The organism is Roseateles sp. GW821-FHT02E12 (assembly GCF_059421665.1).
In genome coordinates this window covers 845,021-902,244 of sequence record NZ_JBWKVK010000004.1, presented here as the reverse complement: position 1 = coordinate 902,244, position 57,224 = coordinate 845,021, and the positions used below count along the sequence as shown (strand labels likewise).

Annotated in this window: 47 protein-coding genes (1 of these 47 cut by a window edge); 18 read left to right on the top strand and 29 right to left on the bottom strand. The window is 68.2% G+C overall.

The genetic code is table 11. From position 1 onward, the window contains the following. From AC07V5_RS26910 to AC07V5_RS26870, 9 genes are all read right to left on the bottom strand, one after another. Positions 1-2,601, bottom strand: the 5' portion of a protein-coding gene (locus AC07V5_RS26910; RefSeq protein WP_495118694.1) for a DUF2339 domain-containing protein. Its footprint begins 120 nt before the window's first position; the window shows 2,601 of its 2,721 coding nt (coding positions 1-2,601); it begins with the start codon at positions 2,599-2,601; the stop codon falls past the left edge of the window. A gap of 5 nt (positions 2,602-2,606) precedes the next feature. Beyond that, on the bottom strand, positions 2,607-2,894 hold the full coding sequence (locus tag AC07V5_RS26905; RefSeq protein ID WP_495118693.1) for a DUF1330 domain-containing protein: 288 nt from the start codon (positions 2,892-2,894) through the stop codon (positions 2,607-2,609). A gap of 7 nt (positions 2,895-2,901) precedes the next feature. Further along, positions 2,902-3,759 (bottom strand): 3-deoxy-8-phosphooctulonate synthase, encoded by an 858-nt coding sequence (gene kdsA / locus AC07V5_RS26900; RefSeq protein ID WP_495118692.1) that lies wholly within the window; start codon positions 3,757-3,759, stop codon positions 2,902-2,904. 3 nt (positions 3,760-3,762) lie between these two features. Beyond that, positions 3,763-5,409 (bottom strand): CTP synthase, encoded by a 1,647-nt coding sequence (gene pyrG, locus AC07V5_RS26895; protein WP_495118691.1) that lies wholly within the window; start codon positions 5,407-5,409, stop codon positions 3,763-3,765. A 196-nt stretch (positions 5,410-5,605) separates the two neighbouring features. After that, positions 5,606-6,397, bottom strand: coding sequence for an alpha/beta fold hydrolase (locus AC07V5_RS26890; protein ID WP_495118690.1), 792 nt, complete (start codon positions 6,395-6,397; stop codon positions 5,606-5,608). 58 nt (positions 6,398-6,455) lie between these two features. Continuing rightward, the gene (locus AC07V5_RS26885) at positions 6,456-7,274 is read right to left on the bottom strand and encodes a substrate-binding periplasmic protein (RefSeq protein ID WP_495118689.1); all 819 of its coding nucleotides are present in this window, start codon (positions 7,272-7,274) and stop codon (positions 6,456-6,458) included. Between the two features lie 3 nt (positions 7,275-7,277). Then, entirely contained in the window at positions 7,278-9,848 is a 2,571-nt protein-coding gene (gene mutS, locus AC07V5_RS26880; protein ID WP_495118688.1) for a DNA mismatch repair protein MutS, read from the bottom strand. Between the two features lie 51 nt (positions 9,849-9,899). After that, entirely contained in the window at positions 9,900-10,859 is a 960-nt protein-coding gene (locus AC07V5_RS26875) for a Bug family tripartite tricarboxylate transporter substrate binding protein (protein ID WP_495118687.1), read from the bottom strand. Next, positions 10,852-11,772 (bottom strand): LysR family transcriptional regulator, encoded by a 921-nt coding sequence (locus AC07V5_RS26870; RefSeq protein ID WP_495118686.1) that lies wholly within the window; start codon positions 11,770-11,772, stop codon positions 10,852-10,854. Before AC07V5_RS26870 ends, AC07V5_RS26875 begins: the two co-directional genes overlap by 8 nt. Positions 11,773-11,925: 153 nt before the next feature. Between AC07V5_RS26870 and AC07V5_RS26865 the strand changes: the two genes are divergently transcribed. From AC07V5_RS26865 to AC07V5_RS26855, 3 genes are read left to right on the top strand one after another with little or no spacing between them, the layout of a single operon-like run. Then, entirely contained in the window at positions 11,926-12,993 is a 1,068-nt protein-coding gene (locus AC07V5_RS26865) for a porin (RefSeq protein WP_495118685.1), read from the top strand. 31 nt (positions 12,994-13,024) lie between these two features. Then, positions 13,025-14,281: a PEP-CTERM sorting domain-containing protein gene (locus tag AC07V5_RS26860; protein WP_495118684.1), complete on the top strand. Its 1,257-nt coding sequence runs from the start codon at positions 13,025-13,027 to the stop codon at positions 14,279-14,281. Further along, positions 14,278-15,642 (top strand): hypothetical protein, encoded by a 1,365-nt coding sequence (locus AC07V5_RS26855; protein ID WP_495118683.1) that lies wholly within the window; start codon positions 14,278-14,280, stop codon positions 15,640-15,642. Before AC07V5_RS26860 ends, AC07V5_RS26855 begins: the two co-directional genes overlap by 4 nt. Positions 15,643-15,782: 140 nt before the next feature. Here AC07V5_RS26855 and AC07V5_RS26850 read toward each other — a convergent pair whose 3' ends face one another. Then, positions 15,783-16,097 (bottom strand): energy transducer TonB, encoded by a 315-nt coding sequence (locus tag AC07V5_RS26850; protein ID WP_495118682.1) that lies wholly within the window; start codon positions 16,095-16,097, stop codon positions 15,783-15,785. A 226-nt stretch (positions 16,098-16,323) separates the two neighbouring features. Beyond that, positions 16,324-17,259, bottom strand: coding sequence for an inositol monophosphatase family protein (locus tag AC07V5_RS26845; RefSeq protein ID WP_495118799.1), 936 nt, complete (start codon positions 17,257-17,259; stop codon positions 16,324-16,326). Between the two features lie 111 nt (positions 17,260-17,370). Between AC07V5_RS26845 and AC07V5_RS26840 the strand changes: the two genes are divergently transcribed. The 4 genes from AC07V5_RS26840 (at position 17,371) to AC07V5_RS26825 (ending at position 24,209) form a co-directional block, all read left to right on the top strand. Continuing rightward, entirely contained in the window at positions 17,371-18,117 is a 747-nt protein-coding gene (locus tag AC07V5_RS26840) for an RNA methyltransferase (RefSeq protein ID WP_495118681.1), read from the top strand. Positions 18,118-18,147: 30 nt separating this feature from the next. Then, positions 18,148-18,924: a serine O-acetyltransferase gene (cysE, locus tag AC07V5_RS26835; RefSeq protein WP_495118680.1), complete on the top strand. Its 777-nt coding sequence runs from the start codon at positions 18,148-18,150 to the stop codon at positions 18,922-18,924. A 156-nt stretch (positions 18,925-19,080) separates the two neighbouring features. After that, complete coding sequence (locus AC07V5_RS26830) at positions 19,081-20,772, top strand: calcium-binding protein (RefSeq protein ID WP_495118679.1); 1,692 nt, start codon at positions 19,081-19,083, stop codon at positions 20,770-20,772. Between the two features lie 170 nt (positions 20,773-20,942). Then, positions 20,943-24,209, top strand: a complete 3,267-nt coding sequence (locus AC07V5_RS26825) for a two-component regulator propeller domain-containing protein (protein WP_495118678.1) — start codon at positions 20,943-20,945, stop codon at positions 24,207-24,209. Positions 24,210-24,321: 112 nt separating this feature from the next. On the opposite strand, the gene AC07V5_RS26820 is transcribed toward AC07V5_RS26825, so the two are convergent. The 3 genes from AC07V5_RS26820 to yjgA form a co-directional block, all read right to left on the bottom strand. Next, positions 24,322-26,979 (bottom strand): FG-GAP-like repeat-containing protein, encoded by a 2,658-nt coding sequence (locus tag AC07V5_RS26820; RefSeq protein WP_495118677.1) that lies wholly within the window; start codon positions 26,977-26,979, stop codon positions 24,322-24,324. A gap of 220 nt (positions 26,980-27,199) precedes the next feature. Then, positions 27,200-27,775, bottom strand: coding sequence for a molybdopterin adenylyltransferase (gene mog, locus AC07V5_RS26815; RefSeq protein ID WP_495118676.1), 576 nt, complete (start codon positions 27,773-27,775; stop codon positions 27,200-27,202). After that, the gene (gene yjgA, locus AC07V5_RS26810; protein ID WP_495118675.1) at positions 27,768-28,304 is read right to left on the bottom strand and encodes a ribosome biogenesis factor YjgA; all 537 of its coding nucleotides are present in this window, start codon (positions 28,302-28,304) and stop codon (positions 27,768-27,770) included. Before yjgA ends, mog begins: the two co-directional genes overlap by 8 nt. A 58-nt stretch (positions 28,305-28,362) precedes the next feature. On the opposite strand from yjgA, the gene pmbA reads away from it, so the two are divergent. From pmbA to AC07V5_RS26780, 6 genes are all read left to right on the top strand, one after another. Then, positions 28,363-29,730, top strand: a complete 1,368-nt coding sequence (gene pmbA / locus AC07V5_RS26805; protein WP_495118674.1) for a metalloprotease PmbA — start codon at positions 28,363-28,365, stop codon at positions 29,728-29,730. Positions 29,731-29,789: 59 nt separating this feature from the next. After that, the gene (locus AC07V5_RS26800) at positions 29,790-30,950 is read left to right on the top strand and encodes an ABC transporter substrate-binding protein (RefSeq protein ID WP_495118673.1); all 1,161 of its coding nucleotides are present in this window, start codon (positions 29,790-29,792) and stop codon (positions 30,948-30,950) included. A gap of 69 nt (positions 30,951-31,019) precedes the next feature. Continuing rightward, a complete protein-coding gene (locus tag AC07V5_RS26795) occupies positions 31,020-31,901 on the top strand; it encodes a branched-chain amino acid ABC transporter permease (RefSeq protein WP_495118672.1) in 882 nt (293 codons plus the stop codon). Positions 31,902-31,904: 3 nt separating this feature from the next. Next, positions 31,905-32,759, top strand: coding sequence for a branched-chain amino acid ABC transporter permease (locus AC07V5_RS26790; protein ID WP_495118671.1), 855 nt, complete (start codon positions 31,905-31,907; stop codon positions 32,757-32,759). Positions 32,760-32,761: 2 nt separating this feature from the next. Next, a complete protein-coding gene (locus AC07V5_RS26785) occupies positions 32,762-33,532 on the top strand; it encodes an ABC transporter ATP-binding protein (protein ID WP_495118670.1) in 771 nt (256 codons plus the stop codon). Next, positions 33,529-34,254 (top strand): ABC transporter ATP-binding protein, encoded by a 726-nt coding sequence (locus tag AC07V5_RS26780; RefSeq protein WP_495118669.1) that lies wholly within the window; start codon positions 33,529-33,531, stop codon positions 34,252-34,254. The genes AC07V5_RS26785 and AC07V5_RS26780 overlap by 4 nt, the downstream gene beginning before the upstream one ends. On the opposite strand, the gene AC07V5_RS26775 is transcribed toward AC07V5_RS26780, so the two are convergent. From AC07V5_RS26775 to AC07V5_RS26760, 4 genes are all read right to left on the bottom strand, one after another. Beyond that, on the bottom strand, positions 34,255-34,599 hold the full coding sequence (locus tag AC07V5_RS26775) for a protein tyrosine phosphatase family protein (RefSeq protein ID WP_495118668.1): 345 nt from the start codon (positions 34,597-34,599) through the stop codon (positions 34,255-34,257). 9 nt (positions 34,600-34,608) lie between these two features. Next, positions 34,609-35,055, bottom strand: coding sequence for a GatB/YqeY domain-containing protein (locus AC07V5_RS26770; protein WP_495118667.1), 447 nt, complete (start codon positions 35,053-35,055; stop codon positions 34,609-34,611). Between the two features lie 108 nt (positions 35,056-35,163). Then, positions 35,164-35,376 (bottom strand): 30S ribosomal protein S21, encoded by a 213-nt coding sequence (gene rpsU, locus AC07V5_RS26765; RefSeq protein ID WP_007833691.1) that lies wholly within the window; start codon positions 35,374-35,376, stop codon positions 35,164-35,166. Between the two features lie 187 nt (positions 35,377-35,563). After that, on the bottom strand, positions 35,564-36,784 hold the full coding sequence (locus AC07V5_RS26760; RefSeq protein ID WP_495118666.1) for a BaiN/RdsA family NAD(P)/FAD-dependent oxidoreductase: 1,221 nt from the start codon (positions 36,782-36,784) through the stop codon (positions 35,564-35,566). A 215-nt stretch (positions 36,785-36,999) separates the two neighbouring features. On the opposite strand from AC07V5_RS26760, the gene AC07V5_RS26755 reads away from it, so the two are divergent. Beyond that, positions 37,000-38,013, top strand: a complete 1,014-nt coding sequence (locus AC07V5_RS26755; RefSeq protein ID WP_495118665.1) for a GGDEF domain-containing protein — start codon at positions 37,000-37,002, stop codon at positions 38,011-38,013. 47 nt (positions 38,014-38,060) lie between these two features. On the opposite strand, the gene AC07V5_RS26750 is transcribed toward AC07V5_RS26755, so the two are convergent. Together AC07V5_RS26750 and AC07V5_RS26745 are read right to left on the bottom strand one after the other, a co-directional pair. Continuing rightward, the gene (locus AC07V5_RS26750) at positions 38,061-38,936 is read right to left on the bottom strand and encodes a hypothetical protein (RefSeq protein ID WP_495118664.1); all 876 of its coding nucleotides are present in this window, start codon (positions 38,934-38,936) and stop codon (positions 38,061-38,063) included. Next, the gene (locus AC07V5_RS26745; RefSeq protein WP_495118663.1) at positions 38,933-39,910 is read right to left on the bottom strand and encodes a glycoside hydrolase family 43 protein; all 978 of its coding nucleotides are present in this window, start codon (positions 39,908-39,910) and stop codon (positions 38,933-38,935) included. Before AC07V5_RS26745 ends, AC07V5_RS26750 begins: the two co-directional genes overlap by 4 nt. A gap of 247 nt (positions 39,911-40,157) precedes the next feature. Here AC07V5_RS26745 and dnaE point away from each other — a divergent pair, with 247 nt between their 5' ends. From dnaE to AC07V5_RS26730, 3 genes are all read left to right on the top strand, one after another. Further along, on the top strand, positions 40,158-43,706 hold the full coding sequence (dnaE, locus tag AC07V5_RS26740; protein WP_495118662.1) for a DNA polymerase III subunit alpha: 3,549 nt from the start codon (positions 40,158-40,160) through the stop codon (positions 43,704-43,706). Between the two features lie 85 nt (positions 43,707-43,791). After that, complete coding sequence (locus tag AC07V5_RS26735; RefSeq protein WP_495118661.1) at positions 43,792-46,266, top strand: O-linked N-acetylglucosamine transferase family protein; 2,475 nt, start codon at positions 43,792-43,794, stop codon at positions 46,264-46,266. A gap of 88 nt (positions 46,267-46,354) precedes the next feature. After that, a complete protein-coding gene (locus AC07V5_RS26730) occupies positions 46,355-47,644 on the top strand; it encodes a patatin-like phospholipase family protein (protein ID WP_495118660.1) in 1,290 nt (429 codons plus the stop codon). 4 nt (positions 47,645-47,648) lie between these two features. Here AC07V5_RS26730 and AC07V5_RS26725 read toward each other — a convergent pair whose 3' ends face one another. Next, positions 47,649-47,912, bottom strand: a complete 264-nt coding sequence (locus AC07V5_RS26725) for a ComEA family DNA-binding protein (RefSeq protein WP_495118659.1) — start codon at positions 47,910-47,912, stop codon at positions 47,649-47,651. A 3-nt stretch (positions 47,913-47,915) separates the two neighbouring features. Beyond that, positions 47,916-49,652, bottom strand: a complete 1,737-nt coding sequence (locus AC07V5_RS26720; protein ID WP_495118658.1) for an ABC transporter transmembrane domain-containing protein — start codon at positions 49,650-49,652, stop codon at positions 47,916-47,918. 33 nt (positions 49,653-49,685) lie between these two features. Here AC07V5_RS26720 and AC07V5_RS26715 point away from each other — a divergent pair, with 33 nt between their 5' ends. Further along, the gene (locus AC07V5_RS26715; protein WP_495118657.1) at positions 49,686-50,816 is read left to right on the top strand and encodes a glycosyltransferase; all 1,131 of its coding nucleotides are present in this window, start codon (positions 49,686-49,688) and stop codon (positions 50,814-50,816) included. Here AC07V5_RS26715 and AC07V5_RS26710 read toward each other — a convergent pair. The 7 genes from AC07V5_RS26710 to rpsA all read right to left on the bottom strand — a co-directional run bounded on the left by AC07V5_RS26710 (position 50,767) and on the right by rpsA (position 57,210). Next, the gene (locus tag AC07V5_RS26710; protein ID WP_495118656.1) at positions 50,767-51,798 is read right to left on the bottom strand and encodes a glycosyltransferase family 2 protein; all 1,032 of its coding nucleotides are present in this window, start codon (positions 51,796-51,798) and stop codon (positions 50,767-50,769) included. The genes AC07V5_RS26715 and AC07V5_RS26710 overlap by 50 nt on opposite strands. Continuing rightward, a complete protein-coding gene (locus AC07V5_RS26705) occupies positions 51,798-52,745 on the bottom strand; it encodes a glycosyltransferase family 32 protein (RefSeq protein ID WP_495118655.1) in 948 nt (315 codons plus the stop codon). The genes AC07V5_RS26710 and AC07V5_RS26705 overlap by 1 nt, the downstream gene beginning before the upstream one ends. A 73-nt stretch (positions 52,746-52,818) precedes the next feature. Next, complete coding sequence (locus AC07V5_RS26700; protein ID WP_495118654.1) at positions 52,819-53,532, bottom strand: glycosyltransferase; 714 nt, start codon at positions 53,530-53,532, stop codon at positions 52,819-52,821. Between the two features lie 97 nt (positions 53,533-53,629). Next, positions 53,630-54,772, bottom strand: coding sequence for a lipopolysaccharide assembly protein LapB (gene lapB / locus AC07V5_RS26695; RefSeq protein ID WP_495118653.1), 1,143 nt, complete (start codon positions 54,770-54,772; stop codon positions 53,630-53,632). Then, positions 54,762-55,061 (bottom strand): LapA family protein, encoded by a 300-nt coding sequence (locus AC07V5_RS26690; protein WP_495118652.1) that lies wholly within the window; start codon positions 55,059-55,061, stop codon positions 54,762-54,764. The genes lapB and AC07V5_RS26690 overlap by 11 nt, the downstream gene beginning before the upstream one ends. Positions 55,062-55,087: 26 nt before the next feature. Further along, on the bottom strand, positions 55,088-55,387 hold the full coding sequence (locus tag AC07V5_RS26685) for an integration host factor subunit beta (RefSeq protein WP_056202110.1): 300 nt from the start codon (positions 55,385-55,387) through the stop codon (positions 55,088-55,090). 110 nt (positions 55,388-55,497) lie between these two features. Then, complete coding sequence (gene rpsA, locus AC07V5_RS26680; protein ID WP_495118651.1) at positions 55,498-57,210, bottom strand: 30S ribosomal protein S1; 1,713 nt, start codon at positions 57,208-57,210, stop codon at positions 55,498-55,500. Positions 57,211-57,224: the final 14 nt, after the last annotated feature.

Here is a 57,224-nt window from a genome sequence, read left to right as displayed (position 1 = left end):
CACGGTGCCGCTGCCCTGCAGGTCGAACACCATCAGCTTCAGCACGACGGCACCCAGCAGCACGGCGCCGGCCAGCCAGGGCGCGCGCTGATGGCGGCGCGTGCCGAGCATCATCAGCACCAGGGCCAGTGCGCTCCAGAGCAGTGCCAGGCCGGTCTGCACGCCGCGCGAATCCAGCCAGCCGTCCACGTGATACGGCACGCCGCCCCAGTGGTGGAAGCAGCGGATCAGCATGCCGTTGAGCCACAGGAAGGCCAGCGCCGCGGGCGCGGCCAGCGTCTGTTGCGGCAGCTTGAGCGCAGCAGCGGCCGGGCTGCGCAGCCACGCGACGACGGCCAGCAGCGCGGCGGCGATGCCGAGGTCCAGCGGGTTCAGCACGGGGATGTAGGGCAGAGGCTTGGCGCTGCCGGGGCTGGCCCAGTTGGCGATGAGCACCCAACCCGCGAGCGCCAGGCTCAGCACGGCGCCGGCGGCCTGGGCGTAGGCGGCCGGCGCCAGGCGCAGCGGCCAGGCCTGGCGCTCGGGTGCCCGGCGTTGCTGGCGCAGCACGGCGGCCAGCAGCAGCGCCGGCACCAGCAGCCAGCCCAGCCAACCCCAGGCGCTGCCCGGGTCGCCGAGGTCGGCCGTCCAGTAGCTGCCCTGCAGCGCGCCGAGCAATGCGAAGGCCAGCAGGCTGCCGGCATGCGTGGCGTTGCGCAGCAGCGCGGGCCAGTGCGGTGCCGTGCTTTGCAGCACCCCTGCCTGGGCGACCCAGGCCAGCGGCAGCGCCCACAACCCACCGGCCGACAGCGGCGCGCCGTGCAACACCGTGCCGGCGATACCGAGCAGCCCCCAAGCCGGCAACAGCAGCGCCGTCGGCCACGCAGCCGTAGGCCAGCGCCACAGCGCCTGCAAGCCCAGCAGCAAGGCGCTTGCGGCGGCGATCAGCGCGACGCTGACGGCCCACTCGTGCGGTGCTGGCACCCATTGGTCGAGCACGATGCCTGCGGCTACCGCGAGCCACACCGTGCCCCAGCCGACCAGCGCGAACGCGACCCCCGCATGCCAAGGCTGGCTGTCGTCACGGCCCAGGAAACGCGCGGCGCCCAGCCCGGCCGCGGCGATCAAGAGGGCGTTCAACAGCTGCGACGGCGCGTGCAGGCCGCCCGCGTCACCGCGAGAAAGCGACCACACCAGCGTGAAGCCACCCAGCGCCATCAGCGCCAGGCCGCTGGCCAGCACGCGCAGGCGGTGTTGGCGCAGGCCCAGCCACACGGCGCCCGCGCCCTCCAGCGCCCAGGCGCCGGCGGTGGCTTCGGCACTGAGTGCAAAGGGAATGACCAGCGTGCCGAACACGGCGCCCAGTGCGATGAAGGCCTCGAACACGAGGGCGTGCGCCGGGCGACGCCGCGCCCAGGCGGCCAGGCCCACGTAGGCCCCGCCGATCACCAGCGCGGCGAAGGCGATGGCCATCGAATCGGGCTTGAGCAGCGCGTACTGCATCCCCGAGCCGAAGACGGGCACGCCGAACAGCAGCGTGGCCTGCAGCCAGACCTCGGGCTGAATCGGGTTTTTCGCACGGCGGCCGGGCATCAGCAGCACGGCGGTGAACAGCAGCCAGAAGGCGATCAGGAAACTTTGAGCGACGGCGTAGTCGGCGGGTGTGTAGGCCGTCAGGCCCCAGGCGCTCGCGATGAGGGCGGTGAAGCTGAAGGCGATCAGGTTCAGGCGCGGCCAGTGCTTGAACCAGGCGACCAGCGCCACGCCCAGGCCCAGCACAAAGTCGTAGCCCAGCAGCATGGCAATGGCGCCACCGCCGGTCGACAGCAGCAACGGCGTTGCATAGCCGCCCAGTGCCGCGACGACGGCCAGCGCCTGTGCGTCCTGCTTCACGGCCAGCAGCGCGGCGAGCAGTGAGACGGACAGCATCAGCGCGAATACCAGCGCCAGCGGCTGCAATCCAGCCAGCTTCACGGCAGCGAACAGCGTCAGGTAGACGACGGCCACGCCGCCGCCCTGCAACAGCAGGCCATAGCCGCGCGAGCGCAGGCGCAGCCGCCAGCCGATGGTCAGCAGCGCGACGCCGGTGGCGCCAATGCCGGCCAGGCGAACTTCGAGCGGCACCGTGACGTTTTCTGCCGCGAAGCGCGCCAGGAACACGAGGCCGAGGAAGAGCATGGCCAGCCCGACCTTGACGATGGTGTTGGCCGCCGCCAGGCGCTGGGCCCAGGCGGGCATGGGGATGGGGCGGCGTGGTGCGGGCACCGGAGCCGGCGGTGGCGTCGGCTTGGTAGGTGAGGGGGCGGCGACGGGTGTCGTGATCACCGGCGCGGCCGGCACGGCGGCGGCCGGTTCATGCCGTGGAGGCGCGGCCTCGGCGGTGGGTGAGGGCGTCAGGACGGGTTGGGCAACCGGCAGCACGGGCGCGGCTGCCGGTTCGGCCGCTGGCAGGCTCACGGGTGCGCCTGCCTTCAGTTGCTGCTCCAGGTTGGCGATGCGCCGCGCCTGTTGCTTCTGCTGCCAGCCCAGCCAGCCCACCGCGGCGCCGAGAAACGCGCCGATCAAACTCTCCGAGGCGAAGCCACCGAACAGCGCGCCCAGCAGCAGTGCGACGATGGCCACGCCGCTCAAACGCCTTCGATCAAGACCATGCGCATGACGGCGATGCCCTCGCGGGCCTCGCGCGCCGCGCCGTACTCGGGCGAGTCGTAGAAGGCCTGCGCGGCTTCAGGCGTGGGGAACTTCAACAGCACCACGCGCTCCGGCGTCCAGTCGCCCTCGAGCACCGTCGTCTTGCCACCGCGCACCAGCACCTCGGCGCCGTGTTCCTTCATGGCCAGCGTGGAGAGGCGCCGGTAGTCCTCGTATTGCGCTGGGTTGGTGACCTTGACGTTCGCGAGGATGTAGGCGGCCATGAATTTCTCAGCAGGAAAAGTCGTTTTCCAACAAAGGCTGCTGTTTGACAACACGATCCAGCGCCACCAGTTGCTGCAGCAGCGTCTTCATGTGCTTGAGCGGGACGGCGTTGGGGCCGTCGCTGAAGGCCTCGGCCGGATTCGGGTGCGTCTCCATGAAGAGACCGGCCACACCGACGCCCACGCCGGCCCGGGCCAGCACGGGCACCATCTCGCGGGCACCGCCACTCGAGCCACCCAGGCCGCCGGGCTTCTGCACCGAGTGGGTGACGTCGAAGACCACGGGCGCGCCGGTGTTGCGCATTTCAGCCAGGCTGGTCATGTCGGCGACCAGGTTGTTGTAGCCAAAACTGACGCCGCGCTCACAGGCGAGGAACAGGTCTTCGGACAGGCCCACCTCGCGCGCGGCGGCGCGGGCCTTGTCGATGACGTTCTTCATGTCCCAGGGCGCGAGGAACTGGCCCTTCTTGATGTTGACCGGCTTGCCCGATTGCGCGACCGCACGGATGAAATCCGTCTGACGGCACAGGAAGGCCGGGGTCTGCAACACGTCCACCACGCTGGCGACCTCGGCCACTTGGCCAGCATCGTGCACGTCGGTCAACACCGGCAGGCCGGTCTGGCGGCGCACCTCGTCGAGGATCTTCAGGCCGGCTTCCATGCCGACACCGCGCTTGGTGGTGCCGGACGACCGGTTCGCCTTGTCGAACGAGCCCTTGTAGATCAGCGGAATGCCGAGCGTCGAGCACGCCTCTTTCAACAGGCCGGCGACGTCGAGCGACATCTGCAGGCCTTCGATCGAGCAGGTCCCGGCGATCAGGAAGAAGGGTTTGTCGATGCCGACGTCGAATCCGCAGAGCTTCATGGATCAGACCTTTTGATGGTGTTCCAGCGCGGCCTTGATGAAGGCCGTGAACAGCGGGTGGCCGCCCCAGGGCGTGGACTTGAACTCGGGGTGGAACTGCACGCCGACGAACCAGGGGTGCACTTCGCGCGGCAGCTCGACCATCTCGGTCAGCTTCTCGCGCTGGGTGATGGCCGAGATGACGAGGCCGGCCTGCTGCAGGCGGTCGAGGTAATGCTCGTTGGCCTCGTAGCGGTGGCGGTGGCGCTCGGTGACGACCTTGCCGTAGATGTCCGCGGCCAGCGTGCCGGGCTTCACGTCGGAACTTTGCGCGCCCAGGCGCATCGTGCCGCCGAGGTCACTCTTCTCGTCGCGCTTCTGGATGCTGCCGTCGGCGTCCTGCCATTCGTCGATCAGCGCGATGACGGGGTGGGGCGTCTCGGGTTCGAACTCGGTCGAATTGGCACCTTCCAGGCCGGCCAGGTGGCGGGCCACCTCGATGGTCGCGACCTGCATGCCCAGGCAGATGCCCAGGTAGGGCAGCTTGTGTTCACGGGCGTACTGGGCGGCGAGGATCTTGCCTTCCACGCCGCGCTTGCCGAAGCCGCCTGGCACGAGGATGGCGTCGAACTTGGCGAGGTCGCCCACCGTCTCGGGCGTCAGCGTCTCGCTGTCGACGTACTCGATCTTCACGCCGGCGTGGTTGTGGATGCCGGCGTGGCGCAGTGCTTCATTGAGCGACTTGTACGAGTCCGACAGGTCGGTGTACTTGCCGCACATGGCGATGGTGACGTCGGTCTTGGGGTTCTCGACCTCGAAGACCAGCGTGTCCCAGCGCTTCAGGTCGGCGCTCTTGGTGTTGAGCTGCAGCTTGGTGCAGATGAGCTGGTCCAGCCCCTGCTCGTGCAGCAGGCGCGGCACCTTGTAGATGGTGTTCACGTCCCACATCGAGATCACGCCATATTCCGCGACGTTGGTGAACAGCGAGATCTTCTCGCGCTCGTCGTCGGGAATGCGGCGGTCCGCGCGGCACAGCAGCGCGTCGGGCTGGATGCCGATCTCGCGCAGCTTCTGCACCGTGTGCTGGGTCGGCTTGGTCTTGAGCTCGCCGGCGGCGGCGATCCAGGGCACGTAGGTCAGGTGGACGAAGGCGGTGTTGGTCGGGCCGGCCTTCAGGCTCATCTGGCGAACGGCCTCCAGGAAGGGCAGGGACTCGATGTCGCCCACCGTGCCGCCGATCTCGACGATGGCCACGTCCACTGCGTCGGGCGTGCCGATGCCGGCACCGCGCTTGATGAATTCCTGGATCTCGTTGGTGATGTGCGGAATCACCTGCACCGTCTTGCCGAGGTAGTCACCCCGGCGTTCCTTCTCGAGCACGGTCTTGTAGATCTGGCCGGTCGTGAAGTTGTTGGTGCGCTTCATCCGGGTGGTGATGAAGCGTTCGTAGTGGCCCAGATCGAGGTCGGTCTCGGCGCCGTCGTCTGTGACGAAGACTTCACCGTGCTGGAAGGGCGACATCGTGCCGGGGTCGACGTTGATGTACGGGTCCAGCTTGATCAGGGTGACTTTGAGGCCGCGCGATTCGAGGATGGCAGCCAGGGAGGCCGACGCGATGCCCTTGCCCAAGGAGGACACCACACCGCCGGTGACGAAGACGAATTTGGTCATGTCTTGCAGCACGCAGAACAGCATGCTGAGGTGGGAAATTACGATTGTAAATGGGTTGGCCCCTCGTCCAGTCTCGCCGCGCTGAACGCGGGCGCGCCTAGCCGGTCCCTCGGGGGGACGGCGATGCTTTTGGCATTGAGCCAAAAGCACATCGCCCGCGGGCCGGCTAGGGAGCGGCCCGGCGCTTGGCCTGCGGCTAAGTCAAGAGATTCAGCACGAGGTCCGCCGTCTCGTCCGGCTTCTCGAAGGGAAACAGATGGCTGCCCTCCATCCAGCGCCAGTTCTCCCCGGCCAGCTTCTTGGACGCCGCCGCCCCCGCCTGGCGCAGTTCGGCCGAGCGCGTGCCGCCGACGAAGGCGACCGGGCATTGCGGCGGGCGCAAGCGCAGCAGCAGGGGCAGGTGGTGGGGCAGGGTGCGGTAGACATGGGCCTCGACCTCGCGCCGGAACCGCAGCTGAACCTGGCCGTCGGCCTCCTCGAAGCCAGCATCGATGTAGTCGGCCAGCACGCGCGGGTCCCAGCGGGCGAACATCTTCTTGGCGGAGAAGTGCTTGTGCACGGCCTCGCGGTCCGGCCAGACGTGGCGGCGGTCGCGGGCGATCTTGGAGGGGCCGTAGCGGTGGATCAGGCCCGTCGTCTTGGCCATGGCGACGGCTGCGGCCTTCATGCCGGAGACCACGGGCGAGTCCAGCATGACCAGCTGGCTGACGAGATCGGGCCGGCGGCAGGTGGCCATCAGGCTCAGCATGCCGCCCAGGGAATGGCCGACCAGGGCGATCTTGCCCTGGGGCTTGACGTCATGCTCGATGAAATGGATCAGCTGGTCGCGCAGGCGGCGCCAGTCGCCGGTGACGGGGAAGCGCGGGTCGTGGCCGAAGCGGTCCAGGGCCTCGACGCGCCAGCCCGCGGCGCGCCAGCGCTCGAACAGCACACGGTAGCAGCCCGCGGGGTAGCTGTTGGCATGGGAGAAGACCAGCGTTTTCGTCATGGCCTCGCAGTGTGCCTGCGTGGTGATCGGCCGTTTTGGAGTGCAGCCTCCAGACCGCTCAGTCGCGCGGCAACTGGAGCTCGATCGCGCGGCGCTTGCCGGCGTGGATTTCGTCCAGGCTGCGCTTGAAGCTGGGAATGCTGCGAAACAGGCGGTCGAAGCTGCCATCTGCCAGCGCCGCACGCAGGCCGCGTTCGACGCGATCGGCCAGGGCCGGGTTCTTGCGGCTGGTGAAGAAGTAGAACGGCACGCTGTAGTGCAGGAACAGGTCCTCCTCGATGGCCAGGCCGCTGTGCTGGCTTTGCTCGTACCAGGCTTCGTAGACGCCGCGCGGCATGTAGTCGAAGCGGCCGGCGGCCAGCATGGCGAAGAGCTGTTCGTAGCCTATGGACGTGACCACGGGCAGGCCGTTGGCGCGCAACACGGCGGTCGACGGCCAGGTCTCGCCGGCGCCGGCGCTGAACTGGCGCAGCTCGGCCAGGCTGCGCACGGCGCGGAAGCGCGCCTGGTCGCCCTTGCGGATCAGGAAGACGCGGTAGTCGTTGAGCTCGCGCAGCAGCGAGATGCGCACGGGCAGCAGCTCGGCCTCGCGCCTGGGGTCGGTTCCGTCCCAGATCAGGTTGAGGGCGCCGTCATTCGTCAACTCGGCAAACTGGCGCGGGCCGCTCATGGCCTCGTCGTAGTGCCGGATCTCGAAGGGGCCGTCGCTCGTGCGTGTCTTTTCCAGCGCCAGGCGCAGCAATTGCGGGAAATAGCTGGCGTGCTCATGCGCGCTGGGCGCGAGCTGCGGAACGGTGATGCGCAACGGCTCCGCCGCGCGCGCCAAGGGCAGGGCGGCAGCAGACAGCAGGGCCAGGGCGGCGCGGCGCCGGGTCATCGTTCAGCCGTTCGCCAGGCGCTTGAGTTGGTACAGCGCCTCCAGGGCTTCGCGCGGCGACAGCGTGTCGGGGTCGACCTTGGCCAGGGCCTGCAGCAGTTCGCTCGGCTCGGGCAGCGGCGGCGGCGCGGGCGGAGCGGCGAAGAGATCGAACTGGTCGTCGGCCGCGTTCTGCCGCGCCTCCAGCGCTTCCAGCGTCGCACGCGCCTGGCGCACCAGGCTGGCGGGCATGCCGGCCAGCTTGGCCACCTGCACGCCGTAGCTGCGGCTGGCCGGGCCGGGCTGCAGCTCGTGCAGGAAGACGATGTCCTCGCCGCTCTCCACGGCCGACACGTGCCAGTTCTGCGCCTGTGCATGCTTGGCGGGGAACTCGGTCAGCTCGAAGTAGTGCGTGGCGAACAGCGTGAAGGCGCGCGTCTTGTCGTGCAAGTGGCTGGCGATGGCCGAGGCCAGCGCCAGGCCGTCGAAGGTCGACGTCCCCCGCCCGATCTCGTCCATCAGCACCAGCGACTGGTCCGTCGCTGAATGCAGGATGGCCGCGCCCTCGGTCATCTCCAGCATGAAGGTGGACTGTGCGTTGGCGAGGTCGTCCGCCGCGCCGATGCGGGTGTGGATGGCGTCCATCGGCCCCAAGCGGCAGCTCGTGGCGGGCACGTAGCTGCCGATGGCGGCCAGCAGCGCGATCAGCGCCACCTGGCGCATGAAGGTGCTCTTGCCGCCCATGTTCGGGCCGGTGATGACCAGCAGCTTGGTGCGTGCGTCCAGCTTGCAGTCGTTGGGCATGAACTCGGTGCCGCCCGTCTCGGCCAAGCGGCCTTGCACGACCGGGTGGCGGCCGGCTTCGATCTCCAGACAGGGCTGCGGCACGAACTCGGGCCGGCACCAGTTCAACGTGACGGCGCGCTCGGCCAGCGCGGCCAGCGCGTCCAGGCCCGCCAGCGTGCGGCCCAGCGCGGTCAGCGGCTCCAGGCGGGTGATGAGGGCGTCGATGACCTGCTCGTACAGCAGCTTCTCGCGCGCCAGCGCCCGCTCGTTGGCGGACAGCGCCTTGTCCTCGAAGGCCTTCAGCTCCGGCGTGATGTAGCGCTCGGCGTTCTTCAACGTCTGGCGGCGCTGGTAGTCCATCGGCACCTTGTCGACCTGGCCCTGCGTCACCTCGATGTAGAAGCCGTGCACGCGGTTGAACTGCACGCGCAGATTGGCAATGCCGGTGCGGGCGCGCTCGCGGGTTTCCAGGTCGAGCAGGAAGCCGTCGCAGTTCTGCTGGATGCCGCGCAGCTCGTCCAGGTCGGCATCGAAGCCGTCGGCGATGACGCCGCCGTCGCGCGTCAGGATGGCCGGCTCCAGCGCGATGGCGCGCTCCAGCAGCTCCTGGATGTCGGCCGGCGGGTTCAGGCTGGCGTCGCGCAGGGCAGCGGGTGTGGTGGCGCGCAGCTGGGGCAGGGCCTGCAGCGTGGCGCGCAGGCCGGTCAGCTCGCGCGGGCGCACCTGGCGCAGGGCGATGCGGGCGGAGATGCGCTCGACGTCGCTGACCGATTTCAGCGCCTCGCGCAGCGGCTCGAAGCCTTCGTCATGCAGGGCCGCAATCGCGTTGTGGCGCGAGACCGCCTCCGCGCGGTCGCGCTTGGGGTGCAGCAGCCATTGGCGCAGCGTGCGGCTGCCCATGCCGCTCTTGCAGGTGTCCAGCAGCGAGAAGAGGGTGGGGCTGGGCTCGCCGCGCAGCGTCTGTGTCAGCTCCAGGTTGCGCTGGGTGGCGGGCGGCAGGTCCAGCAGGTCGCCGCTGCGTTGCACACGCAAGGACCGCACGTGGGCCAGCGCGCGGCCCTGCGTGTGCTCTGCAAACGCCAGGAGCGCGCTCGCGGCGGCGTGGGCGATGGCCAGTTCGTGAGCGTTGAAGCCCTGGAGGCTGGCCACGGCCAACTGCTCGCATAGTTTGCGCTGGCCCAGCGTCGCGTCGAACTGCCAGCTCGGCCGGTTCGTGACCGGAAAGCGCGCTTTCATGACGCCCGCCGGCTGCTGCTCTCGGTTCACCAGCACCTCGGCCGGCGACAGCCGTGCCAGCCAGGCCGGCAGCTCCACGTCGCTGCACTCGGCCAGGCCGATCTCGCCCTGCGTCAGCGACAGCCACGCCAGCCCATGCCGACGGCCGTTGCCGGAGACGGCGAGCAGCACGGCGTCCTGCTTGTCGGCCAGCAGCTCGGTGTCGGTGATGGTGCCGGGCGTGACGACGCGCACCACCTTGCGTTCCACCGGCCCCTTGCTGGCGCCGACCTCGCCCACCTGCTCGGCAATCGCCACGGCCTCGCCCAGCTTGATGAGCTTAGCGAGATAGCTCTCCAGCGCATGCACCGGCACGCCGGCCATGATGACGGGCTGGCCGGCGCTCTGGCCACGCTGGGTCAGCGTGATGTCCAGCAGCGCATTGCACTTGCGGGCATCGTCGTAGAAGACTTCGTAGAAATCGCCCATCCGGTACAGCAGCAGCGTGTCCGGGAAGTCCGCCTTCAGGCCAAGATATTGGGCCATCATGGGCGTGTGCGGGGCGAGATCGGGGGCGGCGGTGTCGGCTTTCATCGAGCCGCGCATTATCCGGGCGACACCGGGTCGATCCGGCACGGCGCCGCCTTAGTCCGCTGGCACCCTCAACGCCCGCTCACGCTCTTTCGCAATGCGCGCCGCGAAGTCGGCGGCGCTGCCTCCGGTCGGCAGGTTGCTGACGTCGAGGATCCGGGTGCGGATCTCGGGCTGGCGCAGCGCTTCGTTGACGAGGGCGTTGATGAGCCGCAGCCGCTCCGCCGGCACACCGCGAGGTGCGAACAGGCCGAAGGTGGACACCAGGTTGGCCTCCGGAAAGCCCAGCTCGGCCAGCGTCGGCACATCGGGCAGCACCGGCAGCCGCGTGGGTGCCCCCACAGCCAGCGCTTTCAGTTGCCCGAGGCGAACGTACTGCAGCTGCTGCGCGGCCACGTTGGACGACAGCAGTTCGAACTGGCCGGCCAGCGCATCGGTCAGCTGCTGGCCGCCGCCCTTGTAGGGAATGTGGGTGATGGCGACGCCCGCCGTGGCGCGGATCTGCGCCAGCACCATGTGGCCGACCGTGGCCTGGCCGGACGTTGCCCAGCGCAGCCGGCCCGGTGCGGCCCGCGCGGCGGCGAGCATGGCGGCGAAGTTGGCGGGCTTGAACGACGGGTGCGCCAGCACCAGCACCGGTGTGTCCATCAGGCTGACGACCGGCACGACGTCGCGCAGCAGCGCATCGTGGCCGCGGCCCACAGGCCCCGATGCCGGCGCGGGGGCGAAGACCAGTGGCGAGATTGCGCAGTAGGCCAGCGTGTGGCCGTCGGGTGCGGCGCGAGCGAGCGACTCCAGCGCCACCGTGCCGCCGGCGCCGGCGCGGTTCTCGACGAGGACGGGCACCTTCAGCCGCGCGCTCATGAAGTGGGCGAGCCCACGGGCGGTGTCGTCGCTGACGCCGCCGGGTGGGTAGGCCACGATCAGGTGGATGGGCCGTGCGGGCCACGGCTCCGGCTGCGCAAACGCGGGGCCGGCCGCCGCAGCCAGCGTCAGCAGCGCGCGCCTACGCATCCCGGTAGCCCTGGGCAATGCGGCGGGCCAGCGCCAGGAAGGTGGCGGTGGGGCCTTCCTGGTCGTGCGTGCGGTAGGCCACGGTCAGCGGCGCTTCGAGCTGGGCGTGCTTTTCCAGGGGCCGGCAGACGATGGAGTGCGGGTGCATGCCGCGCATGGAGGACGGCACGACCGAGAGCCCGGCCCCGGCGGCGACAAGGTTCATGTTGGTCATCATCCGGTCGACCTCGATGAAGCTGCGCGGCCGCACGCCGTCGCGCTCGCACAGCGCCAGGAAGTTGGCGTAGAGGCCCGGCGCGCCGGGGCGCCGTACGAGGATGAGGTCTTCGCCCTCCAGCTCGGCCAGTGGCACCGGCGTGGTCGATGCGCGCGGCACGGCCGCCAGCCGGTGGTCCAGTGGCAGGGCCAGCAGCGCGGGCTCGGTCAGCAGCGTCTCGAAGCTCAAGGCCTCGGGCTGCGCGACCGGCACGCGCAGGAAGCCGCAATGCAGCTTGCCCTTGGCGATGGCCTCGATGAGGCCGGCGGCGTTGTCCTCGGTCATCGTCAGCGCGATGCCGGGCTGCTCGCTGCGGCTGGCGCGCAACACTGCGGGCGTGAAAGCGTGCGCGGCGGCGGAGCTGGTAAACCCGATGGTCAGCAGCCCGTGCTGGCCGGTGGCGAGGCGATCCATGCGGTCGCGCATGTCGGTGTAGTCGCGCAGCAAGCGGCGGGCTTCGTCGAGGAATTGCCGGCCGCCGTCGGTCAGGCTCACGCCCTTGGGGTGGCGGTGCAGCAGCGCCAGGCCCAGCTCCTGCTCCAGCGCCTTGATCTGCTGGCTCAGCGGTGGTTGCTGCATGCCCAGCAACGCCGCGGCACGGGTCATGTGGCCGGTCTCGGCCACGGTCACGAAATAGCGCAGCTGCCGCAGGTCCATCGCTGGCTTGTCTCCATATTGAAAACGTCTTGAATTTGGTTGTTTAGTGTATTTGACGCTATGGAGTGCCGTCACTAAGGTCCGCCCCGGATTCAACAAAGCCGAGCAGCACGAGGAGTGCTGACGAGGCCAACACAACAACCGGAGACAACCATGAAGCCCCAACTCTCAAAGGCGGCCTGCCTGGCCCTGGCCGCCGCGGCCGCAGGCGCGCAGGCGCAGACCACCAGCGTGCAGCTGTTCGGCCTGTTCGACATTGGCGTGCAGGCGCTGAAGGCCAGCGGCACCGACCGGCGCTACCTCGTCAACAGCGACGGCAACACCTCCAGCCGCTTCGGCGTGCGCGGCACCGAGGACCTGGGCGGTGGGCTGAAGGCTGGCTTCTGGCTGGAGTCGGCCGTGTCCGTGGACGACGGCACCAGCGGCGCCACAAGCACCAACAACAAGGACTCGGTCAGCGGCGGCCTGACCTGGGGCCGGCGCGCGACGCTGCAACTGGCCGGCAACTGGGGCGAGCTGCGGCTGGGGCGCGACTACGTGCCGTCGTTCGGCAACCTGACGACGTCCATGCATCCCTTCGGCACCAACGGCGTGGGCAGCTCGGGCCTGCTGTTCTACCCGGCGCCGGCGGGCGGCACGACGGCGCGCACCAATGTGCGGGCGTCCAACTCCATCGGCTACTTCCTGCCGCCCGACGTCGGCGGCTTCTATGGCCATCTGATGCTGGCGCTGGGCGAGCAGGGCGCCGGGCCGACGCGCAAGGACGGCCAGCTGCAGGGCATCCGCCTCGGCTGGCGCAACGAGGCCTTCAACGGCTCGGTGGCCGTCTCCAAGACGCGTTACGCGACGGGCGACTACACGCAGAGCAACGTCGGCCTTTCCTACAAAGTGGGTCCGGCGCGGCTGATGGCGCTGTTGGGCGAGAACAAGGTCGGCATCACGAAGACGACCGCGACGATGCTGGGCACGCAGTGGGAGGTGTCGCCGCAGGGCGAGGTTCGCTTTGCCTACACGCAGCTGAAGGCCCGGGGCGTGGCCAGCGACGCGACGCACATCGCGCTGGGCTATGTGCACGACCTCTCCAAGCGCACGGCGCTGTACGGCAACGTCGCCCGCATCGACAACAAGGGCACCGGCACGCGCTTCAACGTGGGCCTGGCGGCGACGGTGCCGGGCGGCAACAGCAGCGGCGTCGAGGCCGGCTTTCGCCACAGCTTCTGACCCCGCTTCAACTCACAGAAGGAGCATGACCATGCAATCCCAAGCCCAATCCCTGCGCCTGGTCGGAGCGATCGCGCTCGCGGCGGCTGCGCTGGCGCCGATCGGCGCGGCTGCCGACACGACGACCATCCTCTTCGTCGGCAACAGCTACACCTTCGGCCGCGTCGACCCGGTGATGAGCTACAACGCCGCCGGCATCCACGACCTCACCGCGGCGATGTACGCGGCCAACCCGAGCGGCGCCAACGTCTTCGAGCCGCATCCCTGGGGCGGTGTCCCCGGCATCTTCAAGCAGTTCACCGTGCAGGCCGGGCTGGACTATGAGGTGTCCATGTCGGCCCGCAATGCGGCCTCGCTGCGGGGCCAGTTCCTCAACACCAACAGCGCGGGCTGGGACTTGCGGGGCAACATCGGCGCGCAGGCCTGGAACAAGGTCGTGCTGCAGGAGCAAAGCGACGAGCCGCTGACCAAGCAGGCCGGCCTGGCGTCCAACCCGGCCTACTTCAGCACCTACACCAACCTGATCGAGAACTGGGTCCATCAAGGTCAGGCGTTGAGCTACCGTGAGCGCGACCTGATCGGCGGCACGAACGCCAAGTGCGCGGACATGACCGGTGCGACCACGGGCACCTGCTCGCTGCTGCGCAACGTGGCGGCCAACACCCACGCCAACGCGAACGCCGACGTCTATCTGTACCAGACCTGGGCCCGGCCCAACCTGGTCAACGCGCCGAGCAAGACGATCACCGACGACATCACTGGCGCGGTAACCCCGACCGGGCAGCCCGCGCCGTCCTTCTATCCCTCGCTGCAGGTGATGACGGACGACCTGAAGCAGGCCTATGCCGCAGCGGCGTTGATGGCCGGGGCGGATGGCTCGGGGGGCATTGCCGGTATCGCGCCGGTGGGTGAAGCCTTCATGCGCGCCATCGCATCGGGCGTCGCGACGCCCGACATGTATGCGCCAACGGCGGGAACGGATGGCCTGCCCGACCTGTGGTTCGATGACGGTACGCACGCGAGCAAGTACGGCTCCTACCTGAGCGCACTGACGCTGTTCGGGACGATCACCGGTGTCGATCCGACGGTGCTGGGCGCGGGCGAGATTGCCGCGCACGACCTCGGCATCAGCGCACACGACGCCGTACTGCTGCAGCGCGTGGCCAGCGAGCAGCTCGGCTTCGCCGCAGCGGTGCCGGAGCCGAGCTCGTTCGTGCTGGCGGGCCTGGGCGTGGGACTGCTGTGGATGCGGCGTCGCCTTCAGGGCTCGCAAGGGAGACAAGGATGACGTTGAAGCGGACGGCGCTTGTCGGCGCATGGATCGCGTTCACCCAGGTGGGCGGCTTGCCGGCTGCCTGGGCGAAGACGCCAGGTGCCGCCACCCTCGACATGGCGGCCGAGGCCGCGCCGGTGCCCACGGCCTGCCCGTCGGGTGTTGGCGCGGGCACCACCTGCCTGAGCGGCCAGGACAGCGCCGGCGCGTTCTACTTGATCGCCATGCCCAAGCCCTGGAACGGTGACCTCGTCGTGCATGCGCACGGCGGGCCTTTCCTCGGCGTGCCGACGGCCAAACGCGTGGTGGAGGACCTGGAGCGCTGGTCCATCATGCCCAGGCTGGGCTATGCCTGGGCCGCGTCGAGCTACCGGCAGGGCGGCGTTGCCGTCACCGCCGCGGCCGAGGACAGCGAACGGTTGCGGCGCCTGTTCATCGCCAAGGTGGCCAAGCCCCGGCAGGTCTATCTGCACGGCCAGTCGTGGGGGGCGAGCGTGGCGGCCAAGGGCGCCGAGCTGTTCGCCGATGGCAAGCCCTACGACGCCGTGCTGTTGACGGCCGGCGTGCTGGGGGGCGCCACGCGCAGCTACGACTTCCGGCTCGACCTGCGCGTCGTCTACCAGTACCTGTGCCACAACCACCCGCTGCCCAGCGAGCCGCAGTACCCGCTGAACATCGGCCTGCCCGCCGAGGCCAGGCTGACGCAGGCCGACCTGGCCAGGCGCGTCGACGACTGCCTGGCGCTGAACAAGCCAGCCGCTGAGCGCGCACCGGAGCAGGCGGCGAAGATCAAGACGATCACCGACGTGATCCGCATCCCCGAGCGCAGCATCCAAGCCCACCTGAACTGGGCGACCTGGCACATCCAGGACATCGCGCTGAAACGCACGGGCGGCGCCAGCCCCTTCGGCAACGTCGGCGTGGTCTACACGGGCTCGGCGGATGACGCGGCGCTCAACGCGGGCGTGCTGCGCTACACGGCCGATGCCAAGGCGCTGGCAACGCTCGCGGCGGATGCGGACCTGGGCGGCAAGATCCCGGTGCCTGTGCTGACCGTGCATGCCGTTCAAGATGCGACGGCGATGGTGGAGCTGCAGGACAGCTTCGGCCGCACGATGGCGGCGGCAGGGCGCGGTGACGCGCTGGTGCAGACCTACACCGGCGACCGCGATCACAGCTATCTCAGCGACCCGACGTATGCGGCGCTGATGGAAGCGCTGGCCGCCTGGACGACGCAGGGCCGGAAGCCCACGCCCGACGGCATCGCCGCCGGCTGCGAGAAGGCCAAGGCCACGCTGGGGTCGACCTGCCGCTTCGAACCGGGCTACGTCCCCAAGCCGTTGGAAACCCGTGTGCCGGTGCGCGCGAAGCCATAAAAGAACAAGGCCCGCAATGCGGGCCTTGTTGATTCAGCGAAGCGCTCAGTTATCGAAGCGCTTAATCATGCCAGCGCCCTGCATGGCGCTGTCCTTCGTGAGCCGTCAGACAGGCCGCAGGGCCTGTCTTCGGTGCGCACTCAGTCTTCCGACTTGAACACCAGCTTGACTTCGTGCGTCTGCGGAGCGCCGGTGCCTTCGAACTTCCACTGGCTCAGGGCTTCGGTGGCGGCACGGTCGAACACGCGCTTGGGTTCGGCTTCGACGATGGCGACATCCGAGACCTTGCCGTCACCGGCGATGGTCATCTTGGCGCGGACGCTGCCGGAGTTGATGTTCTTCTTCACGGCCTCGCCGGGGTACTCGGGGGCCACCTTCTTCAGGACCTTGGCATCGGCGTGAGCCAGGGAAGCAGCGGCGACGAGGGCGAGGGCGACAGCGGAGCGGGCAAACATCTGGTAGCGTCTTTCGGCGTTTGGGATTGAAGGAATAAGCGGCTTTTGGCCGTGTTGCAGAACGTATTCTGGCCAGTCGAGCCCCCTCAGGTAAGGGGTTCGGCCGTGCAGAAGTCACGTCGCAATGGTCGGGTTAGCCCGCGGGCGCGGCGGCCGCCAACTCCTTCACGGCGCAGGCGCAAAAAAGCCCTCGCGAGGAGGGCTTGCAGGCAGGTGCGAGGCGGGCTCAGAGCGGCGCGTCGTCGCCTTCGTTCTTCTTGATGCGCACCGGAGCGCGCTTCTTGGGCGCGGCGGGGGCAACCTCCGCCTCGGCGGCCGGGGCCGCAGACAGGCCGGTTGCAGCCTCTTCTTCCTTGATGACGCGGGTGTAGGGCGACAGCATGGTCACGAGCTGGCCGTAGATCTTGGGGTTGCCGGCGACGACCTCCCGCTGGTGCAGATAGTCAGACTCGCCGGTGAAGTTGCCAATCAGGCCGCCGGCCTCCGTGATGATGAGCGAACCCGCCGCCACATCCCAGGGCTGCAGGCCGGTCTCGAAGAAGGCGTCGTAGTAGCCGGCGGCGACGTAGCAGAGGTCGAGTGCCGCGGCGCCCGGGCGGCGCAGGCCGGCGCAGTGCTGCATGACTTCCTCGAACATCTTCACGTAGCGCTTGAAGTTGTCGCCACGGCGGAAGGGGAAGCCCGTGCCGATCAGCGCGTCGCTCATGCGGGTGCGCTTGGACACGCGCAGGCGGCGGTCGTTCAGGAAGGCGCCGCGGCCCTTGGTGGCGTAGAAGAGGTCGTTGCGGGTCGGGTCGTAGACGACGGCCTGCTGCACGACGCCACGGTGAGCCAGCGCGATGGACACGCAGTACATCGGCAGGCCGTGGATGAAGTTGGTGGTGCCGTCCAGCGGATCGATGATCCAGACGTACTCGGAATGCTTGGCGCCGTGGGTGCGGCCCGACTCTTCGGCGAGGATGCCGTGGTCCGGGTAGGCGCCCAGCAGCGTCTCGATGATCACCCCTTCTGCGGCGTGGTCGACCTCGGTGACGAAGTCGTTCGGGCTCTTGGTGTTGATGCGCAGAGCTTCGAGGTCCAGCGAGGCGCGGTTGATGATGGCGCCAGCCGCACGCGCCGCCTTGATGGCGACATTGAGCATGGGATGGTGAGACGTTTGCAGCATGCGTGGCACTCGCGGGAAAGAAGGGGCTGACGGAAGGAAAGAGCGGCGGGACCCATGGAGGCGGCCCGGATAATCACGCGATTCTAGCCGCAGCCCCCGTACAAACCCGTGGAATCCACACGCTTCGTTCTCATCAACACCAGCCACGCGGGCAACGTGGGCGCTACGGCGCGGGCGATGAAGGTGATGGGTTTCCACGACCTCGTGCTGGTGGCGCCGCGCTTTTCCGACGTGCTCTGCCATGAGGAAGCCGTGGCCATGGCCAGCGGCGCGGCGGACATCCTGGCGCGGGCGCGTGTCGTCGACACGCTGACCGAGGCGCTGGATGGCGTCGACTACGCCTGCGCCACCGCGATGACGCCGCGCGACTTCGGCCCGCCGACACACGAGCCGCGCGCGCTGTTCGCCCAGCTGGCCGCCCGCGAGGCGCCGCCCCGCCTGGCACTGGTGTTCGGCTCCGAGCGCTACGGCATGAGCAACGAGGACGTCTACCGCTGCCACGCCGTGCTCAGCATCCCGACCCACCCGGACTACGGCTCGCTGAACCTGGCGCAGGCCGTGCAACTGCTGGCCTACGACCTGCGCCAGGCCATCGGCGGCTTCGGCGTGCAGGCTCGCACGCCCAACGCCGAACTGGCCGATGCCCGCGCCGTGCAGGGTCTGCTCGACCACCTGCAGGCCGCGCTGACCGACATCGGCTACCTCGACCCTGCCGCGCCCAGGAAGCTCATGCCGCGCCTGAACCAGCTCTTCAACCGAGCCGGCCTGACGAACGAGGAAATCCACATCCTGCGCGGCATTGCGCGGCAGATGCAGAAGACCTCAACGCCTGCAAGCCCAAGCGACCCCACCTAGACTGGCCAGCCTTTCTCCCCTGGCAGCACCATGTTCCAGCGCCTGCGCGAAGACATCGCCCTCATCCTCGAACGCGATCCGGCCGCCCGGTCGGCGTGGGAGGTGCTGACGTGTTACCCGGGCCTGCACGCGCTGATGTTCCACCGCCGCGCCAACTGGATGTGGCGTCACGGCTTCAAATGGGCGGCACGTTGGCTGTCTCACTGGAGCCGCTTCCTGACCGGCATCGAGATCCACCCCGGCGCGCGCATCGGCCGCAAGGTCTTCATCGACCACGGCATGGGCATCGTCATCGGCGAGATGGCCGAGATCGGTGAGGGCTGCACCATCTACCAAGGTGTGACGCTGGGAGGCACCTCGCTGGTGAAGGGTGCCAAGCGGCACCCGACGCTGGGCCCGGGTGTCATCGTCGGCGCCAATGCCAGCGTGCTGGGCGGTTTCACGGTCGGCGCGGGCGCCCGCATCGGCTCGGGTGCCGTCGTCACCAAGCCCGTGCCCGCCGGAGCCACCGCGGTGGGCAACCCCGCCCGGATCATCGAAGCCGCCAGCGAGCAGGCCCGCGAGGAAGCCGCCGCCAAGATGGGCTTCTCGGCCTACGGCGTGACGCAGGGCGACGACCCGGTCGCCATGGCCATGCGAGGCCTTATCGACAGCGCCTCGGGCCATGAGCACCAGATCGCGCTGCTGTGGAGCGCGGTGTGCAAGCTGTCGACCCAGGCCGGCCGGCCGGTGGGCGACTGCGTGCCCGACGACGCCCAGCGCGACGAGGCCTTCGACGCGGCCGAGATGAATCGCCTCGTCAAGTAGGCAAGTAGGCCGAGCGGCGAACAGCGCCGCAACAAATGAAGCAAGCCGCATCGGCCTGTGAAACTGGGCTGATACGGCTGCTCGCGACAGTGACTCCTGTGCAAAACGCAAGGCGGAGAGGGCTCCGCCGGCACCCCAATCACAGGAGATCACACCATGATGCAGATTGACCAAGGCTACGAGACCATCGGCGGCGAGTTCTGGCGGGTCATGACCGCCCAAGGCGACGAGGGCGACAACCATTTCGAGGCCGATGCCGAATACCTGTTCCAGTCGGTCGGCTCGTGGTCGACGCCGTGGAGCGAGGATCTGCCCATCACGGCCTGGTGGATCGAAGCGCCCTGGGTCATCCACGCGGGTGGTGGCAACGACACCATCCTGGCCGGCGACGAGGGCGACCTGGTCTACGGCGGTACGGGCAACGACATCCTCAAGGGCCTCGATGGCGAGGACCGCATCTTTGGCGAGAGCGGTGACGACACGCTGTATGGCGGCGACATGGGCGACTGGCTGGACGGCGGCTCCGACAACGACAAGCTCTATGGCGGCGCCGGCAACGACGACATGGACGGCGGCGACAACGACGACCAGCTCTATGGCGAGGCCGGCAACGACTCCATGCGCGGCGGCAATGGCAACGACTGGTTTGACGGCGGCGACGGCTGCGACCAGATGGCGGGCCAGATGGGCGACGACAGCTACATCGTCCGTTACGGCCCCAACGACATCGTCATCGAGAAGGCCGGCGAGGGCTATGACACGGTCTATATGCTGACCGGCAGCTATACCTTGCCCGACAACGTCGAAGCCTTGCGCCCCTACAGCAGCTGGACGGCTGCCGTGACCATGACAGGCAACGCGGGTGACAACGACCTCTTCGGCGGCAACAAGGCCGACAAGCTCAACGGCGGCGCCGGCAACGACTACATGGACGGCGGCGCCGGGGCCGACACGATGACCGGCGGCAGTGGCAACGACACCTATGTCGTCGACACCAACGCCGACGTCATCGTCGAGGCGGTCAACGGCGGCATCGACACCGTCGACACGCTGATGTCGGTGACGACGCTGGGCGCCAACGTCGAGAACCTGCGCATGGCCTCGTCCACCCAGGCCGACGCCACCGGCAATGCGCTGGCCAACGAGATGCTGGGCAACAACGCCATCAACACCATCGAGGCGATGGACGGCAACGACACCGTCTATGCCTACGGCGGCGATGACTGGGTCTATGGCGGCAACGGCAACGACACCCTCGACGGTGGCATGGGTACCGACCGCCTCTACGGCGAGGCCGGCAATGACAAGCTCTACGGCTCGCTGGGCGTGGACTACCTGTGGGGCGGCACCGGCAACGACGTCCTCAGCGGCGGCGCCGACGGCGACATCCTGAACGGCGAAGACGGCAACGACATCCTGCAGGGTGATGGCGGCAACGACTTCCTGAATGGCGGCGCCGGCAGCGACGTCATCAATGGCGGTGACGGCAACGACAACATCAACGGCGGCGCCGGCATCGACATGCTGACCGGCGGCGCGGGCAACGACGTCTTCAAGTACAACAGCTTGGCCGATTCCAGCGGCACGATGTGGGACTCGATCACCGACTTCCTGCACGGCAGCGACAAGATCGACCTCTCGGCCATCGATGCCGACACGACGATGGCGGGCAACCAGGCCTTCCACTTCACCGGCAGCCGACCCTTCTTCACGTCGGCCGGTGACCTGTGGATCGTGTCCGCCAGCGGCGAGACCCAGCTCTACGGCGACGTGAACGGCGACGGCGTCGAGGACTTCCGCATCGACGTGGCCTACAGCGGCCTGCAGGCCAGCGACTTCCTGCTGTAACGGGGTGGCTGTACGGTCCCGAGCCAGGGGCTAGCGGCGTTGCCTCGAAGCCTCACGGCTTCGCGCCAGACAGCGCCGGCGTCGATCAGAATCGCGGGTTCCGGGCCCCGGGCCCGCCTTCCTGTTGACGGCCTGCTGTGCTTCTGCGCGAGTTACGACTGCGGCTCTCCTTGGTTTGGCGATTTGCGCTGGGCCTGGCGGCCGCCATCGCGTTGACCGTCGGGCAGGGCGAGGCGGCTGCGGCACCGGCCGAGAAGCGCTGGTCCAGCCTGGCTGACATCACCTTCCAGCACCTCAGCCAGGAGCAGGGCCTGCCCAATGCCATCGCGACAGCGATCGCCGAGGACGGCCAGGGCTTCCTGTGGGTGGGCACGCTGGGCGGCCTGGCCCGCTGGGACGGCTACCGCTTCAAGGTCTACAAGGGCGACTCACAACGCCCGGGCGCGCTGCCCGACAACTACGTGCAGTCCCTGCACGGCGACGCGGCCGGCCGGCTGTGGGTAGGCACCAGCGCTGCAGGCCTGCTGAGGTATGACCCTGCGGGCGACCGCTTCGTCACCATCCCGGTCGGCGGGCCGCAAGGCCTGAGCCATGTCAGCGTGCGCCAGATCGCCGATGACGGCGCCGGCGGGCTGTGGGTCGTCACCGACGGCGGCCTGGACCATCTCGACCCCGCCAGCGACCGCATCGAGCACGCCAGCGCCGCCGGCGGATGGGCGGCCGGCGCCGGTGCCCAGGTCTGGGCTGTGCTGCGCGACCGCCGCGGCCAGCTCTGGGTGGGCAGCGCGGCGGGGCTGTTCCGCCGTCCGGCGGCGGGCGCTCCGCTGCAGGCCGTGCCGCTGGCACCCGGCCGCACCGTGCAGCCCCAGGCCCTGGCGCAGGACAGCGCCGGCCAGATCTGGGCCGGCAGCCTGCACGAGGGCGTCTTCGTGCTGGGCAGCGAGGGCGATGCGCCGGCCATCGAGGTGCGTGAGGCTGGCGTCGCCGAGAAGGACGACCTGCTCCTCAACAACCAGATCGCCAGCTTGCTGGAGGTGCAGCCGGGCGAGATGTGGGTGGCGACGCTGGGGCAGGGCGCTGTCGCCGTGGACATCGAGCGCCGCGAAAACCGACACGACACCCGACGCATCCGCCATGTGCCGGCTTGGCCGGTGAGCCTGGCGGACAACGCGCTGCGCACCCTCTACCGAGACCGTGCCGGCCTCGTCTGGGTGGCCTCCAACCGCGGCCTGAGCCGCTACGACCCGCGCCAGGGCGGCGTGCTCACCAGGCTGGGTGCCAGCCCCGAGATCGGCGACGCGCTGGACTCGCGCTTCATCAGCACCGAGATCAGCTGGATCCTGCCCATGCCCGACGGCCGCCTCTGGCTGGCCACCCACAAGAGCGGCGTCGACATCCTCGACGCGACCGGCGCCCGCGTCAGCGCGCTGCGGCCCGATGCAAGCCGCCCCGAGGCCGCGCTGCCGCCGGACATCGTGCTTGGCATGGCCCGGGTGGCCGATGGCAGCGTCTACATCGGCACCAAGCGCGGGCTCTATCTGGCGGATGCCGACGGGCGCCGCATCAAGCGCGTGACCTTCGCCGGCCGCGACCCGGCCGCGTCGACCTGGGCGTTGCTGGCCGATGGCGACACGCTGTGGGTGGGTGGCCAGTTCGACGGCCTGTGGCGGCTGGACCTGGCCAGCGGCCGTGGCGCGGCCGTCAAGCCGGCGGCGCCAGGCCTGACCGACCAGCGCATCATGGTGCTGGCCCGCGGCGCGGCCGGCGAGCTGTGGGTGGGCACGCGCAACGGCCTCAACCGTGTGGACCCCATCAGCGGCAGCGTGCTGCAGTACCCAGCCGGGCCGACGCTGCCGCGCGGCCTGTCCGCCGGCTTCGTCACCGCGCTGATGACCGATGCCGACGGCCGGCTCTGGGTGGGCAGCTACGGCGGTGGCATCGACGTGCTGCCGGCGCAGGGCCGGGGCGACGCGACGCTGCGCCTGGGTACGCCCCAGGGCCTGCCGGACGGCACCGTCAACGCACTGCTGCAGGACCTGCAGGGCCGCGTCTGGGCCAGCACGGACGACGGCCTGGCGCGCATCGACCCCGAGCGGATGACGGTGCGCTCGCTGCGCCGCGCCGAGGGCGTTGTCTTCCCGACCTACTGGACGGGTTCGGCCGCGCGCACCGAGCGGGGCGAGCTGCTGTTCGGCGGCGCCGGCGGCATGACGGTGGTGGTGCCCGAGAAGCTGCAGGCCTGGAGCTACCGGCCCGAGGTGCTGGTGGTGGACGTGCAGGTTGGCGGGCGAGCGGTGGCACTGGCGCCGGGTGGCGCGGCCGCGCTCGACGTGCCTGCCGATGGCAACAGCCTGGCCGTGGAGTTCTCGTCCAGCGACTTCTCGGCGCCCGAACGCAACCGCTACGCCTACACGCTGGAGGGCTACGACGCCGGCTGGGTGGCCGCCGACGCGGCGCGCCGCCTTGCGGCCTATACCAACCTGCCACCGGGCGACTACAAGCTGCGCCTGCGCGCTTCCAACCGCGACGGGCAATGGGGTGAGCGCGAGCTGGCCCTGCCGGTGCGCGTGCGGCCGGCCTGGCACCAGACCTGGTGGTTCCGCACCGCGCTGGCTTTGGCCCTGGGCCTGCTGCTGATCGCGGCGGTGGCGGCGCGCACGCGGCTGCTGCGCCACCGCCAACTGGAGCTCGAACACAAGGTGCGCGAGCGCACGGCCGAGCTGCGGGCCTTGCACCATGCGCTCGAAGAAAAGTCGGTGCAGCTGGAGCTGAGCAGCGTGACCGACCCGCTGACCGGCCTGCACAACCGCCGCTTCCTGAGCGAGCACATCGAGCAGGACCTGTCGGCCAGCCTGCGCCGCGCCCAGGAGACGCTGGCGGCCGGTGGGCAGCCGCTGGACACGGACAACGTCTTCCTGCTGCTGGACATCGACGCCTTCAAGCGCATCAACGACCGCTACGGCCATGCCGCGGGCGACGCGGTGCTGGTGCAGTTCGGGGCGCGGCTGCGCTCGGTGCTGCGCGAGTCTGACTACCTCGTGCGCTGGGGTGGCGAGGAGTTCCTGGCCGTTGCGCGGGACACCGACCGCCTGCGCGCCGAGGAGCTGGCCGAGCGCATGCGCGCCGTCATCGCCGCCGCGCCCTTCGTGCTGGATGACGGCAGCGACATCGTCGTCAACTGCTCCATCGGTTTTGCCTGCATGCCTTTCGAGCTGGAGCGGCCGCAGACGCGCAGCTGGCAGCAGGTCGTCAACCTGGCCGATCTGGGCCTCTATGCGGCCAAGCGCTCCGGCCGCAACGCCTGGGTCGGCGTGCACACGACCTCGGGCCGCGGCGCCGGCGGCCAGCGCGTCGTGGGCGGCTTCGGCCTCAGCAGCAACCGCAACCTGGACGAGGTGGCCGCTGCGCTGGCCGAACCGGGCATCGTGACGGGTTAAGCCGGGGTGGGGCGCTGCGACGGCAAATCCCGTCGTTCACAGGCCGCCTGGAGAGACAAGGCGCCGTACGACGACAGTGCCGCCGGCCACCTTGCTCCGCCAGAGCCAGGCACTATTTGAAATAGTTGCCCCAAAGGTTCTTGATCACGCGGCCATCGCCGTTCGGCGCCGCCGCCGTGGGCAGCACGTCGAAGTTGTTCACCGACAGGTAGAAGCCGACCCCGCTGTTCGACAGCAGCCACGTGCCTTCCGCCTTGCTTTTCACGCCATAGACGAAGCCGCTGCCGGACGTGGCGTTTCCGCCGGGGTAGGTGCCCAGCGCGCGGCCGAGCGAGTCGTCGTAGGTCAGCCAGCGGCCGGTGTTGTTGCCGGTTGTGGCCACTCGCCCGCCAGATTCGACGGCCAGCATGTTGCCGTTGCGGGACATCGCCGGCTCGGCGATGACCTTGCACATGCCGTTGGGCAGCGCCTTTTCACCGGACCACTCGCCGCCGGTGCGTCGCACCTGCGTGCAGCGACCCCAGGAGACCCAGATGAACTCGCCGCTGTCGGTGATCGTCGTGATCACCGGTTTGGTGGAGAACTGGGTCGAGACGTTCCAATCGTTGACGGTCCAGGTGCCGCCCGGCTTGTCGAGGCTGGCGGCCCAGCGGGAGTTCTGCACGCCGTTGTCCTGGGTCCAGACGACGACGGCCTGCCCCTTCTCGCCAACGGTCAGCGACTCGAAGCTCGCCTTGGCGCCTCGCGTGTCCAGCACTTCCATGGCGCCGACGCCAGTTTTCACGGACCCCCGATGGGCGACCACATCGACCGTGGTGAGATCCTGTGAGCCGACACCGGCGACGACGAAGTTGCCAAGGCCATCGATCCCCACAATGCCGACGATGGTCAAGGTCGGCAGCTGCTTTTTGTCGAATCCGGCTTGGCCGACCGCGCGCCAGGCGACGCCGGCGACATCGACATAGCTGGTCGTGCCACTTCGATTCCACGAAGGCAGCTCGACGACGATGTCGCCTGCCTGGTTGATCTGCGCCCCCAGGCTGGCCCGAGGTACGTCGGCGATGGCGATGGGCGATTCCCAACTGCCATTGCTGGCCAGGAATCGTGATGTCACGAGGAATCTGCAGCTGCCACTCGTCTTGTAGGTGCTGGCGGAGCAGGGGGCCAGGGCGTGCCAGTAGGCGACGGCGTTGCCGTTGGACGATGTGTTCACGCCGTATTCGTAGCTGGTGTCGATGTTGGCGTCGTTGTCGAGCGCGACCGGCGTGGAGTAGCTCGGAGCGACGTTCGCCGCCCCTGGCGTGCCCCGCGTGGCGTAGAGCACGCTGCGAGTGCCGTTCAGCTTCACGAACAGCACCGTCACGCGGCCGGCATCATCGATGCCGCCGGTGGCGCTTAGCACGTGGTTGTCATCCGTCTCCAGCATCTGGCCGGCGGTCCAGGCGCGCGCGGCGAGCAGGCTGTTGCGCTTGATCAGCGTCGGCTTCCAGGCCGGGCTATACAGCAGCGTGGATTGCGAGGCGATGCTCAGGCCGTCCATCAGCCAGGCCACCGTCTGGCCGGAGGCGGCATCGCGCCAGAGCAGGTCCTGCTTGCCGTCGCCATTGAGGTCGGCGACCAGCTCGACCTGCCAGCCCGGGATCGCCAGCAGCGTGGCGTTGCCCTTCACGGTGGCGCCCTTCATGAGCCAGCCTGCGGTCTCGCTCGTGGCGGCATTGACCCAGATCAGGTCGGCGCGCCGGTCACCGTCCAGGTCGGCGGTCAGTGCCACCTTCCAGCTGGCGTGGGTGAACAAGGTCGTGGATGAGGACGCGGTCAGGCCATCCATCAGCCAGAGCACGGTCTGCCCCGTCGCTGCGTTGTGCCACAGCAGATCGTCTTTGCCGTCGCCGTTAAAATCGGCCACATGCGTCACCTGCCAGCTGGCCAGGTCCAACAGCACGGCATTCGACAGCACGGTGCTGCCATTCATCAGCCACACGGCCGTTTGCCCCATCTGGCTGTTGCGCCACACCAGGTCTGCCATGCCGTCGCCGTTGAAGTCGCCGACGAAGGCGACCTGCCACACCGTGCTGGTGAACAGCACCTTGCTGCTCACGACCGTGGTGCCGTCCATCAGCCAGATGACGGTCTGGCCGGTCTGTGCGTTGGAGAAGAGCAGGTCGTCCCGGCCGTCGCCGTTGAAGTCGGCGCTCTGGATCAGCTTCCAGCCGGGGCTTTGCAGCAGTACCTTGCTATCGAGCGTCTGGCTGCCGTTCATGGTCCAGGCCACGATCTGGCTGGTGGCGGCGTTTTCCCAGATGTAGTCCTGCTGGCCATCGCCGTTGAGGTCGAGGCTTCGCGTGATCTTCCAGTCCGTGGATTGCAACAGCGTCGTCGAGCTCTTGGCAACCGGCCCATCCATCGCCCAGGTCACGGTCTGGCCGGACGAGGCGTTGTGCCATAGCAGGTCGGTCGTCGAATTCGCTGAGGTGGCGTTGACGGCCAGCGCCTTGGCGCGCGGCTGCTCCGCGGGCTGGGCGGACATTCGTGCCATCAACGCAGCGGCACCGGCGGCTGGCATGGTCGCCGCTCGGGTGCTCGTGGTTCCCATGCGGGTCACCCGTTCCTGCCCCTCTTCAGCTGGCAGGATGGCCTCCATCGTGGCTGACCCGCTGGCGGGTTGCGCGGCCATCGTGCGCATCGTGGCAGGCGCCTCGTCCGCGCCACCGCCGCAGCCGGCCAATACCAGGCAGGCCAAGGCCCACCCGCGCTGGATGTTCAATTTCATTTTCCGCTCCCTGCAACGAACGACGGTGCGTCGCCCTCAGTTTGGTTGCTGCACCCCTTGGGTCCACAGCAACCCTGATCAAGCGCAGGGGCAATGGCGGATGGGGTTTTCTGCTAGCCGGCCAAGCGTATTCGCAGAGTTCATCCGCTGAAAGTCGTAGTTATCCCCAAAGTAAGGGAAATGACTTTGTCACAGCGTGCGGCTAGGCCGCTAACTTCACCTACTTGCGGATGGCAGATTTGGGCCGGAAGGCCTTGCACACCTCATCCCGTGTCTCGAGATAAGGGCCGCCGATCAGGTCGATGCAGTACGGCACGGCGGCGAAGATGCCGCTGGCTTTCTCGTGGCCGGCCAGGGTCTCGGCAATCGCCTTGGGCTGGCCCGGCAGATTGATGATCAGGGCTTTGCCACGAATGACGGCCACCTGGCGCGACAAGATGGCCGTGGGCACGAAGTGCAGCGAGATCTGGCGCATCTGCTCGCCAAAGCCCGGCATCACGCGGTCGGCCACGGCCAGCGTGGCTTCGGGCGTCACGTCGCGCGGCGCGGGGCCGGTGCCGCCGGTCGTCAGCACCAGGTCGCAGTGTTCTGTGTCAACCAGTTCGATCAGCGCGGCCGAGATGCCGGCCTGCTCGTCGGGGATCAGGCGCGGCACGAACTCGATGGGGTTGTGCAGCGCGCTCGTCAGCCAACTTTGTAGCGCCGGCAGGCCCTTGTCTTCGTAAACGCCGGTCGATGCCCGGTCGCTGATGGAGACGATGCCTATCCGTACCAGTTCAGGAACCGGGTCACTCATCTTCGGCAGCGGTTTCCGAGGCCTTGATGAACTGGAACAGCTCGCGGAAGGCGCGGCCGCTGCGCTTCTCGGGCTCGTTCGCCGCGTCCTTGCGCGCCGCGCGCACGAGGCTGCGCAGTTGCTGGATGTCGACGTCGGCGTGCTCGGCCAGGAACTCCTGCAGCGCATCGTCACTGGCCAGCAGGCGCTCGCGCCAGCGCTCGGACTGGTGCAGCTTGAGGCTGTCCTGCGCATGGCCGAGCTTGAAAGCAGCCACCGCCTCACGGATGGGCTCGGGATCGATCTTGCGCATCAGCTTGCCGATGTACTGCATCTGCCGGCGTTTGCCTTCGAAGTTGGTGATCTTCTTGGCTGCCTTGAGGGCGTCGTACAGGATCTCGGGCAGGGCCAGCGGCTCCCAGCGCGATTCGGGCAGGGCGAGCAAATCGTCACCCAGCTTCTGTAGGGCGGTCGAGTCGCGCTTGAGCTGGGACTTGCTGGGACCGTCGAAATCGTCCTCGGCGTCGTGTTCGGGGGTGTTGTCTTGCATCTGTGGACGTGTTCGGGCGAGTCCTATGATTGTCGCCCACCCCGATTCAGTGCCATTCATGTCCCAAGCCCAAGACGGTTTCGCCTACAGCCCCGCGCAGTTCCAGCAGTGGATCGAGGACGCCCTCGGTGAAGCGAAAAAGATCGGCGCGACCGACGCCGGTGCCGAAGTGTCCGAAGGTTGCGGGTTGTCGGTGTCGGCGCGGTTGGGCAAACTGGAGAACGTGGAGCGCAACCGCGACAAGTCGCTGGGCATCTCGGTTTACCTGGGCCAGCGCCGCGGCAACGCCAGCACCTCGGACTTCTCGCCCCAGGCCATTCGCGACACCGTGCGCGCGGCCTATGACATTGCCCGCTTCACGGCTGAAGACGAGTTCGCCGGCCTGCCCGACGCGGCCGACCTGGCCCTGGATGCGGCGGCCCGGCCCGAGCTGGACCTTTTCCACCCCTGGGCCATCGACGCCGCCCAGGCCGCCGACATCGCGCTGCGCTGCGAGGCCGCGGCGCTGACGGTGGACAAACGCATCACCAACAGCGAGGGCGCGGCGGTGTCGGCCCAGCAGTCGCATTTCTGGATGGGCAACACGCGAGGCTTTCGCGGCGGCTATGCCAGTTCGCGCCACTCGTTGTCGGTTGCCCCCATCGCCGGCCGCGGCAATGACATGCAGCGCGACGCCTGGTACAGCTCCATGCGCGACGCGGCTGACCTGGCCTCGGCCGAGGCCGTTGGCCGCTACGCCGCCGAGCGCGCGCTGTCGCGCCTGAAGGCGCGCAAGGTGGCCACCGCCGAGGTGCCGGTGCTGTTCGAGAGCACGGTGGCCATCGGCCTGCTGGGCGCGCTGGTGCAGGCCACCAGCGGCGGCGCGCTGTACCGCCGCACCACCTTCCTGCTCGACAGCCTGGGCAAGCCCGTCACGGCGGCCCATATCGACATTTCGGAAGACCCGCACGTGAAGAAGGGCAAGGGCAGTTCGCCCTTCGACGACGAGGGCGTCGTCACGCGTGCGCGCTCGGTCGTGGAGGGCGGCGTGCTGCAGGGCTATTTCCTGTCCAGCTACTCGGCGCGCAAGCTCGGCATGAGGACGACCGGCCATGCCGGCGGCTCGCACAACCTGCGCATGACCAGCCGCGCCACGGCGCCCGGCGATGACCTGCCGACGATGATCCGGCGCCTGGGGCGCGGCCTGCTCGTCACCGAGCTGATGGGGCAGGGCGTCAACTACGTGACCGGCGACTACTCGCGCGGCGCGAGCGGCTACTGGATCGAGAACGGCGAGATCGCCTACCCGGTTCATGAAGTGACCATTGCCGGCAACCTCAAGGACATGCTGCAGAACATCGTCGGCATTGGCTCGGATGAGTATTCGATGGGCACCAAGACCATCGGCTCGGTGCTGCTGACGGGCATGAAGCTCGCCGGCAACTGAGCGCGCCCGACCTATCATCGAAAACTGACCTCGCCTCACAACAACAGGAGCATCCGGAGATGACCATTCGCACCCTCAAGCCGCTTGCCATCGCAGCCTTGGCCGCGCTGACCGCGCTCGCCGGCCTGGCCCAGGCGGCCGACATCAAGATCGGCGTGGCCGAGGCGCTGTCGGGCGGTGCCGCCCAGTACGGGCAGAGCATCCGTGCCGGCTTCCAGCTCGCGGCCGACGAGATCAATGCCGCTGGCGGCGTCAATGGCAACAAGCTGGTGCTGGTCATCGAGGACGAGCAGGGCAAGAAGGAAGAGGCGATCAACGCCTTCAAGAAGCTGATCTTCCAGGACAAGGTGCTGATGCTGTTCGGCCCCACGCTGTCCAACTCCGCCCAGGCCGCCGACCCGATCGCCCAGGCCGCCAAGATTGTTGTCTTCGGCACCTCCAACACGGCGGACGGCATCACGTCCATCGGCGACCATGTCTTCCGCAATTCGGTCACCGAGGCCGACGTGCTGCCGGTCACGCTGTCGGCAGCCGTCAAGAAGCTCGGCATCAAGAAGGTCGCCGTGCTGTACGGCAACGACGACGTGTTCACCAAGAGCGGCTACGACAACTTCAAGAAGGCGCTGGACGCTCAGAAGATCGCCGTCACGACGACCGAGACTTTCGCCAAGGGCGACGTCGACTTCAAGGCCCAGTTGACCAAGATCAAGGCCGGCGCACCGGATGCACTCGTGCTGTCGGCGCTGATCGCCGAGGGTGCGCCCATCATGGTGCAGGCCCGCCAGCTTGGCCTGAACGTGCCCGTCATCGGCGGCAACGGCATGAACTCGGTCAAGGTGTTTGAGCTGGCCAAGGGCGCGTCTGACGGCCTGTGGATCGGCAGCCCCTGGTCCATCGAGAACCAGACCAAGGAAAACGGCGCCTTCATCGTGGCCTACACGCAGAAGCACAAGTCGGCGCCCGACCAGTTCGCCGCCCAGGCCTATGACGCGATGTACATCACGGCCCAGGCGCTGAAGAAGGTCAAGGTCAGCGGCGACCTCGCCAAGGACCGCGCCGCGCTGCGCAACGCGCTGCCCGACGTAAAGTGGACCGGCGCCACGGGTGGCTTCGCGTTCCGCCGCGCGGCCGACAAGGCCGGCAACCCGGCCGGCTATGACGCCAGCCAGACGGCCATCGTCAGCGTGACCAACAACGGCCGCTACGCCATCGAGAAATAAGCCGGCGTTCCGTCGCATCGGCCCGCGGCGCACTACCGCGGGCCTCGTCTTTTCCTCCTGGTTCCCGACGTGCTCGAACAGCAGCTCTTCAATGCCCTTTCGCTCGGCAGCGTCTATGCGCTGTTCGCCCTCGGCTTCACGCTGGTCTTTGGCGTGCTGGGCGTCGTCAACCTGTCGCATGGCGCCGTCTTCATGGTCGGCGCCTACGCGGCGCTGCAGGCAGTCACCAAGCTGAACGTGCCGCTGGCCGGCGCGCTGGCCGTGGCCTTTGCTGCATCGGGCCTGCTGGGCCTGGTCATCGACCTGCTGGTGCTGCGGCCGCTGCGGGCGCGCAACGCGCCGCACCTGATCCCGATGATCGCCACCATCGGCCTGGCCATCGCGTTGAACAGCCTGGCCCAGGGCCTCTTCGGCGCCGAGAACCTGCGCTTTCCGGCCGAGGTGCTGCCGCAGCAGACGCTGACCATCGCCGGGCTGCACGTGACCGTGCTGGAGCTGGGCATCATTGCGCTGTCCTTCGGCTTGATGGCGGTGCTGTTGCTGGTGCTGCGCGGCACCCAGCTCGGCCGGGCGCTGCGCGCCATCGCCGAGTCGCCCAAGGCGGCGGCGCTGCTGGGCATCAATGTGGGTGGCCTCTTCATGCTGACCAGCTTCTTCGCGGCCGGCCTGGGCGGCGTGGCCGGCGTGCTGATCGGCCTGTACTCCAACGCGCTCTTCCCGCTGATGGGCCAGCCCATCCTGCACAAGGGCATCGCCGTCATCATCCTGGGTGGCATGGGCGATATCCGCGGCGCGATGCTGGCGGGGCTGTTCCTCGGCTTCGCCGAGGTGCTGTCGGTGGCTTACATCGGCTCGACGATGCGTGACGCGGTCGGCTTCGGCCTGCTGTTCGCCGTGCTGCTGCTGCGGCCCAAGGGCCTGTTCGGCACCGTCAACGAGCGCAAGGTCTGAGCGATGGAGACCTTCGACAACTTCTGGGCCGTCTACAGCAACCTGGTGCTCACGCTGGGCACCAACTCGCTGCTGGCGCTGTCCATCTACCTGACCCTGTCCTGCGGCATGCTGGCCATGGCCAACGCGGCCTTCATGGGCATCGGTGCTTATTCGGCCGCGCTGCTGACGATGAATGCCGGCGCGCCGTTCCCGGTGGCCCTGGCGGGCGGCATGGCCGCGCCCGCTGTCGTCGCCTTCGTGATCGGCAAGCCGACGCTGCGCCTGTCGGGCGTCTACCTCGCGATGGCGACGCTGGCGTTCGGCGAGGTCGTGCGCATCTTCGTGTTGAACACCGAGGGCTGGACCGGTGGTGCACTGGGGCTGAACGGCATCCCGCCGCTGACCGAGTGGTGGCATGTGGCACTGGCACTGGCGCTGGCCTGCGGGGTGCTGGCGCTGCTGCGCCGCTCCAAGGTGGGCCGCGCCTTCGAGGCCATCAAGCTCGACGAAACGGCCGCCGGCCTGATGGGCATCGACGTCAACGCCCACAAGATGCTGGCCTTCGTGCTCGGCGCCATGCTGGCCGGCCTGGCCGGCGCGCTCAACGCCCATCTGACCTTCTTCATCGGCCCCAACGAATACGGCTTCGACCGCGGCGTCGAGATCCTGACGATGACCATCCTGGGCGGCATCAACGGCCTGATGGGGCCGATCTCCGGCGCGCTGATCCTGACGCTGCTGCCCGAGCTGCTGCGCAGCCTGGCCGACTTCCGCAACGTGGTCAACGGCCTCATCCTCGTCGTCATCGTGCTCTTCCTGCCGCGTGGGCTGTGGGATCCGGCGCGGGTGCGGGCGCTGCTGGGCAGGCGGGGTTGACGATGCTGAAACTGCAATCCGTCTCGCGTCATTTCGGCGGCCTCAAGGTGCTGCAGGACGTCAGCTTCGACGTGCCGGCCGGTGGCATCTTCGGCTTGATCGGGCCCAACGGCGCGGGCAAGACCACGGTCGTCAACCTCATCACGGGCCTGCTGCCGCCGACCTCGGGCGACATTCTTTTCAATGGCGTGAGCCTCGTCGGCCGCAAGCCGCACCAGATCACGGCGGGCGGCATTGCTCGCACCTTCCAGAACATCCGCGTGTTCAAGGAGATGACGCTGCTGGAGAACGTCATCGTCGGCATGCATGGCCGCCTGGCCTATGGCCCGGTTGGCCTGCTGCTGCGCAGCCCGGGCTTTCGCACCGCCGAGCGGACGGCTCGCGAGCGGGCGCGCGAACTGCTGTCGTGGATGAAGCTGGACCACAAGGCTGACGACATCGCCGACAACCTCAGTTATGGCGAGCAACGCAAGTTGGAGTTGGCGCGTGCGCTGGCTACCGAGCCCAAGCTGCTGCTGCTGGACGAGCCGGTCGCCGGCATGAACGGCGCCGAGAAGACCGAGCTGATGGACGAGATCCGCAACATCCAGGCACGCGGCTACACCATCTTCATGATCGAACACGACATGCGCTTCGTCATGGGCCTGTGCGAGCACATCGCCGTGCTGAACTTCGGCCGCATCATTGCCCAGGGCGGGCCGGATCAGGTCCGCAACGACCCGCAGGTCATCGAGGCCTATCTGGGGCGGGACGACGACGAGGTGGCGGCATGAGCGGCGGCGAATCTCTGTTGAGCGTGCGCGGGCTGGCCGTCAACTACGGCCATGTCGAGGCTGTGCGCGGCATCGACCTCGACCTGGCTGCAGGTCAGATCACGACGCTGGTCGGCGCCAACGGTGCCGGCAAGTCGACAACGCTGATGGCGCTGTCTGGCCTCGTGAAGAAGGCGACGGGCCAGGTGCTGTTCGACGGCAAGGATATTTCCGCCGTGGCGCCGCACCGCATCGTGGCCAGCGGCCTCGTGCAGGTGGCCGAGGGCAGGGCGACTTTGACGACGCTGAGCGTGCGCGAGAACCTGGAACTGGGCGCGTACACGAGGCGCGATGGCTCGGCCGCGCGGGCGCGCGATATCGACCATGTCTACAGCCTGTTCCCGCGCCTGGCCGAGCGAGCCACGCAGATGGCCGGCAGCCTGTCGGGTGGGGAGCAGCAGATGCTGGCCATCGGCCGAGCGCTGATGGCCAAGCCACGGCTGCTGCTGCTGGACGAACCGTCCATGGGCCTGGCGCCCATCATCGTGCAGGACATTTTCCGCACGCTCAAGGCCATCAATGCCGACGGCCTGACCATCTTCCTGGTCGAGCAGAACGTGAAGCAGGCGCTCAGGCTGGCCCAGCGTGCCTATGTGATCGAGAACGGTCGCATCGTGCTGCAGGGCAGTGGCAGCGAGCTGCTCGGCGACCCGCGCGTGCAGGCCGCCTACCTGGGTCACTGATCAGCCGAGTTGCTGAGCCTGGAGAAACAGCCGCGACGAGCGCGCGCCCGAGCGGCAGAACACCAGCAGCGGTCGCGGAAGCTCTGCCAGCAAGTCCGCAAAGGCAGCGATCTCTTCGGGCGACTGGTAGCCACCGGCCACCGGCAGATGGCGGTATTCCAGGCCGGCGGCCAGGGCAGCAGCCTCGATGGCCGCAGAGGTCGGCTGGTCGGGGCCGTGCTCGAAGTCCGGGCGGTTGTTGACCACGCTCTTGAAGCCCATCGCCGCGGCTTCGGCCATGGCTTCGGGCGTCAGTTGCGGGGCGACGCAGACATCGGGCGTCAGCGCTTGCAGGGGCAGGCTCATCGCGGTTCCTTACTTGGCCAGCGCGGCTTTGACCGCGCTTGAGACCGTGCTCATCTCGGCCACGCCGCCGAGGGCGGCCTTGGCGGCGGCCATGACCTTGCCCATGTCGCCCGGGCCGCTGGCGCCCAGCTCCGCGACGATCGCGGCGACCTTCTCGGCCACAGCCTCGGCACTCATGCGCTCGGGCAGATAGGCCTGCAGCACGGCCAGTTCGGCCGTTTCCTTGGCGACGAGATCGTCGCGGCCGGCGGCGGCGAACTGGCTGATCGAGTCCTTGCGCTGCTTGATCAGCTTGTCGACGATGGCGACGAGGGATGCGTCGTCCACGACAACGCGCTCGTCCACTTCCTTCTGCTTCACGGCAGCCAGCAGGCCGCGGATGGTCAGCAGACGGTCGGCTTCCTTGGCGCGCATCGCGGCCTTCATGTCTTCGGTGATGCGGTCTTTCAGGCTCATGGGGAGATCCGGTTCAAAAAGACAAAAACCCGCAACAGCGTCCTGTGGCGGGTCTTGGAGTTCAACCAGAGCTGCTTTGAAACAAGCTCCGGGTGGCGTCTGAAACGATCAGTACAGCTTCTTGGGCAGCTGCATGCTGCGCACGCGCTTGTAGTGGCGCTTGACGGCGGCAGCCTTCTTGCGCTTGCGCTCGGCGGTGGGCTTCTCGTAGAACTCGCGGGCGCGGAGGTCGGTCAGCAGGCCCAGCTTTTCGATGGTGCGCTTGAAGCGACGCAGTGCGACGTCGAACGGCTCGTTTTCCTTGACGCGGATGGTGGTCATTTATTTCCTTCAGATTGCGCTCGGTGTTCGCGGCTGGGATCAGCAGCAGGTTCCGGATTACTGCTTCTCTGGGTACTTCTCTGAAAAACCTATCGGCTTTCTTCGAGAAGTGCAGCGAATCGACGCGCGGGTTTGCTAGCAAAGCCGAGGATTGTAGCCGGGAAATCAAGGACTTGCCAAGATTTGCTCAGGCAGGTGTTGGCGCGGCGGCCATGGCTTGTGCGCAGGCCACCGCGCTGGCCCAGGCCCATTGAAAGTTGTAGCCACCCAGCCAACCCGTCACGTCGACGACTTCGCCGATGAAATACAGGCCCGGCACGTGCTTGCTCTCCAGCGTCTGCGAGCTCAGGTCGCGGGTAGAGACGCCGCCGCGCATGACCTCGGCCTTGCGCCAGCCCTCGTCGCCGCTGGGCATCAGTTGCCAGTCGTGCACGCTGCGGCCCAGGCGCTGCAGGTCGGCGTCGCGGCATTCGGGCAGTGTTCGGGTGGCATCGAGCTTGGCGCGCTCCAGCCATGCGGCAGCCAGGCGCTGCGGCAGGTGCGTGCCGAATTCATTGCCGAGCTGGCGGCGCGATGTCGTCTTGGCTTCGAGCAGCGCTTTGTCCAACTGCAGCTCGGGCGCCAGGTTGATCTGCAGCGGCTGGTCGCCGGCCGTGCGGTAGCTGGAGATCTGCAGGATGGCGGGGCCGCTCAGGCCGCGGTGGGTGAACAGCAAGTCTTCCAGGAAGCGGCCCCGCGCCTTGCCGGCGCCGCAAGACACCTCGACCGGCAGCGACAGCCCGGCCAGCGCGGCGAAAGGCGCCCAGATGTCGGCGTCGAAGGTCAGCGGCACCAGGGCCGGGCGGGGTTCGACGATGGCGTGCCCAAAGCGCTTTGCCAGGCGCATGCCCCAGTCGCTGGCACCGATCTTGGGCACCGGCAGGCCACCGGTCGCGACGACGACGCGCTGCGTCCGGACCAGGCCCTGGCTCGTGTCCAGTTCGAAGCCGCCATCACTTGCTTGGCGCACATCCGCCACCGTGCAGGGCTGCCAGCGCGTCACGCCACCGGCTTCGCACTCCTTCAACAGCATCTGGATGATCTGCTCGGCCGAGTCGTCGCAGAACAACTGGCCTTTGTGCTTTTCATGGAAGGCGATGCCGTGGCTCTGCACCAGCTTGATGAAGTCCTGCGGCGTGTAGCGGGCCAGGGCCGAGCGGCAGAAGGCTGGGTTCTCGGACAGGAAATTGGCCGGCCCGGCTTCGCGATTCGTGAAATTGCACCGCCCACCTCCCGAGATACGAATTTTTTCGGCCAGCTTGGGCGAGTGGTCGATCAGCAGCACTTTGAGCCCGCGTTGGCCGGCCTGGGCCGCGCAGAACAGCCCTGCGGCACCTGCCCCTACTACCACCGCATCGAATCCCTGCATATGCCTCCCGTGAATGGGGCGGCATTGTCGTGGGTGAGTTCGCCGAAACTCGTTAGGATTCACGTCGAGTAGCAAAAGGGTCTTCTAGGGGGGGAGGCCCGATTCATGGGGTGGTCCGGCCTTGCTGGTGCCGCTTTTGCCCCACTACATTCCTCGACACCCTTGGCGCATTGCGGCTTTCCGCCGCGAGCGCGCGATCGCATCAAAACGATTTCATGGACATGACTGCCGACCAGACCGCGATGGAGCCGCAACCCGGCAGCCTGGCGCATTGGCTGGCGGGACATGCCGAGCTGGGCAGCGAAGCGCTGGCCGGGCTGCTGGCGCTGATCGAGCCTTTGGGTAGCCAGGCGGCCATCAAGGCCGTGGCCACCGGCCGCTACGTGTTCGCGAATGCCGGCTTGGCCCAGATGTTCGAGCGCGAGGCCGTCGTCGGTCATACCGACGCTGAGTTGCTCAGGCCCGACGAGACGACGGCATTGCGCCGCGTCGAACAGACCGTCATGGCTCAGCGGTTCCCGGTCGTCAGCGAACACAAGCTGGAGATCAACGGGCGCCGGCGCGAGTTCAGCGTCACGCGCCTGGCCCTCGGCGCCGATTTCCTGCTCGCGGTCTGGCACGAGCGCACCGAGGAGCGTCACCGCGAGGCGCATCTGCAGCGCGCGTTGGCCCAGATTGAGCAGCAGCAGAGCGCCATTGAGCAGATTCGCCGTGAGCTGCAACTGGGTTCGGGCCGCGACGATGTCTCGGGCCTCTACATGCGCCCGCAGTTCGACGATCAACTGCTGCGCGAGATCGACCTGTCGTCGCGCGAGCACCGGGAGTTCGCGCTCGTCGTCATCGCACTGGACACGTCGTCGGCCATTGCCGGCCTGGGCGAAGACGCGCAGCAGCGCCTGCTGGAGGGCATCGGCCGCATGCTGCGCGCCAACACGCGCGCCATGGACTCGGCCTGCCGCATCGGTGCGCAGCGGTTCGCCGTGCTGCTGTCGGGCGTGGGCCTGGCGACGGCGCATGCGCGCATGGAGCAGCTGCGCCGCCAGTGCGCGGCGCAGATCGTCGTGCTCAACGGCCAGGATCTCGGGCTGTCGATCTCGATGGGTGTGTCCAGCTTCCCGCACACGGCGTCGCGCCAGGACGAGCTGATGGCCGCCAGCGAGGCGGCCGTTCACGAGGCCCAGCGCCGCGGCGGCAACCAGGTGGTGCTGGCGTCCATCGCCTTCGGCTGAGGCCGGAGCGCCACGGTCGGCCAGGGGCCGGCCATGGCGCGCAAAACTCAGGACTGCAGCAGGAAGCGACCCAGCTCGCGCCCGCGCAAGGCAGCCGCCAGCCGTCGGGCCAAAGCCAGCGCCGCGGCGGGCTCTTGCAAAGCGCGCGAGGCAGCGCAGCCGTCACCGCGCAGGCAGGCCAGCCACACCTCGGGATCTCGTTCGTCACAGGCCAGCCCGAACTGGCAGGGCAGCAGCCGCAGCGCGGCCTGCGCCAGCGCGCGGTCGGCCTCGCTGTCGAAACGCTGGCCATCGAAATACAACACCGGTTCACCGGCGATGCGGCGCAGCAGCAGGCGTGGGCCTAGTTCGTCGAGAAGCAGGGCATCCGGCCGCGCGAACACTGTCTGCAGCAGTGCTTCGTCGTCCCGGTCGGATTGCAGCAGCGCCAGCAGCGGGTCGTCGACGGCCTCGTCCGCCGCGATGTTGACCAGGGCCAGCCATTCGGCATTGGCGAACTGCGTGCAGCCGGCCGCGAGGGCCGCTTGGTACGCGACGGCACGCTGGTGGTGGGCGTCGTTGGCGTCGGGCGGCTGCTCCGGCGCGGGAAGGCCGGCCAACGCCGCGCAGCGCCTTGCCAGCGCGCGGGCATAGAGTCGCCCGCCCTGGGCACGCGCAGCCAGCGCGGCATGCACGCTGGCCCGCAGGTTGGCGCCGGGTGCCGCGAGCAGGGCGCCCAGATCGACTGCAGGCACCGCCGGCGCGAGCACAGCCGGTGGCGGGACCGTCTGGACCGTGCCAAGTTGTTGCGGCGGCGCTGCGCTTGACGTGGCAGCGGGCACCACAGGCGGGCTGAGCCGCACGGTTTGCGGCTCAGGCTGGCCCCACCAGGCCCAGGCCAGCAGCGCGACTCCCAGGAGCAGCGCCGCCGGCGGTGCGATCACCAGACCGCTTGTGGCCATCCGTCCGACCCCCAGGTCACGTTGTTGATGAACAGCACCGGCGCACCGTTGTTGTTGGCGTCATAGGCGTGCCACGCGATCACCGAGCCGTCGGCCAGCAGCGACTGCCCGCCCGGGCCCTTGAAGCGCGTGCCGCTGGACGCCAGCACCGTGCCGCCGCCGGACAGCATGGCGACGCCAGCTTTGTCGGCATACGGCCCGGTGATCGACGTCGAGCGGCCAACGACGATGCGATAAGTGCTGTTGGCGCCCTGGCAGCAGGCGTTCTTGGACGCGAACAGGTAGTAATACGTCGTGCTGCCGATGGCCTTCTTGACGACAAAGCCGTTCTCGATGCCGTTGACCGTGTCCTTGGCGATGTTGGTGATGCCGCCGCTGGGCGGCTTCAGGTTGGTCTTGCTGACGCGGGTGATGTGGATGCCGTTCCAGAACGAGCCGAAGACGAGGTAGGGGTCGCCATTGGCCGCGAGCACGAAGGCGGGGTCGATGGCGTTGTAGCCGTCGCCAGCCTTGGAGGTCAGGATGGCGCCCTGGTCCACCCACTGGCCCGAGGCGATGCCGCCGGCCGAGGTCGTCAGGCCGATGGCCGACTTCTGCGAGCCGAAGCTGGAGATGGCGTAGTAGCAGTAGCCCAGGCCGCTGTACTCGCCGCAGCCGGGCGCCCAGACCATGGCGGTCTTGTTACTCGGCAGATAGGTCTTCCACCAGGCCAAGCCGCCGCTGAAGATGGGCCCGCCCTGTGTCCAGGCCGTGCCGTTGCTGGAGTACTTGACGCCGATGCCGCCGTTGTCGGTGGTCTCGAACAGCCACCAGGTCGAGCTGGTCTTGTAGATGTTGGGGTCGTGGGTGGCGAGCGAGCCGGTTAGGGTCCAGGGCGCCGCCTGGGCGGGAGCCAGCAGGGCGCTGAGCGCGCATGCGGCGGCAAAGCGCACGAGGCGCTTGCAAGTCATGAACATGGTTTTGTCTCCGGGTGTGGCGGGCTGCCTCGTACGGGCGAGCCTCGTGGGTTGCCCGGTACCGGCGCCAGCCCCGGGCAAATGAATTAAACATGACTATTTAAAGAAGCAGCCCCCGCGCTTACGCCGATTCAGGAGTTGATATCGATTAAAAGTAATACTTAAACTTTTCAACCTCGCTCGGCTCATGTAAGCGTTGCCACGCCCGCTCGCCGCGGCGGGTGGAGCGGCTTCCTACAATGCCGCGATGCCCGAGACCGCTGTTCAAGACCTGCCCTTCGTCCACCTGCGCATGCACACCGAGTTCTCGGTCGTGGACGGCACCCTCCGCACCGATGACGCCGCCGACGCTGCGGCCGCGGACGGGCAGGTGGCGGCGGCGATCACGGACCTGGCCAACCTCTTCGGGGGCATCAAGTTCTACTCGGCCATGCGCAAGAAGGGTGTGCAGCCCATCCTGGGTGCCGACTGCTGGCTGGAGACCGACGCCACCGACAAGCCGCCCACGCGCCTGCTGTTGCTGGTGCAGAACAGCCAGGGGTATCTGAACCTCAGCGAACTGCTGTCGCGTGCCTGGATCGACAACGTGCAGCGCAACCAGGCCTGCCTGAAATGGGAATGGCTGACGGAGCTGGGCGCAGGCTTGATCTGCCTGTCGGGCGCCCAGCATGGCGGTCTGGGCCAGGCGTTGATGCAGGGCGACACCGTGCGCGCCAAGGAATGGGCGCAACGACTGTCCGACGTGTTCCCGGGGCGCTTCTACGTCGAGCTGCAGCGCGCCGGCCTGCCCGGCCAGGAGGCGCTCGTGCAGGCCAGCGTGCCGCTGGCGGCCGAGCTGGGCCTGCCGGTCGTGGCGACGCACCCGGTGCAGTTCCTCGGCGAGGACGACTTCGAGGCCCACGAGGCGCGCGTCTGCGTGGCCGAGGGCGAGACGCTGGCCAACCCCAAGCGCATCAAGCGCTTCCTGCCCAGCCAGTACTTCAAGACGCAGGCGCAGATGCGCGAGCTGTTCAGGGACGTGCCGAGCGCCATCCAGAACACCATCGAGATCGCACGTCGCTGCTCGCTGACGTTGGTGCTGGGCAAGCCGCAGCTGCCCAACTTCCCGACGCCGCTGATGGAAGACGGCACGCCGATGCCGATGGACCGGTACTTCCGCGAGCTGAGCCACGAGGGGCTGGTGGGGCGGCTGGCGCACCTGTTCCCGAATGAGGCGGAGCGCGACAAGGAACGGCCGCGCTACGTCGAGCGGCTGGAGTTCGAGCTGAACACCATCATCAAGATGGGCTTCCCGGGCTACTTCCTCATCGTGTCGGACTTCATCCGCTGGGCCAAGGCCAACGGCTGCCCGGTCGGCCCGGGCCGGGGCTCGGGTGCGGGCTCGCTGGTCGCTTACGCGCTGCTCATCACGGACCTGGACCCGCTCAAGTACAACCTGCTGTTCGAGCGCTTCCTGAACCCGGAGCGGGTGTCCATGCCCGACTTCGACATCGACTTCTGCCAGGGCAACCGCGACCGCGTCATCGACTACGTCAAGGACAAGTACGGCCGCCCAGCGGTCAGCCAGATTGCGACGTTCGGCACCATGGCGGCCAAGGCCGCGCTGCGCGACATCGGCCGCGTGCTGGGCATGGGCTACGGCCATGTCGACAGCATCGCCAAGCTCATCCCGGCGCCGCCGGGCAAGACGGTGACGTTGGCCAAGCTGCCGCCCAACTTCGACCCCGACAAGGCCAAGGTCATCTACGCCCGCCACGAGGCGCCGGAGCTCGAGGAGCGCGAGCAGAGTGACGAGGAAGTGGCTGAGCTGCTGAAGCTGGCTGCCCGCGTGGAAGGCATGGTGCGCAACATCGGCATGCACGCCGGCGGCGTGCTGATCGCGCCGGGCAAGATCACCGACTTCTGCCCGCAGTATCAGCAGCCCGGCTCGACCTCGGCCGTGAGCCAGTTCGACAAGGACGACGTCGAGGCCATCGGCCTCGTGAAGTTCGACTTCTTGGGCCTGGCCACGCTGACCATCCTGGAGCTGGCCAAGGACTTCATCATCGCCCGCTACCCGGACCGCAAGGGCTTTGACTGGGCCAATGTGCCGCTGGTCGACAAGAAGGTGTTTGACCTCTTCGGCAAGGGCTACTCCGAGAGCGTGTTCCAGTTTGAATCGCCCGGCATGCAGCGCCTGTTGAAGGACGCCAAGCCCTCGCGCTTCGAGGATCTGATCGCGCTGGTGTCGCTGTACCGCCCGGGCCCGATGGACCTGATCCCGTCGTTCGTGGCGCGCAAGCACGGCAAGGAAGTCATCGAGTACCCGCACCCGCTGCTGGGCCAGGTGCTGGAGGAGACCTATGGCGTCTTCGTCTACCAGGAGCAGGTGATGCAGGCCGCCCAGGTGCTGGGTGGCTACAGCCTCGGCGGCGCCGACATGCTGCGCCGCGCGATGGGCAAGAAGAAGGCCGAGGAGATGGCCGTGCACCGCGAGATCTTCCGCAAGGGCGCCGCGGTCAAGGACATCGACGAGAAGAAGGCCGACGAGGTCTTCGACCTGATGGAGAAGTTCGCGGGCTACGGCTTCAACAAGTCGCACGCCGCCGCCTACGCCTTGCTGTCTTACCACACGGCCTGGCTGAAGACGCACTACACGGCCGAGTTCTACGCCGCGAACATGACCATCGAAATGGACGACACCGACAAGCTCAAGGTGTTGCTCAACGACGCGAAGATCTTCGGCATCGAGTTCCAGTCGCCCTGCGTGAACAAGGGCGTCTACCGCTTCGAGCCCATCACCAACCGCCTCGTCAACTACGGCCTGGGCGCCGTCAAGGGCACGGGCCGCGGCGCCATCGAAGCCATCATCGCGGCGCGCGAGGCCGGCGGGCCGTTCCTGAGCTTCTACGACTTCTGCCTGCGCGTGGACCGCAAGGCCGTCAACAAGCGCGCGGTGGAGGCGCTCATCAAGGCCGGTGCCTTCGACAGCATCAACCCCGAGCGCTCCAAGCTGCTCGCCAGCGTCGGCCGCGGCTACACGCACGCCGAGACGCAGGAGGCCAACGCCGACCAGGGCGGGTTGTTCGACTTCGGCGACTCGCACGCGGCCTCGCATGTGGAGCCCGACCTCGTCGACGCGGCGGTGTGGAGCATCAAGGAACGCCTGTCGCTGGAGAAGACGGCCATCGGCTTCTACCTGTCGGGCCATCTGTTCGACCACGGCGGCGCCGAGGTGCGGCGCATCGTCAAGCGCCAGATCGCCGATCTCGTCGACAGCCGCGAGCCGACGCTGGTGGCCGGCATCGTCAGCGACCTGCGCGTCATCAACGGCCAGCGCGGCCGTGTCGCCATCTTCAAGATCGACGACAAGAGCGACGCCATCGAGGCCGTGGCCAACGAGGAGCTGCTGAACGCCAACAAGGAGCTGTTGGCCGAGGACGAAATGATCATTGCCCAGGGCAAGGTGCAGAACGACCGCTTCTCCGGCGGCCTGCGCATGAACGTGCAGGCCGTGTGGGGCCTGGCCGCGGCGCGCGCCAAGTTCGGCCGCCACCTGCTGCTGGGCAACGCCGGTGCCGCTGGGTTGCTGCACGAGCTGGTGCAGCGCTTCCCGCCGCGTGAGATGCCCACGGAGGAGGGCGGCATGCGCAAGGTCGGCCTGCCGGTGCGCGTGGCCGTCAAGGCGGAGCCCGACGCCGATCGGGTCGGCGCTCGCTGGCTGGTGGAGTTGGGCGAGGCCAGCCGCTTCTGGCCGGCCGATGAGGCGCTGGCCAAATTGGGCGCTGCGGCTGAAGTGGTGTACGACGCCGGCTGAGGCCTGCCGCCGAAGAACGCCCTGCACAGGTGGCAGGGCGTTGCAGCCCGTACCCCGCCCACAAGTTTGAACAAGGAAATCAGGCGTGAGCAAGAAGAACAAGCATCGATCTGAAGGAAAGCAGGGTCACGCTCCGGTTGCCCAGGCCTTGCAACTGGACCCGCAGCAAGCCTTTCAGCAGGCGGTCGCCTGCTACGGCGCGCGTGACTGGAAAGCCGCCGAGAGCCTTTGCCGGCAGATCCTGGGCAAGTTTCCGGAACACGCCGACGCACTTCATCTGCTCGGCTCCATGCTGCTGCAGAGCGAACGCCTCGAGGACGCTCGGCTCGTGCTCGAGCAGGCCTTGGCGCTCCAGCCGGGCAACCCTGCGATCGCGAACAAGCTGGGCATCGTCTGCACCCACCTGAAACGCTCGGAAGAAGCGCTGGCGCATTTCTGCGCCGCCCTCGAGGCGAACCCCCAACTGGTGGAGGTTTACGCGGCGCGTGGAGCCCTCCATGAGTCGATGGGCCAGCACGATGCGGCCGTTCGCGACTTCGCCAAGGCCGTCGAACTCGCGCCGGAGTTCGCGCTCGGGCATTTCCTGCTGGGCAACGGTCTGACGGCGCTCGGCCAGCCGGCTCAGGCCGTGGATTGCTACGACCGCGCGCTGGCCCTCGCACCCGGTTTTGCCGACGCGCTTCATGCGCGCGGCAACGCTTTGCGAGACCTGGACCGGGCGGGTGACGCGCTGGCCAGCTACGAGCAGGCCATCCAGCTCGACCCGAACCACTTTGCAGCCTTGAGCAGCATGGCGGACTTGCTGGTTCAGCAGTCACGCCATGACGCGGCCTTGGAGGCGCTGGACAAGGTCATTCGCTTGAAGCCGGATTACCAGGACGCGCTGGTCCTCAGAGGATCCGTGAGGTACCAACGATCGGAGCTTGACGAGGCTTACCGGGATTTCGCCAAGCTGGTGGAGATCGACCCTGCGAACTTCAAGGCCTACCTCAACATCGGCCACATCCACTTCCGGATGAGCCGATTCCCACAGGCCTTGGGGAACTATGACCAGGCGCTCCGGCTTGAACCTGACGACGCCATCGCGCACCTGAACCGCAGCATGGTCCTGGCATCCATGGGTGCTGCAGACGAGGCCTTTGAGAGCAACGCCCGGGCCATGGCGCTTGCTCCCGAGATGGCGGAGGTCGTCTGCAATCAGGGCAATCTGCAGGTGCGTTCGCGGCAACTCGAAGCGGCCGCATTGAGTTTCCGCCGGGCCTGCGAGATGAAGCCCGATTTCGTCGACGCGCGCAGCAGCCTGTTGTTCGCGCTGAACTTCATGGCTGAAGTTCCGCCGGACGTCGTCAAGCACGAGGCGGCGCTTTGGAACCAGCACCATGCCGCGCCTTTGCAAAGCGCCCGCTATGCCCACGTGCCGCCATCGGCGCCCCGGCAGCGGCTGCGCCTGGGCTATGTCTCGTCGGACTTGCGGCATCACGTCGTCGCCAACTTCATGGCGCCCATCCTGGCTCACCACGATGCGCAGCAGTTCGAGGTGTTCTGCTATCACTGCCACCCGGTTCAGGACGACGTGACGCAGGCGCTTTCACGGGGTGTCGAGCATTGGCTCAACGCCGCGACGCTGTCCGCCGAGGCGTTGGCGCGCAGGATCCACGACGACGGCATCGATGTGCTCGTGGACCTCTCCGGCCACTCCGAAGGCAACCGCCTGCTCAGCTTTGCGCTCAAGCCAGCGCCGGTCCAGATGACTTACCTGGGCTATCCCGGCACCACCGGCCTGGAGGCGATGGACTACCGCATCAGCGACATCTACGCCGACCCGCCCGAAGCCGACGTGCGCTATACCGAAGAGCTGCTGCGCCTGCCTCACAGCCTGTGGTGCTACCGCCCGGCGCCGGGCATGCCGGCGGTAGGCAGCCTGCCTGCGCTTGGCAAGGGGCACCTCACCTTCGGCTCGTTCAACAGCTTCAGCAAGGTCGACCGCAGGAGCATCGAGCTTTGGGCTCAGCTGATGACCGCCGTGCCCGACTCGCGCCTGGTCGTGGCGACGGTGCCCGAAGGCCAGGCCAGGGTCGTGTTCCTCGAGCAATTCGCATCGCTGGGCGTGGACGCGTCGCGCATCGAGCTGCACGGAAAACTGTCCTCGACAGAGTTCTGGGCCCGGCTTGAACGGGTGGACATTTCGCTGGACCCGTTGTCGGTCAACGGTGCCACCACCACCTGCGAGTCCCTCTGGCTGGGCGTGCCGGTCATCTCCCGGGTGGGGGCACGGTTCCTGGAGCGCGCCGGATTGAGCATCCTCACCACGGCCGGCCTGCAGGACTTCGCCTGTGCTTCAGACGAGGCCTGCGTCCAGCTGGTGCAGCAGCTGGCGGGCGATCTGCCTCGCCTGGCGGCATTGCGTGCCGGGCTGCGCGCAACGTTGCAAGGCACGCCGCTGACCGACGCGAAGACCTTCACCCGGTCACTGGAAGCGCTGTACAGCAACGCCTGGCTCCGATGGAGCTCCACGGAGCAGGGCGGCCCGCGCGAGGTGCCGCAGGTCGTCAGCGGCTGAAATAGCGCCCTTTTGCAACGCATCACCCGGGGATAGCCGGGGCAACAAGCCCAGGGCAGGGCGAAGAATTCGGCGATGATTTCGCCTGATGCTGCATGCCGTGCCCAAGCCCCTCGCCGGGCTAGTTCGCCCGCAGCCGGTTACGGGGCTGATCCTGACCGGCGGTGGCGCACGTGCGGCCTACCAGGTGGGTGTGCTGGCCGCGATCGCCCAGCTGCGCCGTGATGCCGGCGCGACGCAGACCAACCCCTTTCCCGTCATCAGCGGCACCTCGGCCGGCGCCATCAACGCGTCGACGCTGGCTTGCCATGCCGATGACTTCGACGGTGCCGTCGATGGCCTGCTGCATCTCTGGCAGGGCCTGCACGTCGAGCACATCTACCGCGCCGATGCCTTCGAGGCGGTGAAGAGCGGCGCGCGCTGGCTGAGCATGCTGAGCCTGGGCTGGGCCCTGGCGCGCTGGACGCGCAGCCGGCCACGCAGCCTGCTCGACAACAAGCCGCTGCGCGAGCTGCTGGGCCGCTACCTGAACATGGACCGCATCGAGGCGATGCTGGATGGCAACCACCTGCGTGCGCTGGCGCTGACCGGCTCCAGCTACACCTCGGGCCAGCACGTCACCTTCTTCCAGACCCACCACCACGTCGTGCCCTGGCTGCGCGAGCAGCGCATGGCCGTGCAGGCGCGCTTGACGCTGAGTCATCTCATGGCCTCCTCGGCCATCCCCTTCATCTTCCCGGCCGAGCTGGTGGAGCTGGAGGGCATGGCCGAGTGGTTTGGCGACGGCTCCATGCGCCAGAGCGCGCCGATCTCGCCGGCCGTGCACCTGGGCGCCGAGCGCGTGCTCGTCATCGGCGCGGGGCGCATGAAGGAGCCCGAGGGCCGACGCGTCGCCGCGACCGACATGCACCCCAGCATGGCCCAGATCGCGGGCCATGCGCTGTCCAACATCTTCCTGGACGCACTGGCCGTGGACGTGGAGCGGCTGCGCCGCATCAACCGCACGTTGTCGTTGCTGCCGCGCGAGACGCGTTCGGCGACGGCGCTGCGGCCCATCGAGCTGCTCGTCATCGCGCCCAGCCGCCGCCTGGACGACCTGGCCAGCGAGCACCAGGCCAGCCTGCCGCATTCGGTGCGCGCCATGCTGCGGGCCTTCGGCGTCAGCGGCAAGGGCAAGGCGATGAGTGGCTCGGCCCTGGTCAGCTATCTGCTGTTCGAGCCCAGCTTCATCAACGAGCTGATCAACCTCGGCATGAGCGACACGCTGGCCAAGCGGGCCGAGGTGCAGCGCTTCTTCGGCTGGCCGGCGCGGGCGCCGCAGATCGACCCAGCGCTGCTGCGCAAGGGGCGCTCAGCCGGTTTTGCAGCCGGCTGTTGACGGTTCAGCCGGCTGGTGAGAAAGCGGCGCCGCCCACGCGCAGGCCGGCCGCCGACAGCTTGCCTGCCGCAGCTGCCTTGATGCCCGGCACACGGTGCATCAGATCGACCCAGTCCTTGAACGGCCGCGCGGCCAGCAGGCGCTGCACGAGGGCGGGGCCCAGGCCGGGCAGGGATTCCAGCTCGGCGCGCGTCGCGGTGTTGGCTTCCACTTCCTGCTGAGCCACCGCAGGCAGCGCCGCCCAGAGCAGCAGCGCGCGGCGCTTCATCAATCAGGCCTCGCCGGCCTGTGCCCGCACCATGGCCGCGTAGGCGCCATCGCGTGCGATCAGCTCGGCATGGGTGCCGGTCTCGACGAGCTTGCCGGCGCCCAGCACGTGGATGGCATCGGCATCGCGGATGGTGGACAGGCGGTGGGCGATGACGATCAACGTCTTGCGGCCCGACCAGGCGGCCAGCGCCTGCTGCACGGCGCGTTCGCTCTCGGTATCCAGCGCCGACGTGGCCTCGTCGAAGATCCAGATCGGCGCTTCCTTGTACAGCGCCCGCGCAATGGCCAGGCGCTGGCGCTGGCCGCCGGAGAGCTTGCTGCCGTTGGCGCCGACGGCGGTGTCCGCCCCCTCGGGCAGGGTCTGCACGAAGTCCCACAGGTGGGCGGCGCGCAATGCCGCTTCGAGCTTGGCCTCGTCGCGTGGCTGGGCGTAGGCGATGTTGTGGGCGATCGAGTCGTCGAACAGCACGATGTCCTGCGATACGACGGCGAACTGGCGGCGCAGGCTCAGGCGGGTCAGCGTCTCGATGTCGCTGCCATCCAGCACGATGCGGCCGGCATCCGGCCGTGCGAAGCCCAGCAGCAGGTTGATGATGGAACTCTTGCCAGCGCCCGATGCGCCGACCAGGGCCGTCGTGCGGCCGGCGGGGAAGGCGAGGCTCAGGCTATCGAGGGCCGGCTGGGCGGTGCCCGGGTAGGTCAGGCTGACGGACTCCATCGCCAGCTCGCCCTGCGCGGCACCGGGCAGCTCGTGGCCGCCGCTGTCGGCCTCCTTGGGAGCGTCCATCAGCTCGAAGCAGCCCTTGGCGATGACGGAGGCGCGCGTCATCGGCGCGGCCAGGTCGGATAGGTGGCGCAGTCGCGATGTCAGCAGCAGCAGCGCGGTGACGAATTCGGCAAAGGCTTGCACGCCGGTGCCGCTGGCACGCGCCTGCCACAGCGCCACGCAGATGATGAAGGACAGGCCGACGCTGGCGACCAGCTGCGAGATCGGCTGCGCCAGCGCGCCGGCGGTGGCCGTCTTCAGGTTGTTGCGACGCACCTCCTGCGACACCTCGGCAAAGCGCTGGCGCTCATGCTCGGCCGCGCCGAACTGGCGCACCACGCGCCAGGCGCGCGTGATGTCGTCCACCTTGTTGACGAGCACCAGCTGCGCGTCGTAGGAGCGCGTGGCCATCAGTCGCATGCGCTGGTTGACCTTCTTCATGACCAGCGCCATCAGCGGCGTGACGACGAGGCTGAGCAGCGTCAGCTGCCAGTTCAGATAGAAGAGATAGGCCAGCATCGCCAGTGCCGGCAGGCCGTCGCGCAGCAGGCTCATGCCGACGTCGCCGACGAGCTGCAGGATCTGCTGCGGATCGTTGACGACCTTGCTGACAGCGGTTCCCGGCTGCATGCGGGTGTAGACCTGGGCGTCCAGCCGCAGCAGCGCGTTGACGAGTGCCGCGCGGAAGTCCATCACGCTGCGCGTGACCGTCCAGTTGAAGAGGTACTGGCCGGCGAAGCCGAAGATGCCGCGCAGCAGGTACAGGCCGATCAGCACGACCGGGATCATCCACAGCGGGAAGGCGTCCTTGGTGAAGCCTTCGCCGAAGGCATAGCCGATCAGCTTGGGGATCATCGGCTCGGTGGCCGCCGCGCCGATGTAGGCGAGCACGGTCAGCAGCGCACCCCAGCGGTGGGGGTAGACGAACTGGCCAAGGCGGTGGGCAGGGGAGACGTTGGCGTCGAGAGACATGGGGCGCGATTGTCCCTCCTACACTGCGCGCCAATGCCGAACCCGACGACGACACCCGAGCGCCCGAAAGTCGTTCATTTCGTGACGGGCGGTTTCTCGGGGGCGACGCAGGTGGCCGTCGATCTTTGCCTGTCGGCCCTGCAAAGCGGGCCCTTCGAGCCCGTGCTGGTGCTCAGGCTCAAGCGGCACACGCCGATGGCCCGCGTCGAGGCGCTAAAGGCCCAGGGGCTGGCGGTGCATCTCGTGTCGGGCTGGTCCCACCTGAAGACGATTGCCGAGTTGGCCGAGCTGCTGCGCGGGCTGCGCCCGCTGGCCCTGCTGGCGCATGGCTTTCCCGAGCACCTGATCGGGCGACACGCGGGTGCGCGCGCCGGTGTGTCGGTGCTGATCCAGGTCGAGCACAACTCGCGCGAGCGCTACACGCCGTGGAGCCGCTGGCAGAGCCGCCGGCTGGCGGAGAAGAGCGCGGCGCTGGTCGGCGTCAGCGAAGGCGTGCGCCAGAGCCTGCTGGCCCAAGGCCTGCCGGCGGAAAAGACACTGGCGATTCCGAACGGCATCGACCTCACGCGCTTTGCCGAGCCTGGGGGCGAGCGAGAGGCCGGGCTGGTCATGTCGGCCCGCTTCGCACGGCAGAAGGACCATGCGACGCTGCTCGAAGCCGTGGCCTTGCTGGCCTCACGTGACGGCCTGAAGCCTGGCCTGCAGTTGGCCGGTTCAGGCCCTCTGCTGGCGCGCATGCGGGCCAAGGCCGGCCGGCTGGGCTTGGCGGGCCAGGTGCGCTTTCTCGGCCATCACGGCGACATGCCGGGGCTGTTGCGCTTGCAAGCCATCTACGTGCTCGCCACGCACTACGAGGGCATGCCGCTGGCGTTGGTTGAAGCGATGGCTGCCGGTTGTGCCTGCATTGCGTCGGACGTCATCGGCGTGAGTGGCGTCATCGAGGACGGCGTGACGGGGCTGCTCGTGCCCGAGGGCGACGCGCCGGCTTTGGCCGGTGCGATTGCGCGGCTGCTGCGAGACCCGGCGCTGATGGCGCGTCTGGGCACTGCGGCCAGGGAGCGCGCGCTGGCCGAGCATGGCCTGGCGCTGATGCGCCAGCGCTACGAGGCGCTGATCACCCGCTGCGCCACCACTGAAGGCCGCGCAGCCAGCGCCCGCGCCTGAAGTAGGCGGCCAGCAGCGCGCGCCGGGATAGCGGTGAGGAGCGGTCGAAGCGCTCGGCATCCATCTTCAATCCAGCCAGCGCATCACCGCCCAACTGCAGGCGGCGCCGCTTGGCGCGCAGCAGCGTGCGGGCGCAGAAGTGGGCGATCTCGAAGCGCGTGCGCTCGTGCAGCGGCGGCAGTTCGGCAGCGAGGCCATCGAGCGCCCAGGTCCAGTCGTCCAGCCGTTTCTCGTCCAACTGCCTGAGCAGGCTGCCACCGCGCTGGCGGTAGGCGACCCAGACCTCGGCTACATGCAGATGCCGCGGTGTGCGCAGCATCAGGCGCGGGTAGACGGCCATGTCTTCGAAGACGCGACCCTCGGGAAAACGCAACTCGGCCGGCCAGCAGGCGCGGCGCACGATCTTGCTCCAGGGGTGGAACTGGCCATGCACGAAGAAGCCGCGCAGGCGCTGGTCGACGTCATTCATCAACACGCGGCTCGGGCCGTCGAAGCTGGCCATGTGGCGGTGGCGCGGCTTGATGGACTCGGTTGACGGGCCATCCTCGAAAACGCGGAAGTCGCAGCTCAGCAGATCGGGTTGGTGCTCGGCCAGCAAGGCCTTCAACCGGGGGATGACACCCGGCTCGACGAGGTCGTCGGGGTCGATGAACCACAGGTAGTCGCCGCGCGCCTCGTCCAGCAGGCGGTTGCGCGCAGCGCTGACGCCGCGGTTCTCGGGCTGGCGGATAAGCCGGGCCTGTGGCAACAGTTGCGCCACCAGGGCTGCCGAGGCGTCGGGCGAAGCGTCGTCGACGAAGATGAGTTCCACGCCGTCATCGAGCTGGGGTTTCAGCGATTCGATGCAGGCTCGCAGCCAGGGCTCGACCCGGTACATCGGGAACAGCAGGCTGAGCCAGGGTAGCGATGGAGCACCCTTCGCGCTACGCGCTGTCCCGCCGAGCGGGAGCTGAGCGCCTTCGGGCGGCCGGGCGGCGCTCATCACGGTTGGCGGTCTAGCAGGTGGCGCAGGGCGCTGAAGGGCGACACGAGGCCACGCTGCCAGTTGCGCTCGACGACTGCTCGGTCGCCACCGCGCAGCTTCAGCACGGCGGGCAGCACGCGGGGGCAGGGCACCAGGGCCAGCCGGGCGTAGAGGTGGCGCTTGCGCCAGCCCACGGCGGCCAGCCAGGCGAAGGGGCCGTCCTCGGCGCGCAACAACACCAGGCGCGCGAGCTGGGGCTCACGGTCCAGCAGGTCGCCGGCGGCGACGTGCATCAGCAAATAGCGCTGGAAGTCCTCGGTCAACGCCTGCACGACGCGCGCATGCCGGCCTTCGCTGCGCAGCCGCTGCAGCAGCGGTTCGGCGCCTTCGTCGAGTGCGCGATCAAACGCGGCGGCCAGCGCCGTGGCGAAGCGGCCGCCGGGCACTGAGGCCATCAGCCAGTTCTCGACGATGGGCAGCTCGGGCCTTGTCGTGTAGCGGTCGATGTAGAAACCGACGTAGTCCGCCGCACGGCGCCGGCGCGTCTCGTGCAGCCAGGCGAGGTCGCGGCTCAGCAGCATGGATGCATCCATCCATACGCCGCCATGCCGCGCCAGCAGCTGGATGCGCAGCCAGTCGGCCTGGCGGTAGGCGGGCAGGGCGTCGAAGTCGGCACGCAGCGCGGGCAGCCAGTCGGCGACGTTGCTTCGGTCGAGCAGGCGCAGCTCGTGGTCGGGCGCGAACCGGCGCCAGTTGTCCAGGCAGGCCTGGATGAATGGCGGCGGCGGGCTGGTTTGCCAATAGGTCCAGATGACCTTGGGAATCTCGTCCTGGCAGATCGGTGCCGATTCGCCGACGACGACCACGCGCGTCTGCTCCGGCACTCTGGCGCGTAGCACCGTGGCGAGTTCGCGCAGAAGCAGGCCAGCAACGATGGCCAGCACGCCAAGAACGACGATGTTCATTGGTGCACCCTTCGGCCTGCGGCCTGTCCCGCCAAGCGGGAGCGAGCTTGCTTGGGGCGGCCCTGCGCGGCGCTCATTCCCGCCAGTGGTCGGCGATCCAGCGCGCCGGCCGTGCGTGGCGCCAGTTGCCGTTGCTGCGACCGGCCAGCGCGTCGGGCGGGTTCATCACACCGTGGAAGATCAGGATGCGCGCGCCCTTGGGGATGAAGGGATCACGCCAGTAGCTCGTCGGCCAGGCCGGGATGCAGTGGTATTTGTAGCTGGCGCACCAGGCGTCGTCCCAATACTTGAGCTTGCCTTGGCGGTGCAGCACGGCGGACAGGAAGGCCTGCTCGTTGCGGAAGTCTGTCTTGGCCTTGGCCTGGTCGGCGACGAATTCGGTCAGCACGTCTTGATGCCCGCCCAGCTCCCAGCGGTACACCGAGGAGTTGCCCGTCACGCGCCAGGGGCGTTTCCAGTCGTGGATGACGAGGAACTCGCCGGGCACCTCGAAGAAGGGCGTGATGTCGTCGACGATGACGACGTCCAGATCGAGGAAGAGGGCGGTGCCGCTCAGGCCGTATTCGTTGACGAGCACGGGGCTGAAGGTCGTCAGTTTCTTCCAGCCGCGTTCGGGCTCGCCGTTGGGCAGCGTCAGCTCGGGGATGGGGAAGCAACGCACCTCGCTGCGGATGCCTTCGGTGCGGTCGGTCAGGCAGACGAGGTTGAAGTCGCCACGCAGATGGCGGCGCACCATCGCGTAGAGGCGATTGACGTACTCGGGGCCGTATTTCGTGCCCCACTTCATGCAGACGATGGTTCTCACATCGACCGCCCGGCCGCCCGTAGGGCGATGTGCGCCCCCTCGGGGGGCAGTGCCCAAAGGGCGCGTGGGGGTTTCGTCATCACAGCTCTTCCACGTGGCGGGGCGGGTAGGTATCCCAGTTCAGGCAACCCGGGCACTGCCAGAAATAGTGGGCGGCTTCAAAGCCGCAGGCGGCGCAGCGGTAGCGCAGCAGCGGCTTGCTGGCCTTCTCCAGCGTCTGCACCAGCGGCGCGGCCTCTTCAGGCGGCAGCGCGGAGGCGTTGAGCTTGAGCAGCTCGGTGGCAGCCGACAGGGCCGGTTGCTCGCGCAGGTGGGCGGCCAAGCGTTCGCGCTGCGGCGCGGGTTGCAGCGTGGCCAGTGCCCGCAGCAGATGCATGCTGGGGGCTTGCTTGTATTGCTCCAGCAGCAGGGCGATGGCGCGCTCCGGCTGGCCCAGGCTTTGCGCAGCCGCGGCGCAGTCGGCCGCGACCAGATTGAAGGCCGCCGGGTTGGCTGCCAGCAGCTTCACGAACGCGGCCATGGCCGCTTCGGGCTGGCCGGCCTTGAGCAGCATCTGGCCTTGCAGCACATAGGCGCGGGCCGCTTCGGGCGCACGGCGCTGGGCCTGTTCGAGCAGGGACGGCACCAGGTCCGTGTGCCCCTGGGAGCTGGCGACAAGGGCCTGCTCGCAAAGGTAGTGGGCGATGCGGCTGGAGAAGGAGCCGGTGCCGGCGGACTCGAGTTCGGCGGCGACCTCGGCGGCCTTGGCCCAGTCGCGCGAGCGCTCATACAGCGACAGCAGGGCCAGCCGGGCTTCGCGCTCGAAAGCGGTGCCGCGCAGCTCCGCATAGGCGGCCTCGGCGCGGTCGAACAGGCCGGCCTTGAAGAAGTCCTGGGCCAGCTCGTGCTGGGCGCGGTCGCGGTCGGTCTTGGGCAGGTCGCCACGGCGCAGCAGGTGCTCGTGCACGCGCACGGCACGCTCGGTCTCGCCGCGGCGGCGGAACAGGCTGCCGAGGGCGAAGTGCAACTCGGACGTGTCGGGGTCGTTCTGGACGGCTTCGATGAAGGCGTCGATGGCCTTGTCCTGCTGTTCGTTGAGCAGCAGGTTCAGGCCCTTGAAGTAGGCCTTGGGCGATTCACGCTGTTCGAGCTTCCACTGTTTGGAGTCGAGCTTGGAGGCCAGCCAGCCGAGCACGAAGACGACGGGCAGGACGAAGAGCAGCCAGCGCGGATCAAACTCCATCTTGGTGGGCAGCGTAGGGAACGGCAGGCGCCTCGGGCGCGGGAATGGGGGTACCGGGCAGCGGCTCGGCACGCTGGGCAGCGCGGCGGTGGCGCCACCAGGCAGGCACCATAGCCAGCACGCCGAACGCGGCGCCCAGGCCAAAGGCCAGCAGCACGATGATGACTTGCGGCGCACGCCATTCGTGGCCGAAGAACCAGCGTACGGTGGCGTCGTGGCTGTTGTTCAGCGCGAAGGCGAACAGCGTGAAGAAGAGCAGGGCTCGCAGGAGCCAGACGAGGGTGCGCATGGCCCCGGATTCTGACTCAGGCCGACTCAGGCGTCCGTCACCGGCAGGTGCTTGTCGACGGCTTCGCGCAGGGCCTTGCCGGGCTTGAAATGAGGTGCCAGCTTCTCCGGGATCATGACCTGCTCGCCGCTGCGCGGATTGCGGCCCACGCGGGGAGGGCGGCGGCTGATGGAGAAACTGCCGAAGCCGCGGATCTCGATGCGGTGGCCGCGCGCGAGGGCATCGCTCATCGCGTCGAGGATGGTCTTGACCGCGAACTCGGTGTCGCGCTGGGTCAATTGGCCAAATCGTTCGGCGAGGACGGCGACGAGGTCGGAGCGGGTCATAAGCGAAGCGGCTTGCCGGTCTTGGAATTGAAACAGGCCCGCTGGCGAGGCCGGCGAGCCTGTAGGGAGCATACCCGGCCTCCGAAGAGACCGGGCAGGTCAAACAGAGCTTAGTTGCCCTGGTTGTCCAGCTTGGCGCGCAGCAGGGCGCCCAGGCTGGTGGTGCCGGCGTTTTCACGCTCGCTCGACTGGCTCAGGCGCGTCATGGCTTCCTGGTTGTCGGCGTTGTCCTTGGCCTTGATGGACAGCTGGATGTTGCGGGTCTTGCGGTCGATGTTGACGACGATCGCGGTGACTTCGTCGCCTTCCTTCAGCACGTTGCGGGCGTCTTCCACGCGGTCGCGGGAGATTTCCGAGGCGCGCAGGTAGGCCATCACGCCTTCGGTCAGCTCGATCTCAGCGCCGCGCGGGTCGACGGTCTTGACCTTGCCGGTCACCGAAGCGCCACGGTCATTGATCGTGGTGTAGGCAGTGAACGGGTCGCTGTCCAGCTGCTTGATGCCCAGCGAGATGCGCTCGCGCTCGACGTCCACGGCCAGCACGACGGCTTCGACTTCCTGGCCCTTCTTGAAGTTGCGAACGGCGGTTTCGCCGGTCTCGTCCCAAGACAGGTCGGACAGGTGCACCAGGCCGTCGATGCCTTGCGCCAGACCAACGAACACGCCGAAGTCGGTGATCGACTTGACCGGGCCCTTGACCTTGTCGCCGCGCTTGACGTTCTCGGCGAACTCTTCCCACGGATTGGCCTTGCACTGCTTCATGCCCAGGCTGATGCGGCGCTTGTCTTCGTCGATTTCCAGAACCATGACTTCGACTTCGTCGCCCAGCGAGACCAGCTTGCTGGGGGCGATGTTCTTGTTGGTCCAGTCCATTTCGGAGACGTGCACCAGGCCTTCGATGCCCGGCTCGATCTCGACGAACGCGCCGTAGTCGGCGATGTTCGTGACCTTGCCGAACAGGCGCGTGCCGGTCGGGTAGCGGCGAGCAACGCCGAACCACGGGTCATCGCCCAGCTGCTTGATGCCCAGCGATACGCGGTTCTTCTCGGCGTCGAACTTCAGGACCTTGGCGGTCAGTTCCTGGCCAACCGTCACGACTTCGGACGGGTGACGGACACGGCGCCATGCCATGTCGGTGATGTGCAGCAGGCCGTCGATGCCGCCCAGGTCCACGAACGCACCGTATTCGGTGATGTTCTTGACCACGCCGTTGACGATGGCGCCTTCGGACAGCGTTTCGAGCAGCTTGGCGCGCTCTTCACCCATGGAGGCTTCGACCACGGCACGACGCGACAGCACAACGTTGTTGCGCTTGCGGTCGAGCTTGATGACCTTGAATTCCATGGTCTTGCCCTCGAACGGGCTCATGTCCTTCACCGGGCGCGTGTCCAGCAGCGAACCGGGCAGGAAGGCGCGGATGCCGTTGACCAGGACGGTCAGGCCGCCCTTGACCTTGCCGGAGACGGTGCCGGTCACGAAGTCGCCGGACTCCAGGGCCGTTTCCAGGCTCAGCCACGAGGCCAGGCGCTTGGCCTTGTCGCGCGACAGGATGGTGTCGCCGTAGCCGTTTTCGATGGCGTCGATGGCGACGGAGACGAAGTCGCCGACCTGGACTTCCAGTTCGCCTTGGTCGTTCTTGAACTCTTCGATGGGCACGTAGGCTTCGGACTTGAGGCCTGCGTTGACGACGACGAAGTTGTGTTCGACACGAACGACTTCAGCCGAGATCACTTCGCCAGCGCGCATGTCGGAGCGCTGCAGCGACTCCTCGAACATGGCGGCGAAGGATTCCATGCCGGAAGCGGCGGTTTGGGTTTGGGACATGTTGATAGATCCTG

What these genes read in the sequence shown, in the direction of transcription:
- AC07V5_RS26775 (WP_495118668.1), bottom strand. Translation starts at nt 34,599, where the DNA reads ATGAGCCTGCCCCTGCAAGCGCTGACGCCCGATGTCTGCGTCGCCCCG.
- AC07V5_RS26725 (WP_495118659.1), bottom strand. Translation starts at nt 47,912, where the DNA reads ATGAAGCGCCGCGCGCTGCTGCTCTGGGCGGCGCTGCCTGCGGTGGCT.
- AC07V5_RS26830 (WP_495118679.1), top strand. Translation starts at nt 19,081, where the DNA reads ATGATGCAGATTGACCAAGGCTACGAGACCATCGGCGGCGAGTTCTGG.
- AC07V5_RS26790 (WP_495118671.1), top strand. Translation starts at nt 31,905, where the DNA reads ATGGAGACCTTCGACAACTTCTGGGCCGTCTACAGCAACCTGGTGCTC.
- mutS (WP_495118688.1), bottom strand. Translation starts at nt 9,848, where the DNA reads ATGAAAGCCGACACCGCCGCCCCCGATCTCGCCCCGCACACGCCCATG.
- AC07V5_RS26870 (WP_495118686.1), bottom strand. Translation starts at nt 11,772, where the DNA reads ATGGACCTGCGGCAGCTGCGCTATTTCGTGACCGTGGCCGAGACCGGC.
- AC07V5_RS26890 (WP_495118690.1), bottom strand. Translation starts at nt 6,397, where the DNA reads ATGACGAAAACGCTGGTCTTCTCCCATGCCAACAGCTACCCCGCGGGC.
- AC07V5_RS26745 (WP_495118663.1), bottom strand. Translation starts at nt 39,910, where the DNA reads ATGTTCATGACTTGCAAGCGCCTCGTGCGCTTTGCCGCCGCATGCGCG.
- AC07V5_RS26850 (WP_495118682.1), bottom strand. Translation starts at nt 16,097, where the DNA reads ATGTTTGCCCGCTCCGCTGTCGCCCTCGCCCTCGTCGCCGCTGCTTCC.
- AC07V5_RS26730 (WP_495118660.1), top strand. Translation starts at nt 46,355, where the DNA reads ATGCTGCATGCCGTGCCCAAGCCCCTCGCCGGGCTAGTTCGCCCGCAG.
- kdsA (WP_495118692.1), bottom strand. Translation starts at nt 3,759, where the DNA reads ATGAAGCTCTGCGGATTCGACGTCGGCATCGACAAACCCTTCTTCCTG.
- AC07V5_RS26770 (WP_495118667.1), bottom strand. Translation starts at nt 35,055, where the DNA reads ATGAGCCTGAAAGACCGCATCACCGAAGACATGAAGGCCGCGATGCGC.
- rpsU (WP_007833691.1), bottom strand. Translation starts at nt 35,376, where the DNA reads ATGACCACCATCCGCGTCAAGGAAAACGAGCCGTTCGACGTCGCACTG.
- AC07V5_RS26780 (WP_495118669.1), top strand. Translation starts at nt 33,529, where the DNA reads ATGAGCGGCGGCGAATCTCTGTTGAGCGTGCGCGGGCTGGCCGTCAAC.
- cysE (WP_495118680.1), top strand. Translation starts at nt 18,148, where the DNA reads ATGTTCCAGCGCCTGCGCGAAGACATCGCCCTCATCCTCGAACGCGAT.
- dnaE (WP_495118662.1), top strand. Translation starts at nt 40,158, where the DNA reads ATGCCCGAGACCGCTGTTCAAGACCTGCCCTTCGTCCACCTGCGCATG.
- rpsA (WP_495118651.1), bottom strand. Translation starts at nt 57,210, where the DNA reads ATGTCCCAAACCCAAACCGCCGCTTCCGGCATGGAATCCTTCGCCGCC.
- AC07V5_RS26700 (WP_495118654.1), bottom strand. Translation starts at nt 53,532, where the DNA reads ATGAAGTGGGGCACGAAATACGGCCCCGAGTACGTCAATCGCCTCTAC.
- AC07V5_RS26685 (WP_056202110.1), bottom strand. Translation starts at nt 55,387, where the DNA reads ATGACCCGCTCCGACCTCGTCGCCGTCCTCGCCGAACGATTTGGCCAA.
- AC07V5_RS26755 (WP_495118665.1), top strand. Translation starts at nt 37,000, where the DNA reads ATGGACATGACTGCCGACCAGACCGCGATGGAGCCGCAACCCGGCAGC.
- AC07V5_RS26710 (WP_495118656.1), bottom strand. Translation starts at nt 51,798, where the DNA reads ATGAGCGCCGCCCGGCCGCCCGAAGGCGCTCAGCTCCCGCTCGGCGGG.
- AC07V5_RS26865 (WP_495118685.1), top strand. Translation starts at nt 11,926, where the DNA reads ATGAAGCCCCAACTCTCAAAGGCGGCCTGCCTGGCCCTGGCCGCCGCG.
- AC07V5_RS26875 (WP_495118687.1), bottom strand. Translation starts at nt 10,859, where the DNA reads ATGCGTAGGCGCGCGCTGCTGACGCTGGCTGCGGCGGCCGGCCCCGCG.
- AC07V5_RS26905 (WP_495118693.1), bottom strand. Translation starts at nt 2,894, where the DNA reads ATGGCCGCCTACATCCTCGCGAACGTCAAGGTCACCAACCCAGCGCAA.
- AC07V5_RS26855 (WP_495118683.1), top strand. Translation starts at nt 14,278, where the DNA reads ATGACGTTGAAGCGGACGGCGCTTGTCGGCGCATGGATCGCGTTCACC.
- AC07V5_RS26885 (WP_495118689.1), bottom strand. Translation starts at nt 7,274, where the DNA reads ATGACCCGGCGCCGCGCCGCCCTGGCCCTGCTGTCTGCTGCCGCCCTG.
- mog (WP_495118676.1), bottom strand. Translation starts at nt 27,775, where the DNA reads ATGAGTGACCCGGTTCCTGAACTGGTACGGATAGGCATCGTCTCCATC.
- AC07V5_RS26705 (WP_495118655.1), bottom strand. Translation starts at nt 52,745, where the DNA reads ATGAACATCGTCGTTCTTGGCGTGCTGGCCATCGTTGCTGGCCTGCTT.
- lapB (WP_495118653.1), bottom strand. Translation starts at nt 54,772, where the DNA reads ATGGAGTTTGATCCGCGCTGGCTGCTCTTCGTCCTGCCCGTCGTCTTC.
- AC07V5_RS26760 (WP_495118666.1), bottom strand. Translation starts at nt 36,784, where the DNA reads ATGCAGGGATTCGATGCGGTGGTAGTAGGGGCAGGTGCCGCAGGGCTG.
- AC07V5_RS26860 (WP_495118684.1), top strand. Translation starts at nt 13,025, where the DNA reads ATGCAATCCCAAGCCCAATCCCTGCGCCTGGTCGGAGCGATCGCGCTC.
- pyrG (WP_495118691.1), bottom strand. Translation starts at nt 5,409, where the DNA reads ATGACCAAATTCGTCTTCGTCACCGGCGGTGTGGTGTCCTCCTTGGGC.
- AC07V5_RS26715 (WP_495118657.1), top strand. Translation starts at nt 49,686, where the DNA reads ATGCCGAACCCGACGACGACACCCGAGCGCCCGAAAGTCGTTCATTTC.
- yjgA (WP_495118675.1), bottom strand. Translation starts at nt 28,304, where the DNA reads ATGCAAGACAACACCCCCGAACACGACGCCGAGGACGATTTCGACGGT.
- pmbA (WP_495118674.1), top strand. Translation starts at nt 28,363, where the DNA reads ATGTCCCAAGCCCAAGACGGTTTCGCCTACAGCCCCGCGCAGTTCCAG.
- AC07V5_RS26800 (WP_495118673.1), top strand. Translation starts at nt 29,790, where the DNA reads ATGACCATTCGCACCCTCAAGCCGCTTGCCATCGCAGCCTTGGCCGCG.
- AC07V5_RS26785 (WP_495118670.1), top strand. Translation starts at nt 32,762, where the DNA reads ATGCTGAAACTGCAATCCGTCTCGCGTCATTTCGGCGGCCTCAAGGTG.
- AC07V5_RS26690 (WP_495118652.1), bottom strand. Translation starts at nt 55,061, where the DNA reads ATGCGCACCCTCGTCTGGCTCCTGCGAGCCCTGCTCTTCTTCACGCTG.
- AC07V5_RS26820 (WP_495118677.1), bottom strand. Translation starts at nt 26,979, where the DNA reads ATGAAATTGAACATCCAGCGCGGGTGGGCCTTGGCCTGCCTGGTATTG.
- AC07V5_RS26720 (WP_495118658.1), bottom strand. Translation starts at nt 49,652, where the DNA reads ATGTCTCTCGACGCCAACGTCTCCCCTGCCCACCGCCTTGGCCAGTTC.